Raw genomic sequence first — 56,222 nt, forward strand, 5'->3', positions numbered from 1 at the left:
TAGGCGACCCGCAGCCGCGCGTCACCGGGATGGATGGCGATGTCGAGATGGCTTTTGCCGACATCGATTCCGGCACAGATCATGCTATTATCGGTCATCTTCGTCGTCCCTGTCTTGGATACGAACCCCAAGGTTCCTGCAACCACACGGGCCTGATGAAGAGCCGGTTGCGATCCTGCTCCCCACAGCCCCGAATGGCTGAGAAGGTGACGATCCGACAACCAGCTGCCGGGCGGGTGGCCACCCGCCCGGCAGAAACAACTATCTCATATTTTGATCATCCAAGAAGGTGCCCGAAGGGCGGATGAGGGGGCTGCGCGGTACAAGGTTCACGAGACGCGTGACCGCACCAAAGAAAGATGTAGCAGAGGAAGAGGGCAGCCTGGCGCCGCCCCCGGTCGTTTATCTTCAGGCGTTGAGCGCAACCGCGATCTCGCCGGCAAGCCGCGCGTTGTTTTCCACCAGTGCGATATTGGTCTTCAGGCTCTGGCCATCGGTCAGGTCGAAGATGGTGCTCAGCAGATAGGGCGTGACCGCCTTGCCGGAGATCTCGTCGCGTTCGGCGCTGTCGAGCGCGCGCTGGATGTAGATTTCCATTTCTTCGGCCGGAATCTCGTCGGCCTCGGGCACCGGGTTGGCGATCAGCATGCCGCCGTCGATGCCGAGCTGTTCGCGCACCGTCTGGAAATTGGCGATGGCCGCCGGGCTGTTCAGCGTCAGCGGGCTGCGCAGGCCGGAAGAACGCGACCAGAAGGCCGGGAATTCTTCGCTCTCGTAGGTGACAACGGGAACGCCAGCAGTTTCCAGCACTTCCAGCGTCTTCGGCACGTCGAGGATCGCCTTGGCGCCGGCGCAGACGACGATGACGCCGGTGCGGGCGAGTTCTTCGAGGTCGGCGGAGATGTCGAAGCTCTCTTCCGCACCGCGATGCACGCCGCCGATGCCGCCGGTGGCGAAGACCTTGATGCCGGCGCGTTCGGCGGCGATCATCGTGGCGGCGACCGTGGTGGCGCCATGGCGGCGCTCGGCGATGGCGAAGGCGAGGTCGGCGCGCGAGACTTTCAGCACATCCTTGGCCTTGGCCAGCTGCTCGAGCTCTTCGGCTTCAAGGCCGATGTGGAGCGTGCCGTGGATGACGGCGATGGTTGCGGGGACGGCACCCTGCTCACGGATGATCGATTCGACACTGCGGGCCATCTCGATATTCCCGGGGTAGGGCATGCCGTGGGTGATGATCGTCGATTCGAGCGCCACGATCGGCGCGCCACGCTGCTTGGCGCTCGCCACTTCCTTGGAATAGGTGATCGGCAGCTTGGAGGAGAGAGTGTTCGTCATCGGATCTTCCATTTCGTCTGATTGGGTTTCAATGCAGAATTCTCGCCGGCGGGACAAGAGCCAGAGCCTGTTTCAGCAGATCGGCGGAAAGATTTTCGTTGACCGCATTGGGCGACTGGACCGTCAGCGCTGCCGCAGCGGCCCCCTCGCGGATGGCCTCGCTCATCGGTAGTCCGCGCAAAAGTGCTCCGATAACGCCCGAGGCGAGAGAATCGCCCGCACCGGTCACGTCGGACACATGCTCGACATTGGCCGGCTGCAGCGCCGCCACGTGGCCGGCGGAAAAGGCGATCAGCTCGCGCTGTCCCCGGGTGACGACACCGCCCCTGAGACCGATATCGCCGAGCAGTGACGGCCAGTGGACGGGGTTTTCGGGCCGCTCGCCGGTCAGCGCGGTGGCCTCGGCTTCGTTCAGGAAGAGATAGTCGATGCCATCAATGCAGGCCTTCAGCTTCACAGCCTTTGCCGGCGAGATGGCGATCGCCGCGACCGGCTTGCCGAGCGTCTTGGCGCGAGCGGTGATCGAGACCAGCGTCTCCTCCGGCAGGTTGGCATCGAAGAGGATCATGTCGGTCGCCGAAAACGCGTCGCGCACCGAGCGGATCGACAGGCGGCGCGGCACGAACATGCGGTAGAGATCCATGTCGGCCAGCGCGATCACCAGATTGCCGTCGCGCTCGATGATGGCGGTATAGCTCGGCGTCTTGCGGTCGAGGAAGATGAAGGGGCGGTCGTTGACGCCGGCGAGATCGGCGGCTTCGCTCACCATCTCTCCAGTCGGGTCGCCGCCGCGTGGCGAGATCATGGTGACGTCGAAGCCGAGGCGGGCGAGGTTGCGGGCCGCGTTGAAGCCGCCGCCGCCGGCCTCCTCGAACCAGGAGCCGGGGTTACTGGCGCCATCTGCCGTCGCGCCCGATATGCGGCCGCGGCGATCGACATGGGCGCCGCCAAGCACGAGAATCTTCTTGCTCATCTCATCGCTCCGAAATGCCGTCATGTGCGAATCGTGCGGCCTCCGGAAGCGCGGTCAGCCGCCGTCCAGGTGCTGTAAGCTCTTGCTTTGCATGGATAAAACAAATGTAGAACACAGGCCGTTTTACCTCTTTCTTTCAATGCTTTGAACGGCACTTGCGTAATGAGAACAAATGCGGTACAAAATCGACATCGGCGGCGACATTGCTTGAGCGGCTTCAATAACCTAAAGGTGGATCGAATGTCACAGAATACATTGCGGCTTGTAGAGGACAAATCGGTGGACAAAAGCAAGGCACTTGAAGCGGCACTCTCACAGATCGAGCGGTCGTTCGGCAAGGGCTCTATCATGAAGCTCGGCTCGAACGAGGGCGTGGTCGAGATCGAGACCGTTTCGACGGGCTCTCTCGGACTGGATATCGCACTCGGGATCGGCGGTCTTCCGAAGGGACGTATCATCGAGGTTTACGGGCCGGAAAGCTCGGGTAAGACGACACTGGCGCTGCAGACGATCGCGGAAGCCCAGAAGAAGGGCGGCATCTGCGCCTTCGTCGACGCTGAACACGCGCTCGATCCCGTCTATGCCCGCAAGCTGGGCGTCGATCTGCACAACCTCCTGATCTCGCAGCCGGATACGGGCGAGCAGGCACTCGAAATCACCGACACGCTGGTGCGCTCCGGCGCCGTCGACGTGCTGGTCGTCGACTCGGTCGCGGCACTGACGCCGCGGGCCGAAATCGAAGGCGAAATGGGCGACAGCCTTCCTGGTCTGCAGGCGCGACTGATGAGCCAGGCGCTGCGCAAGCTGACGGCCTCGATCTCGAAGTCGAAGACCATGGTCATCTTCATCAACCAGATCCGCATGAAGATCGGCGTCATGTTCGGTTCGCCGGAAACGACGACGGGTGGTAACGCGCTGAAGTTCTACGCCTCGGTTCGCCTCGACATCCGCCGCATCGGCGCCGTCAAGGAGCGCGAAGAGGTGATCGGCAACCAGACGCGCGTCAAGGTCGTCAAGAACAAGATGGCGCCTCCCTTCAAGCAGGTCGAATTCGACATCATGTATGGCGAAGGCGTGTCGAAGACCGGCGAGCTGGTCGACCTCGGCGTCAAGGCCGGGATCGTCGAGAAGTCGGGGGCCTGGTTCTCCTATAACAGCCAGCGTCTCGGCCAGGGCCGCGAGAACGCCAAGACGTTCCTGCGCGACAATCCCGAGCTGATGCGCGAGATCGAAACCTCGATCCGCCAGAACGCCGGCCTGATCGCCGATCAGCTGCAGAATGGCGGTCCCGACGCCAACGATTCCGACGGCGAATAAGCCTCGATCCACGACTGAATAGTTCAAAGCCGGCTGCATTCCTTGATCAGAATGCAGCCGGTTTTGTTTGTCTGCTGGACAGTGGTTAACGTCAGCGATAAAAGCCACTGAATTTTTAAGATTTGACCTGCCTTGGGCAGCACTGAAGGGCATAGCATGAGCGGTGTGAACGAAATCCGGTCGACCTTCCTCGACTACTTCAAGAAGAACGGCCACGAGATCGTTTCATCGAGCCCGCTGGTGCCGCGCAACGACCCGACGCTGATGTTCACGAACGCCGGCATGGTGCAGTTCAAGAACGTTTTCACCGGTCTCGAGCAGCGCCCCTACAAGACGGCGTCGACCGCGCAGAAGTGCGTGCGCGCCGGCGGCAAGCACAACGACCTCGACAATGTCGGCTATACCGCGCGCCACCATACCTTCTTCGAAATGCTCGGCAATTTCTCCTTCGGCGACTACTTCAAGGAGCAGGCGATCGAGCATGCCTGGACGCTGATCACCAAGGAATTCGGCATCGACGCCAAGCGCCTTTTGGTCACCGTCTATCACACCGACGACGAGGCCTTTAATCTCTGGAAGAAGATCGCCGGCCTCTCCGACGACAAGATCATCCGCATCCCGACCAGCGACAATTTCTGGGCGATGGGTGACACCGGCCCCTGCGGTCCCTGTTCCGAGATATTCTACGATCACGGCGATCACATCTGGGGCGGCCCTCCCGGCTCGCCGGAAGAAGACGGTGATCGCTTCATCGAGATCTGGAACCTCGTTTTCATGCAGTACGAGCAGATCACCAAGGAAGAGCGCGTCGACCTGCCGCGTCCGTCGATCGACACCGGCATGGGTCTCGAGCGTATCGCAGCCCTGTTGCAGGGCAAGCACGACAATTACGACATCGACCTGTTCCGCGCGCTGATCTCGGCATCCGAGGAAGCAACCGGCGTCAAGGCCGAGGGTGAGCAGCGCGCCAGCCATCGCGTCATCGCCGATCACCTGCGCTCGTCCGCCTTCCTGATCGCGGACGGCGTTCTGCCATCCGCCGAAGGCCGAGGCTATGTTCTTCGCCGCATCATGCGCCGCGCCATGCGCCATGCCGAACTGCTCGGCGCCCGCGAGCCGCTGATGTGGAAGCTGCTCCCGGCCCTGATCCAGCAGATGGGCCGCGCCTATCCGGAACTGGTGCGCGCGGAAGCCTTGATCACCGAGACGCTGAAGCTCGAAGAGACCAAGTTCCGCACGACGCTGAAGCGCGGCCTGTCGCTTCTGTCGGATGCCACGACGACGCTCGGCAAGGGCGACATGCTCGACGGCGAGACCGCCTTCAAGCTCTACGACACCTACGGCTTCCCGCTCGACCTGACGCAGGACGCGCTGCGTGCCCGCGAAATCAACGTCGATCTCGCCGGCTTCACCGACGCCATGGAGCGCCAGAAGGCCGAGGCACGCTCGCATTGGGCAGGCTCCGGCGACAAGGCGACCGAGACGATCTGGTTCGAGCTGCGCGACAAGCACGGCGCCACCGAATTCCTCGGCTACGACACCGAGACCGCCGAAGGCGTGGTCCAGGCGATCGTCAAGGACGGTGCCTCTGTCGGCGAAGCTGCCAAGGGCGACAAGGTGCAGATCGTCGTCAACCAGACGCCGTTCTACGGTGAATCCGGTGGCCAGATGGGCGATGCGGGCGTCATTTCGTCCGATAACGCCAAGATCGAAATATCAGATACGCAAAAGCGCGGCGAGGGCCTGTTCGTGCACACGGGCACCGTCGTGGACGGCTCGGTCAAGGCCGGCGATGCCGTGGCATTGACGGTCGATCACGCCCGCCGTTCGCATATCCGCGCCAACCACTCGGCGACCCACCTGCTGCATGAGGCGCTGCGCGAGGTGCTCGGCACCCATGTCGCCCAGAAGGGCTCGCTGGTCACGCCGGATCGCCTGCGCTTCGACGTCTCGCATCCGAAGCCGATGACGGCGGAAGAGCTCAAGGTGGTCGAGGATATGGCCAACGAGATCATTCTGCAGAATTCGCCGGTCACGACCCGCCTGATGAGCGTCGACGACGCCCGCGCCGAGGGCGCGATGGCGCTGTTCGGCGAAAAATACGGCGACGAGGTTCGCGTCGTCTCCATGGGCCAGGGGCTGCATGGGGCGAAGACGGGCAAGCCTTACTCGATCGAACTTTGCGGCGGCACGCATGTGTCCGCGACCGGTGACATCGGTCTCGTGCGCATTCTCGGCGACAGCGCTGTCAGCTCCGGCGTTCGCCGTCTGGAAGCCGTCACCGGCGAAGCGGCCCGCGCCTATCTCGCCGAGCAGGACGAGCGCGTGAAGGCGCTTGCGACTTCGCTCAAGGTACAGCCGGCCGACGTGCTGACGCGCGTCGAGGCGCTGATGGACGAGCGCCGCAAGCTTGAGAAGGAACTGGCGGACGCCAAGCGCAAGCTCGCCATGGGTGGCGGGCAGGGTGCCTCGGAAGAGGCCGTGCGTGACATCGCCGGCGTCAAGTTCCTCGGCAAGGCCATTTCCGGTGTCGATCCGAAGGATCTCAAGGGTCTCGCCGACGACGGCAAGGCCAGCCTCGGCTCCGGCGTCGTGACGCTGATCGGCGTCTCCGAAGACGGCAAGGCCAGCGCCGTGGTCGCGGTCACTGCTGATCTCGTCGGCCGCTTCAGCGCCGTCGATCTGGTCCGCATCGCCTCTGCCGCTCTCGGCGGCAAGGGTGGTGGCGGCCGTCCCGACATGGCGCAGGCCGGCGGTCCGGATGGATCGAAGGCTGACGAGGCGCTCGAGGCCGTGGCGGCTGCGCTGGCCGGCTGAACGGCCGGTTCTTGATTGAATTGCGAAAGGCGGGTGCTTCGAGTGCCCGCCTTTTTCTTTTGCGCCGGCAATTCAGCAGGATTTGTCAAATCGCGTTATGTTTGTCTGCAGCCGGTCAACTGGCATGAGGTTTCGACATGAACGGCACCACGGCATGGGCACTATACGAAAGCCGCCTGAGGCGGGTTTCGGCCTATATCCATGATCATCTCGACGAAGAGCTGGATATGGACAAGCTCGCCGAGATCGCCTGCATGTCGAGCTATCACTGGCACCGGATCTATCGCGCGGTTCATGGAGAGACGCTGGCGGCGACCGTCAAGCGGCTGCGATTGCATCGAGCGGCGGGCGATATCGTCCGTTCGGATCTCGGTATCGGGGAGATTGCCAGGCGATCCGGCTATCCCAACCTCCAGTCTTTCAACCGCATTTTCAAATCGGTCTACGGCATGCCGCCGGCCCGTTATCGGAAAGAGGGAAGCCACACGGAGTTCCAACCCTCACCTAACGGAAGGACCAAAGCCATGTTCAACGTTACCTTACGGAAGATCGAGCCGATCGCGCTTGTCGGCGTGCGCCATAAGGGCTCCTATATGCAGATCAGCAAGGCGTTCGAGGTTCTCTTCGGCACGCTCCACGCGCGCGGGCTGGCAAAGCCCGATATGCGGATGATCGGCGTCTATTTCGACGATCCCGATCTCGTGCCGGCCGATGAGCTTCGCTCCATCGCCTGCGTCTCGGTCGAAGGCGAGATGGCGGTCGAAGCACCGCTCGAGCCCATCACGCTCGACGGCGGGGAGTATGCGGTGCTCAGCCACAAGGGGCCCTATGCCGATATGCACAAGGCCTATCAGTGGCTGTTTTCCGAATGGCTGCCGACCTCGGGCCGGCAGTTGCGCGACGGGCTGATGTTCGAGGACTATCTCAACAATCCGCGCGACGTGCCGCCGACGGAGTTGGTCACCGAGATCTACATGCCGCTCATCTGAGCCTGATCAGGCGCTTTTCTGCAGCGCCTTGGTGGCTTCGTCGTCGATCGCGTTCGCCCGCTTGTAGGCGGCGCGGTCGGTGACGCGGGCGACGTAATCGGCAAAGGCCTGGCGCTTCTCGAAGGTGCCGAAGCCGAGGCCCCAGCCGACATGGGAGCCGACATAGACGTCGGCGGCTGTAAACCGGTTGCCGGCGATATAGGGCGAGGCGCTGACGGCCTTTTCGAGCGTGTCCATCACGTCGGCATAGCTGCCATAGCCCGCCATCCGGCTCTTGTCGGCAGGCGTGTGGAAGCCGAGGGCGCGGTTGGTGGTGGCTGCTTCCAGCGGTCCGGCGGCGAAGAACATCCAGCGATAATAACTGCCGCGCTCTTCGGCTGTCGGCGCAAGGCCTGCTTCCGGAAAGGCTTCGGCCAGATAGGCGCAGATGGCGGCGCATTCGGTGACGACAGTCTTGCCGTGGCGGATCGCCGGCACCTTGCCCATCGGGTTGATGGCAAGATAATCCGGCGCCTTCATGCTGCTTTCGAAGCCGAGGATCTCGGTCGTGTAGGGGGCGCCGGTTTCCTCCAACATCCAGCGGGCGATCCGTCCGCGCGACATCGGGTTGGTGTAGAAGATCAGTTCGTCGGCCATGGTGTTCTCCTCGTTTCGCTTGATAACTGGCGCGGGTCAGCGGCGAGGCAACGTCTATGGCATGGCGATGTCAGATTTTGGCAGTAGCGGCGCCGGTCAGAGCGCCTTGCGATACTGGATGAAACCGGAGCGCTCGGCGATCCGGTCGTAAAGCTTGCGGGCCGTGGCGTTGGTCTCGTGGGTCATCCAGTAGAGCCGGCCGGCGCCATGCTCGCGCGCAAGATCGGCGACGGCCTCGATCAATGCCGCGCCGGTTCCGAGCCCCCGCTGGCTGTCGTCGACATAGAGATCCTGCAGGTAGCAGGTCCATTTGGGAAGCCAGGTGGAGCGGTGAAAGATCGCGTGCACGATGCCAACCAGCCTGCTGTCTTCATCGAAGGCGCCGAGTGCGTGCATCGGCTCCGCGGGATCATGGAAGCGGCCCCAGGTCAGGTCCGTCGTCTCCTCGTGGATCGCGACTTCGTAGAAGCGCTGATAGCCTGCCCATAGCGGCTCCCAGGCGCTGCGGTCCGATGCCTTTAGCGGGCGGATGGTCGTGGTCATCTTGTTATTCCCCTCCTGATGTCCCTGAAACGAAAACGGCGGGGAAAACCCCGCCGCATCGTTCGCATATTCCAGATGGCTTATGCCATGGCCTTCTGCAGGTTTTCGTCGATCTTGTCGAGGAAAGCCGTGGTCGAGAGCCAAGGCTGATCCGGGCCGATCAGCAGCGCCAGATCCTTGGTCATGAAGCCGGCTTCAACCGTGTCGACGCAGACCTTTTCGAGTGTGGCCGCGAACTTCGCCAGTTCGGCGTTGTCGTCGAGCTTGGCGCGGTGCGCGAGGCCACGGGTCCAGGCGAAGATCGAAGCGATCGAGTTCGTCGAGGTTTCCTGGCCCTTCTGGTGCTGGCGGTAGTGACGCGTCACTGTGCCGTGAGCGGCTTCGGCCTCGACGGTCTTGCCATCGGGGGTGAGGAGAACGGAGGTCATCAGGCCGAGCGAACCGAAGCCCTGGGCAACCGTGTCGGACTGAACGTCGCCGTCATAGTTCTTGCAGGCCCAGACGTAGCCGCCGGACCACTTCAGAGCGGATGCGACCATGTCGTCGATCAGGCGGTGCTCGTAGGTGATGCCGATTTCCTTGAACTGATCCTGGAATTCAGCCTCGTAGACTTCCTGGAAGATGTCCTTGAAGCGGCCGTCATAGGCCTTGAGGATGGTGTTCTTGGTCGACAGATAAACCGGCCACTTGCGCATCAGGCCGTACATCATCGAGGCGCGGGCGAATTCGCGGATCGACTCATCGAGGTTATACATGGCCATGGCAACGCCGGCGCCAGGAGCGTCGAACACTTCCTTCTCAATGACCTGGCCGTCTTCACCGACGAACTTGATGGTCAGCTTGCCCTTGCCCGGGAACTTGAAATCGGTGGCGCGGTACTGGTCGCCGAAAGCGTGGCGGCCGACGACGATCGGCTTGGTCCAGCCGGGAACGAGGCGCGGCACGTTCTGGCAGATGATCGGCTCGCGGAAGATGACGCCGCCGAGGATGTTGCGGATCGTGCCGTTCGGGCTCTTCCACATCTGCTTGAGGTTGAATTCCTTGACGCGGTCTTCATCCGGCGTGATCGTCGCGCACTTGATGCCGACGCCGTGCTTCTTGATGGCGTTGGCGGCGTCGATGGTCACCTGGTCGTTGGTGGCGTCGCGGTTTTCGACGGAGAGGTCGAAATAGTCGATGTCGAGGTCGAGATACGGATGGATCAGCTTGTCCTTGATAAGCTGCCAGATGATGCGCGTCATTTCATCGCCGTCGAGATCGGCGACGGGGTTGGCGACCTTGATCTTCTTCATGTATCTGCCTCGTTAAGCTTTTGAGGGACATGCGTCCCTGGTGGGTGATATAAAATCCCGTGGGCTATAGCATTGTGCGCCCGGAGTGCAAAGCCGCAAGCAGGGCAGATTTGTGTGTTTTTGCGCCATTGCCAAGACACGGAAAATGGCTAGTCTCCGCGCAAAACCATTGCCTCGGACATTTGATCATGAAGACGATTTCACTTGCCTTTGCCGCCTTGCTCGGCCTCACCGCCACGGTATTCGCCGCTGACGCGACGGCGCCGGTCAAGGAGATCATGGAAGCCACGACCAAGAACTGGTCGGGCGCCGACGAGGACTGGCAGGACATCTTCGACGAGAGCAGGCTGACGCGGATCTACAGCAAGGATTTCGTCACCAAGTACCGCGCCGCGATGCAGAACCCGGCGGCCGACGAGGATGGGGTTTCGCCCTTCGACTACGATGTCATCGTCAACGGCGAGGATGCATGCCCGCTGCAGGACATGACCTATACGCCGAAGCCCGGCGAAAACGGCGCGACGGAAGTGGTGGTGACGTTCAAGAAGCAGACCTGCATGGACGGGATCGACGACAAGCAGGCGCTGACCACCGTGCGCTTCGAGGTGCTGGAAGAGGGCGGCAAGGCTGTCGTCGACGACGTGTTTACCGAAGGCGATCCGGGCCAGCCGGCGAACTCGCTGAAGAACACCATGGTGCAGATCGCCAAGGGACAATAACAAGCTCTCGCTCGGGACGCTTTGGACGGCAAGATTGATTTGCTTTTAAGAGCCTTGGCGATATGTGAGCGGTGAAACACCATTCCTCCGCTCCGGGGCCTGAACTCTTTGTTTTCCGGTTTTGATTTCCGAGATTGGCTGCTTGCCAACGATCCGGCTCTGTCGCGGCTGAGGATGGCTCTGCGCGTTACGCAGTCGGTGGCGCTCTCTTTCGGTCTTCTGCTGGTCATCCATTCGCTGCTGTTTCCGCTGCCGATTGCCTCCTATGGGCTTGGGATCGTGCTGGCGATCGAGGGCGGCGTCGCGGTGCGCGACAAGGGCGGCGGGCGGCAGCTGGTGACCCGGCTTCTCGGCTGCGCCGCCAGTCTGGTGGTCGTGGTCATAGCGGCCGGGCTGGAAGGACACCGGCTGATCTCCGATGCCGCCTTTCTTCTGATCATCTTTCTTGCGGCGTCCGCACGTGTTTTCGGGCCGCGCGGCCATGCGATCGGCATGTTCGCCTTCATGTCGTATTTCCTCGGCGCCTATTTCCAGCCGCCGCTTGCCGAGCTGCCTTTCGTGGCGATCGGCCCGATCGTCTCCTCGCTGATCGCGCATGCGGTGCGCTCCGTCGTGCTGCCCGACGACTGGCGGCGCGATCTCTTACGCTCGCTCGAGAGCGTGCAGGGGCGGATCAACCAGATCCTCTTCAAGATCGCGGCACTGGCGGCGGAGGGGCACGTTTCGGATGCCGACCGGCAGGAACTCAATCAGCTGGAGGAGCGGCTGAAAGACGTGGTGCTGATGGCGGAGAGCTTCATTCCGCGCCCTCCAAGCGGCGTGTTCGATCCCGGCACCGAGCCGGCGGGCGAGCTGGCGATCCGTCTCTTCGACGCGCATCTGGCCGCCGAAGGCGCGATCATGCTCTGCTCGCAATCGCTGCCGCCCTTCGAACTGGTGCATCGGATCATCGAGGGGCATTCGGTGCGTCCGCCGCATGAGGATGACGAGGGCCCCTCGGCAGAGGCTAGACGCGCTCTGATCAGGCTCGGCAATGCGCGGGCTGAGCTTGTCGAGACCATCGACGAGGGCAATCGCACGGGCTTTGCCGATATCGCCGCCGTGGCCGAGGCGCCGGTTCAAGCATCGCTTCCGGATTTCTCGTTGAGCAATCCACTCATGCGCTCGGCGCTGCAGATCACGGTCGCCGCGGCGATCGCCATGACGCTCGGTCTCGGTCTGTCGCGCGAGCGCTGGTTCTGGGCGGTGCTCGCGTCCTTCCTCGTCTTCACCAACACCAATTCGCGCGGCGATACGGCGATGAAGGCGCTGCAACGTTCGGTGGGGACGCTGTTCGGCATCGCCATCGGGCTTCTGCTTGCGACGCTGTTGAGCGGCCATCTGGCTCCAGCGCTCGCAATCACGAGCCTGTCCATTTTCCTCGCCTTCTACTTCCTGCAGACAAGTTATGCGACGATGACATTCTTCGTCTCGATCGCGCTTTGCCTCGTTTACGGGATGATCGGATCGCTGACGCTCGACCTGCTTCTGCTGCGTGTCGAGGAAACCGCACTCGGCGCGGCGGTCGGTACGCTGGTCGCCTTCGTCGTCTTTCCGGCGCGCACCCGCGGCGCACTCGATCTTGTGCTCGACAAGTGGTTCGCGGCGCTGGACGCCCTGCTGAAGGCCACCGCTGCCGGCGAACCGCGACACAGGCTGATTGGCCTCTCACAGACCTTGGACGCCGCCTACAAGGATCTGGCGACGACGGCGCGGCCGCTCGGCTCGTCATGGTCGGTTGTCACCAAGCCGGGACAGGTGCGGCAGACGCTGGCCGTCTTCCTCGCCGCCACCTATTGGGCGCGGATGATGGCGAAGAACCGGGAGGCTTCGATCACCAGCGACGACGCGCGCCAACTGATCGAAACCAGTCTCGCTCGCGTCACGTCTGCATCGGCGCGCCGCTCGGAGTGTTTCTTTGTCGATCGCAAGATCCCCATATCGAGCGCGCGCCACCATCCGCATGCCAGCAAGGGTTGGCGGCAGGGGCTTGAGATGATCGGCTTGACGCTCGAGCGGCTGTATCCGGACGCATAAGCCTTGCCGTTTCAGCCCGTCTTGGCTATTTCCGCGCCTAGCAAAAGGATTTTGACTTCATGGCAGGCACGAACAGCGAGCGTCTTCTTCTGACGGAAGGTCCCGTCATCATTCTGGTCGAACCGCAGATGGGCGAGAATATCGGGATGGTGGCGCGGGCCATGGCGAATTTCGGGCTCTCCGAACTGCGCCTCGTCAATCCGCGCGACGGATGGCCGAACGAGAAGGCGCAGGCTGCCGCGTCGAAGGCCGACCATGTGATCGAGGGCACGAAGGTGTTCGAGACGTTGGAAGAGGCCATCGCCGACCTCAACTTCGTCTATGCGACGACGGCGCGCGAGCGGGACGGCTTCAAGCCGGTGCGTTCGCCCGTGGTGGCGGCTCAGACGCTGCGTGCGCGGTTTACGGCGGGTGAGGGGACCGGCATCCTTTTCGGGCGCGAGCGCTGGGGCCTGTCGAACGAAGAGGTAGCGCTGGCCGACGAGATCGTGACCTTCCCCGTCAATCCCGCCTTCGCTTCGCTCAACATCGCGCAGGCCGTGCTCCTGATGTCCTACGAGTGGATGAAATCGGGCATGGAGGATCTCGGCAGCGTTCCCTTCCAGGCGATGGAGCAGACGCCATCGACGAAGGAACAATTGCACGGGCTCTACGACCAGTTGGAAGAAGCGCTGGATTCGCGCAATTATTTCCATCCGCCCGCGAAAAAGCCGAAAATGATCGACAATCTCCGGGCAGTCCTTTCCCGCCGCGCCTTCACGGAGCAGGAAATCAGCGTGATGCGCGGCGTGATCTCCTCCCTCGACCGTTTCTCGCGGAAATATCCGCGCGGAAGCCGGGCGCCCGCAGACGTCAAGGAACATCAGGAAGATGACAGCAGCGACGCATGAGCTGAAACCCGTCCTGGTCTTCGATTCAGGCATAGGCGGGCTGACGGTGCTGCGCGAGGCGCGCGTGCTGATGCCAGAGCGCGGCTTCATCTATGTCGCCGACGATGCCGGCTTTCCCTATGGCGGCTGGGAAGAGCAGGCGCTGAGGGAGCGGATCATCGATCTCTTCGCGAAGCTGCTTCGCGAGCATGACCCAGAAGTCTGCATCATCGCCTGCAACACGGCCTTCACGCTTGCCGGCGCCGATCTGCGCGCCGCATTCCCCGGCATGACCTTCGTCGGCACCGTGCCGGCGATCAAGCCGGCGGCGGAGCGGACGCGCTCGGGCCTCGTTTCGGTGCTGGCGACACCCGGAACCGTCAAGCGCGCCTATACCCGCGATCTCATCCAGTCCTTCGCGCAGCAGTGCCATGTTCGCCTCGTCGGCTCGGAAAATCTCGCCCGCATGGCGGAGGCCTATATCCGCGGCGATACGCTCTCCGACGAGGCGGTCATGGACGAAATCGCCCAGTGCTTCGTCGAGAAAGACGGCAGGAAGACGGATATCGTCGTGCTTGCCTGCACGCACTATCCGTTCATGGCCAACATCTTCCGGAGACTGGCGCCGTGGCCGGTCGACTGGCTCGATCCGGCCGAGGCGATTGCCCGGCGGGCGCGCAGCCTCGTTCCCGAAGTGGCCGATGCCGTGCATCCCGACAATTTCGACTTCGCGGTCTTCACGTCGGGCAATCCGGATTTTTCGACGAAACGGCTGATGCAGGGATTTGGTCTCACCGTCCGGTGACATCGTTCCATTGTGGCGATCTTTCGCGCCGTGGGCGCTTTCCTTCGCGATGCCGATATCGCAAGCTCTGAGATGGAGAATCGTTCGCGGGCTTCGGCTCCCTGACGCGAACAGGGGAATGTCTTATGTCGTTTCAAAGACTTGTGATGCTGATCTTCTTTCTGCAGCCGATCGCCTTCGGCAGCTGGCTGCCGCGCATTCCCGATGTGCAGGCAAAGCTCGGCATGGGGCCGGCCGATCTCGCCATCGCGCTGCTCGGGCTGCCGATCGGCACGCTGATGACCTTGCCCTTCGCCGGCCGGCTGGTTGCGAAAATCGGCGGGCGCGCGACGATCATCTATGGTTTCGTCGCCTTTCTCGCGGTCGTGTCCCTGCCGGCCTTCGCCGACAATATCACGACGCTGTTCTTCGCGTTGATGATCCTCGGCGTCACACTTTCGACGCTTGAGCTTGGGCTCAACGTCGAGGCCGACCGGGCGGAGAAGACGACCGGCCTCATGATCATGAGCCGCTGCCATGGCTTCTGGAGCCTCGGCATCATGGCGGGCAGCCTGCTTGGCGTGGGGGCGGCAGCGCTGCATCTGCCGGCGAATTGGTCGATCGCCCTGATCGCGCTGCTGGTGCTGCCGATCGCGCTCCTCGTCAGCGTACGGCTGCCGCTCGGGCCTGATCCAGCATCCGAGGCGTCGCATGCGCAAAGCGCGCCGTTCAAGCTGCCGAGCGCGGCCCTTCTCGGCATCTGCGCCTTCACCTTCGGCATCACCATGACCGAGGGTGCGATCGCCGACTGGTCGGCGGTCTATCTGCGCGACGTGCTGTTTGCAACCGGCGCACTGACTGGTCTCGGCTACTCCGTCTTCGCCTGCCTCGTGGCAACAGGGCGCTTCGGCGGCGATTACATGAAGAGCCGCTTCGGCGCCGTTGCCATCGCGCGGGTCTGCGGCTGCGCGTCGCTTGCCGGCATGGTGATCGTGCTGCTCGCTCCGAACACGGCGGTGGCGTTGATCGGTTTCGCGGCGATCGGCGTCGGCGTCTCCGTCGGTTTCCCGCTGGCGGTGACGGCATCGGCCAGCCTGACGGACCGACCGGCGGCCGCAAGCGTCGCCATCCTCACCTTTATCGCGCTCAGCGGCTTCCTCGTCGGCCCTCCGGCGATCGGTTTCGTCGCCGAGGCCTTCGGGCTGCGTGTCGGGCTGGGCATCCTGCTCATTCCGCTTGCCATCAGCCTGCTCTTCACCCGCATGCTGATCCCGCGTGCCGAGAGCCATGCAAGCGCGGTCGTGGCGGACAAGGCGGCCTGATTCGAAAAGACGCGATTGCTTGTGGGTTTTGTTCGGTAGGCCGAGCATTCCGCCGCGAATCTGCTAAAGAGTGGCGTTGATTTCAGAAGGGGAACGGGACTTGCAGGTTGGTATCGATATGGGATCGGCGTCGGGAGGCAATCCGGCCACGCTCGATATCGAGGAGCTTCTGGCGACCCGTCTCCTTGTTCAGGGCAATTCCGGCTCCGGCAAGTCGCACCTTTTGCGGCGCCTGCTCGAGCAATCCGCGCCATGGGTGCAGCAGGTCATCATCGACCCTGAGGGCGATTTCGTCACGCTGAGCGACAAGTTCGGTCATGTGGTCGTCGATGGCGAGCGCACCGAGGCGGAGCTCGCCGGTATCGCCAACCGTATTCGCCAGCACCGCGTCTCCTGCGTGCTTACGCTCGAAGGGCTCGAGATCGAGCAGCAGATGCGCGCCGCCGCCGCCTTCCTCAACGGCATGTTCGATGCAGACCGCGAGTTCTGGTATCCCGTTCTTGTCGTCGTCGACGAAGCGCAGATGTTTGCGCCGTCGGTGGCCGGCGAAGTCTCGGACGATGCGCGCAAGATGTCGCTCGGCGCGATGACCAACCTGATGTGCCGTGGCCGTAAGCGCGGTCTGGCCGGCGTCATCGCCACGCAGCGTCTGGCGAAGCTCGCCAAGAACGTCGCCGCCGAAGCCTCCAACTTCTTGATGGGCCGCACCTTCCTCGATATCGACATGGCGCGCGCCGCCGACCTGCTCGGCATGGACCGCCGCCAGGCTGAAATGTTCCGCGACCTGAAGCGCGGTAATTTCGTTGCTCTCGGTCCGGCTCTGTCGCGCCGGCCGCTGCCGATCCAGATCGGCAATGTCGAGACCTCGGCGCGTTCGTCGAGCCCGAAGCTGATGCCGCTGCCGGACTCTCCACAGGATGTCGAAGACCTGATTTTCACGCCGGATCCGGAAGAGTTCCAGCGGCCGATCGTGCGCCGCGCAGCACCGGCACCGCGCCCGACCACGGATATCCTGGCTGAGCTTTCACGCTCCGCGCCAGCCGCCACTGCGCCGCAGCCTGCCGAAGGCCGCGCCAGCCAGCCGGAGATGTCGGCGGAAGACCGTGAGGAGCGCGTCTCTGCCGTGCTCAGCGAGATCCTCGACGATCCGGGTTCGGGCTTCCGCACGGATTCGGTGCTCTATCAGGAATTCCTCGTGCGCCTTCGCATGCGCCGCGTGCCGGGGTCGCCGATGTCGCTGCCGGAGTTCCGCCGCCGCGTCGCCGTATCGCGCTCGGGCGTCGATCCCGAGACCGCCGGAACGGAGGCCTGGGCGACGGCGCTGTCGCTGTCCTCAGGCGTGACCGATGATCTGCAGGGCGTCTTCCTGATGCTTGCCAAGGCGGCCGTTTGCGGCGAGCCTTGCCCGTCAGACGCCCGCATCGCGCGCGCCTATGGCACGCATTCTGCCCGTCGCGCGCGGCGTCTTCTCGGTTATTTCGAGGAGCAGGGGACGGTGGTCGTCCACACCGATTTCTCCGGCAAGCGCATCGTCGCCTTCCCTGACATCAACTGCCAGACGGCGCCTGGCGATGCCAATGCGCCCGATGTCGATGGTGTACGCTCGGCGGCCGAGTAATCCACAGGCACGCGTTATTCGCTGCTGGCGATCGGCGTGTTTTCCGCCTTTTCTCGTCTCCTGATGGCATTCGCACACGATAGGGTTGCTTTTGTCATATCGAGTTCATCTCATGGGGAGATAACGCCGACGTGCCCCTTGTGGGCATCAAGTTTGTCCCTTTTGCCCAGAGGAGATGTTGGCCATGTCGAATTCCACTCGTTCCCGTGCGATCACAGCATTTGCAGCAGCGCTGCTTGCCACCGTTGCCATTCAGCCTGTTCATGCCGCCGATGCGGCTGCGACCAAGCTCATGGAGCGCGGCGCCAGCGAGGACCTGAGCACGCCCGGCGGCGCACGCCGCATCTCCGGCGACATCACCGAAGCCTACCGCGCCGCGATCGTCGACGGCCGCCCGAAGAACGTCATCCTTCTGATCGGCGACGGCATGGGTGATTCCGAAATCACCATCGCGCGCAACTACGCCGTCGGCGCCGGCCAGTATTTCAAGGGCATCGACGCGCTGCCCGTCACCGGCCAGTACACTCATTATTCTCTCGACAAGAAAACCGGCAAGCCGACCTATGTGACCGACTCCGCCGCATCGGGCACCGCATGGGCGACGGGCGTGAAGAGCTATAACGGCGCGATCGGCGTCGATATCCGCGAAGAGGCGCACGAGACGCTGCTGGAGAAGGCCAAGGCCGCCGGTCTGGCAACGGGCAACGTTTCGACCGCCGAACTGCAGGACGCGACGCCTGCCGTGCAGATCGCTCATGTGACGCAGCGCAAGTGCTACGGTCCTGAAGCGACGACCGAGAAGTGCGCCAGCAATGCGCTCGAAAACGGTGGCAAGGGCTCGATCACCGAGCAACTGATCAACGCCCGCGCCGACGTGACGCTCGGCGGCGGCGCCAAGAGCTTCGGCGAGACGGCGAAGGCCGGCGAATGGAAGGGCAAGACGCTGCGCCAGCAGGCCGAAGAGCGCGGCTACAAGATCGTCACGAATGCCGACGAGCTTGCCGCCGTCAAGCAGGCCAATGACAGCGCACCCGTTCTCGGTCTCTTCGCCGAGGGCAACATGCCGATCCGCTGGCAGGGCCCGCAGGCGAGCCACTACGGCAATGTCGAGAAGGAGCCTGTCGTCTGCAAGCCGAACGAGAAGCGCACGGCCGCCACGCCGACGCTGGCGCAGATGACGTCGAAGGCGATCGAGCTTCTGAGCACCAACGAGAAGGGCTTCTTCCTGCAGGTTGAGGGCGCCTCGATCGACAAGCAGGACCATGCGGCCAACCCTTGCGGCCAGATCGGCGAGACCGTCGATCTCGATGAAGCCGTCCAGGAAGCGCTAAAGTTTGCGGAGCAGAAGGGCGATACGCTCGTCATCGTCACCGCCGACCACGCCCATGCCAGCCAGATCATCGACGCCAGCGCCAAGGCTCCGGGCCTGACGGAAGCGCTGATGACCAAGGACGGCGCCGTGATGGCGGTCAGCTACGGCAACTCGGACGAAGTTGACGACCAAGGCCACACCGGCTCGCAGCTGCGTATTGCCGCCTATGGTCCGCGCGCGGCCAACGTCAGCGGTTTGACCGACCAGACCGACCTGTTTTACACGATCAGCGACGCGCTCGGCCTGAAAGCCCAGAAGGCAGCGATGAAGTAAGCCCGCCGGGCATTCTTGGAAGTAAGCCGTTCCGGCTTCCTTGGAAGCAAGCCGTTCCGGCTTTCTCGGAAGCAATCCGTTCCGGCTTACTTGGGATCATACGGTTTTGCCGGTGTGGCCATGGATTGTGATTGACATTCCAGTGACTTCACCCTAAAGACCGCGCCAGCACGGGGCAGCAATGTCCCGTGTTTCATTTGACATGTCCCGTGGAGTTTCCAGTTCGCGTAACCGGAAAATCCTGTCGGGCCTCCCTCAAAGAGGCCAAAGGAGGGCGTGTTTCCTTCGAGCGGTTTGGAAACAGACCGCCGTAACATTCTGAAAGGAAATACGATGAGCAAGCGCGAATCGTCCAAGTACAAAATTGACCGCCGTATGGGCGAAAACATCTGGGGCCGTCCTAAGTCCCCGGTGAACCGCCGCGAATACGGCCCGGGCCAGCACGGCCAGCGCCGCAAGGGCAAGCTCTCGGACTTCGGTGTGCAGCTGCGCGCCAAGCAGAAGCTCAAGGGTTACTACGGTGACCTGCGCGAGAAGCAGTTCCGCGCGATCTTCGCCGAAGCAGCTCGCCGCAAGGGCGACACTTCTGAAAACCTCATCGGTCTGTTGGAATCCCGCCTGGATGCGATCGTTTATCGCGCCAAGTTCGTTCCGACCGTCTTCGCTGCCCGTCAGTTCGTCAACCACGGCCACGTGACCGTGAACGGCGTTCGCGTCAACATCGGTTCCTACCGTTGCAAGGCCGGCGACGTCATCGAAGTTCGTCAGAAGTCCAAGCAGCTGGTTTCGGTTCTCGAAGCTATCAGCCTGGCTGAACGCGACGTTCCTGAGTACATCGAAGTCGACCACAACAAGATGGTTGCTACCTTCGCTCGTGTACCGGCTCTCAGCGACGTACCGTACGCTGTTGTCATGGAACCGCACCTGGTGGTCGAATTCTATTCGCGTTAACGCATAACCCCGGCAATCGAATTTCGATTGCCGGAAAGGCTTATGCGTCTCTTAAAGAGCTACTGCGCTCTTCACGCGTCTCCGACGCGCGGCGCAGTAGGCGCGAGGCGTTTTCGCATACGGAAAAGCCGCCTCTCGGGGCGGCTTTTTTGTTATCTTGAGAGGGGTCGTGATGACGGATTTGCAGGCAATCCTCGACAGTATCTACACCGAACTCCAGCCGCGCATCAGCGAGGGCAAGGTCGCGGACTATATTCCTGAGCTTGCCAAGATCGATCCCGCCCAGTTCGGGCTTTCGGTCGTCACTGTCGATGGCAAGGTCTATAGCGTCGGCGATGCTGCCGTGCCGTTCTCGATCCAGAGTATCTCCAAGGTGTTCATGCTGACGCTCGCGCTCGGCAAGGTCGGCGAAGGGCTGTGGAAGCGGGTCGGGCGCGAGCCGTCAGGCAACTCCTTCAACTCGATCGTCCAGCTCGAGCAGGAAGCCGGCATTCCCCGCAATCCCTTCATCAATGCCGGCGCGATTGCCGTTGCCGACGTGGTGCTTGCCGGACACGAGCCGCGCGAGGCGATCGGCGAAGTCCTGCGCTTCGTGCGCTATTTGGCCGATGATGAAACCGTGACGATCGACGACAAGGTCGCCAAATCCGAGACTCAGACGGGCTACCGTAATTTCGCACTCGCCAATTTCATGCGCGCCTACAAGAACATCGATCATCCGGTCGAGCATGTGCTCGGCGTCTATTTCCACCAGTGCGCGCTGTCGATGACCTGCGAGCAGCTGGCCCGCGCCGGTCTCTTCCTCGCCGCCCGTGGTGCGAACCCGATGACCGGCCATTCGGTCGTCTCGCCCAAACGCGCGCGCCGCATCAATGCGCTGATGCTGACTTGCGGCCATTACGACGGATCTGGCGATTTCGCCTATCACGTCGGCCTGCCCGGCAAGAGCGGCGTCGGCGGCGGCATCTTCGCGGTGGCGCCGGGTATCGCCTCGATCGCGGTCTGGTCGCCGGGGCTGAACAAGGTCGGCAATTCGCAGCTCGGTGCCGTTGCGCTGGAAATGCTGGCGGCGCGCACGGGATGGTCGGTTTTCGGCGATTGATGCTGGGTTGTGGCGCGGCTTTCTGCTAGACGGGGTTTGGTTTCGACCTGGGGCCTGAACGGATGAGACAATGAATATCGCAGCCAATATCGCGCCAAGCATCGGGGATGAGCTTGAAACGCCTGAGACCGAGGGCGCGATCGCGCATGCGCTGTTTGCCGATGCGCCAAGCTCCGTCTCGTTCAACAAGCTGCGCAAGCGGCTGCTGCGCCAGGTGCGCCAGGCCTTCGACGATTTCGGCATGCTGAAGGGCCAGAAGCGCTGGCTGATCGGACTTTCCGGCGGCAAGGATTCCTACGGCTTGTTGGCGCTGCTGCTCGACCTGCAATGGCGCGGCCTGCTGCCGGTCGAGCTCGTCGCCTGCAATCTCGATCAGGGTCAGCCGAACTTTCCGAAGCATATCCTGCCGGAGTATCTGGCGAAGATCGGCGTCAAGCACCGGATCGAGTATCGCGACACCTATTCGATCGTGAAGGAGAAGGTCCCGGCTGGCGGCACCTACTGCTCGCTCTGTTCGCGCCTGCGCCGTGGTAATCTCTATCGCATCGCCCGCGAGGAAGGCTGCGACGCGCTGGTGCTCGGCCACCACCGCGAGGATATTCTCGAAACCTTCTTCATGAACTTCTTCCACGGCGGCCGCCTGGCCTCGATGCCGGCAAAGCTGCTAAACGACGAGGGCGACCTGATGGTGCTGCGGCCGCTGGCCTATTGCGCCGAGGACGACATGGCAAAATTCGCCGCCGCCATGCAGTTTCCGATCATCCCTTGCGATCTCTGCGGTTCGCAGGACGGGCTGCAGCGCAATGCCATGAAGGACATGCTCGCTGATATCGAGCGCCGCATGCCCGGCCGCAAGGACACGATGTTGCGCGCGCTCTCGCATGTGAACCCGTCGCATCTGCTCGATCCCAAGCTTTTCGACTTCGCCGGCCTGATGGCAGGTGATGCCGCGCCGAAAACCTGATTTCGTTGCGGGCGTAAGCTCTTGTTTTGACACATGTCGTTGTCGCAAAATTGCGGCATAGTCTTTCGGCATGTCACAACGCCAGGAAGGATGAACCATGGTTTCCAAGATAGATGTCACCACGCTTGCCGATCTCTTGCGGCGGGCGGCGAAGGCGGAAATATTGCCGCGCTTCCGCCGGCTGGGCAGCGACGACGTGCGCGCCAAGACGGAGGCGACCGATCTGTTGACGGAAGCCGATCTTGAAGCCGAGCGGATGATCAAGGCCGAGGTCGCGACGCTGTGGCCGGAAGCGCTGTTCATCGGTGAGGAATCCGTCGCGGCCGACCCCGCGTTGCTTGGCAAGCTGAAGGATGCGTCGCTGTCGATCATCGTCGATCCCGTCGACGGCACCTTCAATTTCGCCTCGGGAATTCCCGCCTTCGGTGTCATGGCCTCGGTGGTCGCGAATGGCGAATGCATTGCCGGCATCATCTACGATCCGATGGGCGACGACTGGGTTATCGCCGAAAAGGGCGCCGGCGCATGGCTGAAGCGCCCAGATGGCAGCTCCGAACGGCTCTCGGTCGCCAAGCCTGTCGCGCTCGACCAGATGGTCGGCATGGCCTCGACGGGCTTCCTGGCGCCCGGCAAACGCGCCGAAGTGCTCGCCAACCTCGCCAAGGTCCGCTTCATCTGCAACTACCGCTGCGCCGCGCACGAACACCGGGCGTTCGCCGGCGGCCATGTGCATTACCTCATGTACAACAAGCTGATGCCCTGGGACCACCTCGGCGGCACGCTCGCCTGCGTCGAAGCCGGCGGCTACGCGGCGCGCTTCGACGGTTCGGCCTATCTGCCGCAGCATGTGGATGGCGGCCTGCTGATCGCGCCGGACAAGGAGAGCTGGGAGCTGCTGCGGCGCGAGGTGTTTACCGTTTAAGGGAATGCTCGCTCGAGATGCGGCCGCACGAAATGTGTGGCCGCGTCCGGCTTGAGCGGGAACCCTTCTTGAAGCATGTTGTGCTTGCCGACGTCTTCGGGGAGGAACACCAATGAGCTTCGAGTATCTTCTGACTGCCTTCATCATATGTGTGACGCCGGGGATCGGTGTGATCTATACGCTTTCCTCCACTCTGGGTGGGGGAATTCGCGCCGGCTTCTGGGCGGCAATCGGCTGCACTGTCGCTACCGTTCTTCATCTGGCAGTCGCCATGGCCGGGCTCGCCGCCGTGCTCTACACCAGCGCGATCCTGTTCCAGATGGTCAAGTTTGCCGGTGTTGCATACCTGATCTGGATGGCCTGGGCGGTTCTCAACGATCATGAGGGGCTGTCGGTTCGGCCGAGCGCGCCAGCATCTGCAGGGCGGCTCGTGTGGCGCGGAATTCTGCTGAACATCCTGAACCCCAAGCTGCCGCTGTTTTTCATTGCATTCATTCCGCAATTCGTTCCAGCGGGTAGCTCGATCGGCGTTCTGGTCGAGCTCGGCTTTGGTTTCACCATGATGACCTTTGCGGTGTTCATGGGATACGCGGTCGCTGCGGCAACCGGACGGGAGAGACTGTTGCAGAGCCGTCGTGCGATGAACTGGATGCGCCGAGCCTTCGCGGCCTCCTTCGCCTTTTTGGGATTGAAGCTGGCTACCGAGGTAACGCGCTAGACCGCCGTGCCGGAATTGAAAAGGCCCCGTTGCCGGGGCCTTTTGATGTTCAGAAATGTCCAGCGCCCGGATCGAGCTGCGGATCGTCGCCCGGGTGGGTGAAGAGCTTGCCGCCTTCGGCCCAGAGCGTGGCCACAATGCTGATCAGGCCGAACAGGGCGAAGCCGCCGAAGAGCGGTTGCACCGTGCCGTTGAACAGCTGGCCGACCGCACCGCCGAGGATGGCGCCGAAGGTGGTCGAGACGAAGCCGGTGATCGAGGTCGCGGTGCCGGCGAGGTTGCCCATCGGCTCCAGGCTGATCGCCGTGAAGTTGGTGGCGATCACGGCGAACATCATCAGCAGGATCGTGAACAGCGTATAGGCCAGCGTGAAGCTTGGCGTGCCGCCGAGCGCCTTGAAGAAGCCGATCGCCGAGATGATGGTGAAGAGGATCATCGCGACATGCGAGATGCGGCGCATGCCAAACTTGCGCACGAAGAAGCCGTTGGCGAAGTTGGCGACCGCGATGCCGCCGGCAGTGGCGGCAAAGGCGATCGGAAGCCAGTCGCCAAGGCCGTAGACCTCGCCGAAGACCTGCTGAACCGAGATCACATAGGCGCTGATGACGGCGGTAAACATGGTCAGGCCAATCATGTAGCCACAGGTGATCTTGTTGGTCAGAACCGTCTTGAAGCCGTCGACAATGTTGCCGAAGGAGAGCGGGATGCGCTCTTCGCGCGGCAGCGATTCTTTCAGGCGAAGAGATGCCCAGATGAACAGGATGGCGCCGACGATGCCGAGCAGGATGAAGATCCAGTGCCAGTTGGCATAGGTGATGATCAGCTGCCCCACCGAGGGCGCGACGATCGGCACGATCATGAAGACGATCATGACATAGGACATGACGCGCGCCATCTCGCGGCCACCGAAGCAATCACGAACGACGGCCATAGTGGTGATGCGCACGGCCGCGCCGCCGAGGCCCTGGATGAAGCGCATGACGAGCAGCATCTCGAAGCTGCCGGTGGCGGCGGCGCCGAACATGGCGAGCACATAGACCGCGAGGCCTCCGAGCATGATGTTGCGGCGGCCGAACGTGTCGGACAGGCTGCCGAAGATGATCTGCGATACGCCGAAGCCGAGGAAGAAGACGCCGATGACGAGCTGCGCGTCGTTGGCGTTGGCGACATTGAGTGCATGGCCCATGGCGGGCAAGGCAGGCAGCATGCTGTCGATCGCCATGGCGACGCTTGCCGTCATGATGGCGATGGTGATGACGAATTCGAGGAAGCCCATGCCGATGCGGCTGGATCCCTGGTTTTCGGTATGCGGCTTATGGGGCGGCGTCATATGATTGTCCTGGAATATAGATATGTCTCAATCGTCGCATGCATGCTCAAACAGCCGGATTATGCGGCTGGAAGAGCTTTCCCTTCTCGGCGATCAGCACGAAAACGAGGCCGATGATCGAGACCGTGAAATAACCGGCGACCATCGGAAGCGCCGTGCCGTTGAAGGCTTGGCCGATGCCGGCACCGATCAGCGCACCGCCGACGGTGCTCATGAAACCGAGAACCGAGGAGGCGGTGCCGGCGACGTGGCCAAGCGGCTCCATGGCCAGCGAATTGAAGTTCGAGCCGATCCAGCCGAACTGGAACATCGACAGACCGAAGAAGCCGATGAACAGGAAGAAGGGCATCGGGTGCGGGCCGAATATGAGCGCCAACAGCCAGATGGTGTTGATGGTGATGAAGCCGAGCAGCGCGCCATGCGACAGACGACGCATGCCGAACTTGCCGACGAGACGGGAATTCAGGAAGGACGACACCGACATGAAGACCGCGACACCTGCAAAGGCGAAGGGGAAATAGACGCCGAGGCCGTAGATGCCGACATAGATCTGCTGCGCCGAGTTGATGAAGCCGAACAGCGAGCCGAAGATGAAGGTGCTGGCGATCGTGTAGCAGAGAGCGATGCGGTTGGTCAGAACAAGCTTGAAGCCGCCCAGCACCGATTTCGCGGTAAAGGGGCGAACGTTCTCCGGACGCAGCGTTTCGGGCAGGCGGATATAGGCCCAGCCGGCGATGATCGCCGCCATCACGGCGATGAACAGGAAGATCAGATGCCAGCTGCCAAAGAGCATGATGATCTGGCCACTACCGGGCGCGATGACGGGAACGATCATGAAGACCATCATGATCAGCGACATGACCTCGGCCATCTGGCGGCCGCCGTAAATGTCGCGAACGATCGAGATCGTGATGACACGGGTGGCCGCGGAGCCGAGGCCCTGGATGAAGCGCAGGATCAGCAGGCCTTCGAAGGTCGGAACCAGCGCGCTGCCGAGCGAGGAACAGATATAGATGCCGATGCCGGCCAGAAGCGGCAGGCGGCGACCGAAGCGATCGGACAGCGGGCCATAGATGAGCTGGGCAAAACCGAAGCCGAGAAGGTAGCTGGAGACGACGAACTGGCGATGGTTCTCGCTTTCGACGTTCAGACTGGCGCCGATCTGCTGCAGCGCCGGTAGCATGATATCGATCGCCAGCGAGTTGATCGCCATCAGGAAGGCGGCCAGCGCGATGAACTCACCCTTGCCCATGGGGATGCGACCCACGTGCGCGGTTTGTGATGAATCTGTCACAATGTAATTCCCAAAACAGGCCAAGGCGCTGTTCAGCACAGCGCCTCGGACTCAAAATACAAAAATGGAAACCGGGCGGACGCCCGGTGACCGGTCAGGTCAAGCGGCGCCGCGAACGGTTACGCCGTTTTCCTGGAAGTGCTGCTGCAATTCGCCAGCCTGGAACATTTCCTTGACGATGTCGCAGCCGCCGATGAATTCACCCTTGACGTAGAGCTGGGGAATGGTCGGCCAGTTGGAGTAATCCTTGATGCCCTGGCGGATTTCCGAATCGGCGAGCACGTTGACGCTCTTGTAGTCGACGCCGATGTAATCGAGAATCTGCACGACCTGGCCGGAGAAACCACACTGGGGAAACTGCGGCGTGCCCTTCATGAAAAGGACGACGTCGTTGGTCTTGATTTCGTTGTCGATGAATTCGTTGATGCCGCTCATGGGACCTAATCCTTTCAACAGGCGAGTTAAAGGCCCGCCGTTTCAATCGTTAAGCTTAGATAGCATGTGACGACCGGAATTCCAGCAGGTGGGAACAAAAAAAGGAGGGCCCTATCGGTCTGATGTTCCCGCTGTTGCCGAAGCGTTACGCCTGGCCATCGCCTTTTGAAGCCTCCTGAGAATTTACGGAGGTTTTAAGCCAATCCACGAAGACAGAGGCCTGAGGCGAGAGATCATCGAAACTCCTGGCAACAAGCCAGTATGCGCCATGCGGAATGGTGGTATCGAACGGCTGCACAAGTTCTCCCGCCATGAGTTCATCGCGGATAAACATCCTGTCCATCAATGCGATACCCTCTCCGCGCAGCGTCGCTTGCAGGATGAGCGCGCCATCGGGATAGACCGAGCCGCGTGTTTCGCCGGCCTGTGCACCGGCGGCCGTAAACCAGCGATGCCAAAGGTCCCGATTGTCTTCATGAAGCAACGGGAATTGCAGCAGATCCGTCGGCTTGGTCACGGGGCCGCGCGCACTCAGCAAATCGGGCGCGATCACCGGGATCATTGTCACGTCGGCGAGCCATTGGCATTCCACCCTCGGCCACTCCGTTCTCGTCGCGCTGTGGCGAACGGCGATCTCCACGCGGCCCGCCCTGAATTCTACGGGGCGCGGGTCCACGTCAAGCAACAGGTCGATATCGGGCTGCAAGCGACGAAATGAGGCCAGGCGCGGCGCCAGCCAGCCCGCCGCGAAGGACGGCTCGACGCTGATCGATAATGACGAGGCGGGCTTGTTGGCCTTCAGACGGTCGAGAGATGTGCCGATCGCATCGAAACTCGCCGTAAGGACGGCCAGCAACGTCTCGCCCGAGCTGGTGAGAACGACCATGCGGTGGTGCCGCTCGAACAGCGGTTGGCCAAGCTGCCGCTCCAGTTCGCGCACCTGCCGGCTAACCGCGGACTGTGAAATCAGCAGTTCGTCGGCCGCCCGGGTGAAGCTCCGCAGACGCGCCGCGACCTCGAAACTGCGTAGGGCGGTCAAAGGTAGGCGACCACGTTTCATGGATAACCTCAAGTCATGCGAAGTGGACGATAAGCTCGTTTGAAGACCTTGGGCAACCGGAATTCAATGGCCATCGCGATCAAACCCGCGAGGAAAGACCATGTGGAGCGAAGTCTATCGTCTGATCACGGATGTCATCCGGATCGTCTCGTTTCAGCCGCGCGGCGCCGACAACGCGTGGCGAGCGACCGGCGATTGGCCGATTGAAGTCGATTGGAATGTGGAGTCGAGAGTGGGGACGTGCCGCCGTAGGCAGTCGAGGGACGATTGAATTGACGGCACGTGTTCACGGAAGAATGAGAAACAAAAATGCCCGGTGGAACCGGGCATCTTTTAACAGGCTATGACGGCAGGCCTTATTCCGGCGCCGAGGTCTGCAGCGCCAGAGCGTGCAGAACGCCGCCCATGTTGCCCTTCAGCGCGTCGTAGACCATCTTGTGCTGCTGCACACGGCTCTTGCCGCGGAAGGCTTCGGCTACGACTTCGGCGGCGTAATGATCGCCGTCGCCCGCCAGATCACGGATGACCACCTTTGCGCCGGGGATGCCGGCCTTGATCATGTCTTCGATGTCACCGGGTTTCATGGCCATGGTCGATTACTCCTTGCGCATCATTCCGCGGCAGCGAGCGTGCCGCTGCCATCCATGAACTCAGGGAACCATGATTCATGGGCGTGGCGCAATTGCTGAATCGGCAGCGACAGCAGATCATCGACGACAAGCGCGTCGCCCTCGACCGTGCCGAGGCGGCGGAACGGAACGCCCGCACCTTCGGCGTTGGCGCAGACGAAGCTGGCGACATCGGCCGGGACGGTCAGCACATAGCGTGCCTGGTCTTCACCGAAGAGAAGCCCGTGGGTTTCGCCGCGACCTTCGCTGAGGCTGATCTTCAGGCCCTTGCCCGAGGACATCGCCATTTCCGCCAGAGCCAGCGCCAGGCCGCCCGAGGAAATGTCGTGGCAGGCGGTTGCCTGGCCGTTGCGGATGACGGAGCGGACGAAGTTGCCGTTGCGACGTTCGGCGAAGAGATCGACTTCCGGCGGCGGGCCGTCGGTGCTGCCGAGAATGTCGCGGAGATAGATGGACGAGCCGAGGTGGCTGCCGTCGGTGCCGATCATGATGACCTTGTCACCATCCGATGCGCTGCCGATGCGCGCCATCTTCTTCCAGTCGCCGAGAAGGCCGACGCCGGCGATGGTGGGGGTGGGAAGGATCGCGACGCCGTTGGTCTCGTTGTAGAGCGAGACGTTGCCCGAGACGATCGGGAAGTCGAGCGCGCGGCAGGCTTCGCCGATGCCCTTCACGGCCTGCACCAGCTGGCCCATGATCTCGGGCTTTTCGGGATTGCCGAAGTTGAGGTTGTCGGTCGCCGCCAGCGGCTCGGCGCCGGTTGCGGTGATGTTGCGCCAGCATTCGGCCACAGCCTGCTTGCCGCCCTCGAACGGATCGGCCTCGACATAGCGCGGCGTCACGTCGGAGGAGAAGGCAAGCGCCTTGGTCGGGTGCGTGTCGACGCGCACGACGCCGGCATCGCCGCCCGGCAGCTGCAGCGAGTTGCCCTGGATCAGCGTGTCGTACTGTTCGTAGACCCAGCGGCGGCTGGATTCGTTCGGCGAGCCGACGAGCTGGAGCAGCGTCTGGCCGTAATCCTCAGGGGCTGCCACCAGATTGGCCGGAAGCGGCGCGCGCTTGTCTGCCTCGCGCCAGGGGCGGTCATATTCCGGTGCCTGATCGCCCAGATCCTTGATCGGCAGGTCGGCGACTTCGACGCCCTGGTGCATGACGCGGAAGCGCAGGTCGTCGGTGGTCTTGCCGACGATCGCGAAATCGAGGCCCCACTTGACGAAGATCGCCTTGGCGACCTCTTCCTTGGCTGGCTCGAGAACCATGAGCATGCGCTCCTGGCTTTCCGACAGCATCATCTCGTAAGCGGTCATCTGGTCCTCGCGCACCGGAACGGTGTCGAGGTCGAGCAGGATGCCGAGGTCGCCCTTGGCGCCCATTTCGACAGCCGAACAGGTGAGGCCGGCCGCACCCATGTCCTGGATGGCGATGACGGCGCCCGTCTGCATCAGCTCGAGGCAGGCTTCGAGCAGGCACTTTTCGGTGAAGGGGTCGCCGACCTGAACGGTCGGGCGTTTCTCTTCGATCGATTCGTCGAATTCCGCCGATGCCATGGTCGCGCCGCCGACGCCATCACGGCCGGTCTTGGCGCCGAGATAGACGACGGGCAGGCCGACGCCCTTGGCTTCGGAGAGGAAGATGCCGTCGGACTTGGCAAGGCCGGCCGCGAACGCGTTGACCAGGATGTTGCCGTTGTAGCGTGCGTCGAACTCGACTTCGCCGCCGACCGTCGGAACGCCGAAGGAATTGCCGTAGCCGCCAACGCCGGAGACGACGCCGGAAACGAGATGCTTCGTCTTCGGGTGATCAGGAGAGCCGAAACGCAGGGCGTTCATGGCGGCGATCGGCCGGGCGCCCATGGTGAAGACGTCGCGCAGAATGCCGCCAACGCCGGTCGCGGCACCCTGGTAGGGCTCGATGTAGGATGGGTGGTTGTGGCTCTCCATCTTGAAGACAACAACGTCGCCGTCATCGATATCGACGACACCGGCGTTTTCGCCCGGGCCCTGCACAACGCGCGGACCCTTGGTGGGGAGCGTGCGGAGCCACTTCTTGGAGGATTTGTAGGAGCAGTGCTCGTTCCACATGGCCGAGAAGATGCCGAGCTCGGTGAAGGTCGGCTCCCTGCCGATCAGATCCAGAATCCGCTGGTATTCGTCCGGCTTCAAGCCGTGGGCGGCGATCAATTCTGGAGTGATCGGGCGGGTATTGGAAATGGTCATGAGCTCTGCGAAGTCCCTGCCGTTGCGCGATTTCGGTGTCTTTAGCCTAAGTGGGTGCGGCGCGCGACAGAAAAAAGCCCGCTGTTCACAGAGAGCGGGCTTCGGAGTTCAATATCGGGAAGTTTAGAACTTGTAGCCGACCTGGATGCCGGCGCGTGTCATGCCGTTGTTCGGTCCGTCGCATAGATTTGCGTGCGAGGAATGGGCGACTTGCGCCATGACATTCCAGTGCGCGTCGAAGCGATAACCGGCGCCGACATATTCGTGGAAGAGGAAACGACAGCCGAGATCGGGACCATCGGCGCTGTTATCGAGATCGCCATTGTGCCAGACGCCACCGAAACCGGCTTCGGCGAAGACCTTCTCGTTGAAATTAACAGTCCAGGCGAGGCCACCGAAAATCTGCGTCGCTTCGCCCGAGGTGCCGATCGAGGTGCCGAGGTTCAGGCGCGGACGCGCCAGCGTCTGCTTCCAGTCCGTTGCGGTATCCTGGCCGAACGGGTCGAAGAAAACCGTGACCTCAGGGAAGACGCCATCTTCGTGGCTGTGGCCGCCTTGGATCGACGCCGAGGCGCCAAAGCGCAATTCGTCAAAGATCTTCTCATCCGCATGAGCCGAGACCGGCAGGAGCGAGATGTTTGCAAGGAGCGCCGCGAGGAGTAGTCCGCGGCCAGTCGATGCAGATGCCATGCTTTTCATTGTCATGCGCCGCCTTTGGTGCCGGCGCACATCGCCGTCCTCACCGCAATTGGTAGCATGCAAATCGATTCGGTAAAGCGGACAGGCGCTGAAAGCCCTAGATTTTAGCGGGTGCGGCTGATCTGCAACAGCTTTAGACCTCTCCGTCGTATCCGGCGCCGCCGCTTTCAAGCAGGCGTCGAACTGTCATCAAACCTGCAACCATTTCCCCTCTATCCTTGGGGGAGGAGAAGCTGATGCGCACGCGGTGATAGACCTTATCTGTGCGCGCCGCCTTGAACTCGTCTTCGTCGTCGATCAGCACGCCGTCGCGGAAGGCGGCGTTCTTGAAGGTGCCGGAGAGCCAGGGATCGGGAAGCTTCAGCCAGATGAACGGCACATGCGGATGCGAGACGAAGTCGAAACCCTGAAGCGTTTCGCGCGCCAGCCGCTCGCGCCCCGAAAGCTCCGTGATGCAGTTCTTACGGATTTCGTGCGCCTCGCCGCTCTCGACAAGGCGGGCGCAGGCTTCGGCCAGAATGAAGGGCAGGCCGCCGGTGATCATCTTGTGGGTGACCTTGATGCGCTGCGCGAAATGCGGCGGGCATGCGACCCAGCCGCCGCGGATACCGGCGGCCACCGATTTCGAGAGACCGCTGATCAGGAAGGTGCGATCGGGCGCCAGCGAGGCCAGCAGCGGGTTTTCGTCGCCGGTCATGCCGCCATAGAGATCGTCCTCGATCAGCCACACCCCATGCCGCCGCGCGATTTCGGCGATCTTGGCGCGCCGCTCATGCGGCATGGTTGATAGCGTCGGGTTGTGGGCCGTCGGCATCAGGAAGGCGAGCTTCGGGTGCTGCTGGGAGCAGAGGCGCTCGAAATCATCGGGAATGACGCCGTGCTCGTCGGAATCGACGGTGATGGTGCGCCGACCAAGGATGCGGGCGCTGCGGCTCACCTGCGTATAGCTGAGGTTCTCGAAGACAATCTTGTCGCCGGGCGAGGATATGGCCGAGATGACCGCGATGGCGGCCGCGTGCGCGCCGAGCGTGGGGACGATGTTTTCAGTGTCGGGCGCCCAATCGTTGCGCGACAGCCAACGGCGCCCGGCTTCGTACCAGTTTTTCGGGAAGACGCGCGAATAGGAGGAAATCTCGGCAAGCTGCTGCTCGCCGATATCGGCGAGGATGCGGCCGATGGTTTTCCCTTGGCCGAGATCGGGAGCCGCCGTCGTGTCGAAGCGGATTTTTCCTGATGGCGCGTCGATTGTCCTGGTGCCGCCGAGCGCGATCGTCAGCGGATCGGGCTGATTGCCTGGCGCCGTCTCCGCCCGGTCCAGCACATAGGTGCCGCGTCCGACTTCGCCCGCCACCAGGCCGCGCTCGTGCACCAGCGCGTAGGCGCGGCCGATTGTGCCGATTGTCACGCCGATATCATAAGCAAGATTGCGCTGCGGCGGCAGCTTACTGCCTGCGGGCAGGGCGCCGCTGGCGATGGCGGATTCGATATTGTCCGCGAGACGCAGATAGACCGGGCCGGAACCGCGCGAGAGATCAGGGAGCCAATTTGTCATGATGACAATTTCCTAGATTGTCACCCTTTCCCTGTCAAGTCTATCAGGGTGAACGCATACAATCAGCGATCGGATAGTGACATGTCAGTAGCGCCTGACTTCAGGAGAGACAATCGGCTCCACCAAGCCGAACAATTCCGCGATACGCCGAGGTTCAACCGGCACGATGTGTGGGCCGCTCTTGGGAGCGTGTGGGGCAAGATCGCGCTCTGGCAGCAGAAGCGGGCCAGCCGGCGCGTGCTCAGGGATCTGACGGACACGGAACTCCTCGATATCGGCATCAGCAGGGCCGATGCCGGCAAGGAGGTCGGCAAGTCGTTCTTCTGGGATTGAGGCTCTGTGAGCGGAATGCTGGCTTAGCTGCAGCTCTTGTTGCCGCCGGCCCAGCGCGTGACGTCGCCGGCAATGCGAGGGCGTGCAGGGCTATCCATCATCGGGCCGAAAGCGTCGAGCTTGGAGGGGTTGCCTTCCGCCTGGACGACCAGCAGCGGCCGGCTTTCCGGGCTGCCCTTGTGGACGACGAGAATACGCGGGCGGCCGGAGAAGGAATTGAGCTCCGGCGCCAGCTTGTAGGCGGCAAATGTCGCGTCGCCCGACTTGAACCAGCAATTGTTGGCCGCTACCGCCACGCGTTCCATGGTCGACAGCGCGCTGCGATCCTGGCTGGGCGCCGGTGTCTTGGATTGGCACGACGCAACCAGTGCCGCGGTCGCGGCAATGGCGAGGACATGTGTCAGGGGAAGGTGAGGGCGCATCGATCTTGCTCCAGTGGACCGGATGAATGGCCTCATATCCGTTTAAGGTTAAGCAGCGATTACGTCGAGCGCGGAAGCGAACAACGCCCGGCCGTCGGAACCACCATGGGCTGCTTCGATCAGGTTTTCCGGGTGCGGCATCATGCCGAGCACGTTGCCGCCCTCGTTCATGACGGCTGCGATGTCGTTCAGCGAGCCGTTCGGGTTGGTGCCCTCGGCGTAACGGAAGACCACCTGGCCGTTGCCTTCGATCTTCGCCAGCGTCTCGGCGTCGGCGAAGTAGTTGCCGTCGTGGTGGGCGACCGGGCAGCGGATGACCTGGCCCTTGGCGTAGGCGCGGGTGAAATCCGTTTCGGCATTCGCCACTTCGAGCTTGATCTCGCGGCAGACGAACTTCAGCGAGGAATTGCGCATCAGCGCGCCCGGAAGCAGGCCGGATTCAACAAGGATCTGGAAGCCGTTGCAGACGCCCAGAACCTTCACGCCCTTGTTGGCCTTCTCGATGATCGCCTGCATGACCGGCATGCGCGCGGCGATCGCGCCGCAGCGCAGATAGTCGCCATAGGAGAATCCACCAGGAATGACGATCAGATCGACATCTGGGATATCGGTCTCCGTCTGCCAGATCGTCACCGGCGCCTGGCCGGAAATCTTGGTGAGAGCGGCGATCATGTCACGATCGCGATTGAGGCCCGGAAGCTGAACGACGGCGGATTTCATGGGTGTGGTTCAAACCTTGCTTGTGCTTCTGCGAGTTCTCGAAGTTCGAGACGGTTTTCGATGCGTTCGAGACGTTGGTCGTGACGGTCGAGCACGCTGTAGATGTTGTGGATGTCGTGATTCACTGAAACGAGTATCCCTCGCATGGAGTTCAACTCGCTTCTCATTTCGTTCTGAGTGTGTTTCAGCCCCGAAATTTCGGCCTGAATGCGCTTAAAGAACTCAAACATAAATTCTTGTGTCACTTCAGCCATCGGACAATCTCCGCAACCGCTAGTCGAGAGAAATAGTATAGTTCTCGATAACGGTGTTGGCGAGGAGTTTTTCGCACATGGCCTTGATGTCGCCTTCGGCCTTGGCCTTGTCGGTGCCTTCGACTTCGACGTCGAATACCTTGCCCTGGCGGACATGGCCGACGCCGTCGAAACCGAGAGCGCCGAGCGCGCCTTCGATGGCCTTGCCCTGCGGATCGAGAACGCCGTTTTTCAGCGTGACGGTTACACGAGCCTTGATCACTTTGTCTTCCCTGTCTTGCTAGTTACTTGACGAGAACCGGACCGGTGCCGCGCACAGGCTCGTTCTCGTTGATGATGCCGAGGCGGCGCGCCACTTCCGAATAGGCTTCGAGGAGGCCACCCATGTCGCGACGGAAGCGGTCCTTGTCCATCTTTTCCTGGGTGTCGATGTCCCAGAGACGGCAGCTGTCGGGCGAGATTTCGTCGGCGAGGATGATGCGCATCATGTCGCCTTCATAAAGGCGGCCGCATTCGATCTTGAAGTCGACGAGCTGGATGCCGACGCCCAAGAACAGGCCGGTCATGAAGTCGTTGACGCGGATCGCCAGCGCCATGATGTCGTCGAGTTCGGCGGGATTGGCCCAGCCGAAGGCGGTGATGTGCTCTTCGGAGACCATCGGGTCTTCGAGCGCGTCCGACTTGTAGTAGAACTCGATGATCGAGCGCGGCAGGACGACGCCTTCTTCGATGCCCAGGCGCTTGGCCAGCGAGCCGGCGGCGACATTGCGCACGACGATCTCAAGCGGGATCATCTCGACTTCGCGGATCAACTGCTCGCGCATGTTGAGGCGGCGGATGAAGTGCGTGGGAATGCCGATCTTGTTCAGATGGTTGAAGATGAACTCGCAGATGCGGTTGTTCAGAACGCCCTTGCCATCGATGACTTCGTGCTTCTTCTTGTTGAAGGCGGTGGCGTCGTCCTTGAAGAACTGGATCAGCGTGCCTGGCTCGGGTCCCTCATACAGAATCTTGGCCTTGCCCTCGTAAATACGGCGGCGACGGTTCATTGCGATTGTTCTCTTGTCGTTGGCGCTCTTGGGATTAGCGCGAGTGGATCGATCTCGTGGCGTCCCCATAAAGGAAAAGCGAGGGTTTCACAATCCGCCTGTCACTCCTTCCCCGGATTCCGGTCTTCCGGAGCACCGATGCGAGAATCGAATGTCTAAGAAATCCATTCTACCCCGTTTCCCGGCTTAACAAAACGACCTCAGGTTTATGCAGGGGTTGTGCAGTGTTTTATTTGGCGGCGGTCGCCTTACTCGGCTTGCGGGGCGTCGGCGTATGGGCGGCTGCTGCCGCCTGGCGCCAGCTGGCGGCGCGAATGAAGGAGGGGATCTGCATTGCCGGCATCGGGCGGGCCAGCGCATAGCCCTGCAGCACGTCGCAGCCGAGGTCGCCCAGGATACGCGCGTGCTCCATGGTCTCGACGCCTTCGGCGGTCACCAGAATGCTCAAGGAGCGGCCGATCTCGATGATCGAGCGGACGAGCTTGCGCTGTTCCGACGAGGTCGGGAGCATGCGGATCAGCTCGCGGTCGATCTTCAGCGTCTTCGGGCTCAGCCTGAGCAGGCTGACGATCGAGGCGTGGCCGGTGCCGAAGTCGTCGATCTCGATGTCGATGCCGAGGCGGCGGAACTGGCGGAGATTGGCGATGACCGCGTCGTCGCAATCATCGAGCGAAATGGACTCCAGAAGCTCAAAGGCGATGGTTCCCGGCACGATCTTCAGCGCCCGCAGCTTCTTGCCGAGCGCCGGGTCGTCAAGTCTCCGGGAGGAGACATTGACCGCGATCTTCGGAATGACGATGCCTTCGCTCTCCCAGGCGGCGCGATCGACAAGCGCTTGCTCGAGAATGACGCCGTCGATGGTCGCCACGACGTTGATGTCCTCGGCGATGTCGAGGAAGCGATCGGGAGCCAGCAGGCCATGTTCGCGGTGTTGCCAGCGGGCGAGCGTTTCGACGCCGGTCACGTCGAGTGTGCGGGCATCGAACTGCGGCTGGTAGAAGGGCACGAATTCGCGCCGCTCGAGGCCGATCAGGATATCGTCGGCCAATCGCTTGCTGGCGATCACCTGGCGGCGGGCATCCTTTGAGAAGAACTCGTGCCGGTTTCGGCCGCCGCTCTTGGCGCGATAGAGCGCGATGTCGGCGTTGAGCAGGAGCTGCTTTCCGTCGAGCATCGGGCCGCTGTCGGTGGCGATGCCGACGCTGGCGCCGAAGCGGCATTCGTGATGCTCGTAGCGGATCGGGCGGCTGAGCTCGCGCACGATGCGCTCGGCCATGTTGGATATCTTCTTCGGCGTGACATCGAGCGCGCAGAGCACCACGAATTCGTCGCCGCCGATGCGGGCCACGAAATCGCCCGGCCGGACGGTCTCGGTCAGCACCGCGGCCGCGTGCTTCAGCATGGCGTCACCGGCGCGGTGGCCGAGTGTGTCGTTGATCTGCTTGAAGCGGTCGAGGTCGATGTGCAGCACTGCGAGCGTATCGTCGGCGGTGCTTGCTCTTGTCGAATATTCTTCCAGCTTGCGGTCGAGATAGCGGCGGTTCGGCAGTCCGGTCAAAAAATCATGGAGGGCGAGATGCTCGATGCTTTCCTTGGCCGCCTCGAGTTCGCGGTTGTGGGCCTCGGCGAGGTCCTTGGCGCGCTGGAGCTCGGCGTTGAGCGCCACTTCCTCGGTCACGTCCCAATTGGCGCCAATCAGCTTGCGGTGACCATTGCCGTCGATGAAGAAGGCGGCCTTGGCGCGGATGACGCGCTCGGCGCCGTCGCCGCGGATGATCCTGAATTCGTGCTGAAAGCCCGACTGGCGCTCGATGTTCTCCGCCACCGTTGCCTGCACCCTGTCACGGTCGTCGGGATGCAGCGTTTCGGTCCAAACGTCGCCCTGCGAGGCGCGTGTCGGGTTCGTGATGCCGTAGATCCACAACAGGCGTGCGTCCCATTCGACGGTGCCGGCATCGAGATCGGATTCGAACACGCCGATCCCTGAAATGTCGAGCGCAAGATCAAGCCGCCGCGACATGTGCGCCAGCCGCTCTTCAGCCTCCTTGCGGGCGGTGATATCGGTGTCGGTGCCGACGAGGCGGGCAGGGGCGCCGTTTTCGTCCCATTCGACGCAGGCGCCGCGGCATTCGATCCAGATCCAGTGGCCGTCTCGGTGGCGCTCGCGATATTCGAAGACACGGAAATTGGGGTCGCCGGCATTCTGCCGGTCGATCGCCTCGATGACGAAGGCGCGGTCGTCGGGATGGATCAGCGCGATCCAAGCGTCGTAATCGCCATCCGCCTCTTCGTCGGGCGCCATGCCGCGCATGGTCTTCCACGTTTCGGAATAATAGCGCGTTCCAAGCTTGAGGTTGTGATCCCATACGCCAAGATCTGAGCCGACTAGGGCGTAGTTCCAGCGGCTTTCGCGCTCGACCAGCGCGTCGGTCTCGCGTTCGGAAGCATTCGCTGAAGCGATAATCTCATCGCTCTTTGTGGAACCAACCTCTTGATCAGGCCTCTTCTTGGTCAATGCTCGCACTCGCTCGTCTGGCGTGTGTCAATTTGCTTATATTGAATTAAGCCGAGCTTAATATCGGAGCAAACTTATCGCGCTGTCCAGTGCTCCCAAAGTCGTGCTCTCGGTCACATGCATCCGGCGGAGCAATCGCGCCGATGTCATTTGCAACAGCGCTGCAACGCCCTCAAAATACCTGTTCGGTGTTTTCCGCCCTATATGATGGGTATGGAGGAAAAGCCATGGCTCAGGATTGGCCAATGTTCATCATGCAATGCGTCGTGCTTGCCGGCTTCGCGAGCGTGTTTTTCGTGCGCGGCGAGGGCGACTGAGTATTGTGCGCGTGGGAATGCGGGCGCGGCCTAGCCCTTGAGACGGCTGAGGAACTGCGCGAAGACCATCGTGCCCTCGGGCCAAGGGCCGTGACCAGAATCGGCGTTGATGTGGCCGGACTCTCCCGCATCGACCAGCAACGAGCCCCAGCTTGCGGCGATCTCGTCGGCATGCTCGTAGGTGCCGAAGGGGTCGTTGCGGCTGGCGACCGTGACGCTCGGAAACGGCAAGGGCTCGCGCGGGTAGGGGCCGAAAGTCATCAGGTGCTTCGGGCGGATGTCGGGGTTGGTGACATCAGGCGGCGCCACCAGAAAAGCGCCGGCGACCGGTTTCTCGAACTGCGGGATCGCATGCAGAAGCGACGGCACGCCGAGCGAGTGGGCGACAAGCACCACCGGACGGGTCGATTTATTGACTTCCTCGGCAATCCGCGCTGCCCAATCCTCGCGCACGGGCTTGGACCACTCCGCTTGCTCGACGCGGCGCGCGGTGCTGAGTTTCGCCTCCCAGCGGCTCTGCCAGTGGTCGGGGCCGGAATTGGTGTAACCGGGGATGATGAGGATTTCGGCGTCTGAAGCTTTCATGGTGCCGCCGATGTGAGAAGGCGCGGCGACAAAGTCAAGGGAAAGCAGGACAGCTCGGTCAATTTTTGTTATGTTAGCGCACTGCCGGTCGCGTTCGATGTCGGCACTGCCGATGCTTTCGCCGCTGGCCTCAATGGCTGAGGAGGAGAAAGCCATGACGGCATTTCACGTCATGTCCGGCGCGGACGATGTCTATTCGCGCCCGGTCATCAACAAAATTGGCCTTGCCGACGTCTTCGATGCCATTCGGCTCGGGATGATGGATTTCAGGGAAAAACCATCGCATTACGTGTTCCTGTGCCTGATGTATCCGATCGCGGGCATTTTTCTTGCGGTCGCTACGTCGAGCGCCAACCTATTGCCGATGATCTTTCCGCTGATCGCGGGCTTCGCGCTGATCGGGCCGCTGGCCGCCATTGGTCTCTACGAGATCAGCAGGCGGCGGGAGGCTGGGATGGACAGTTCCTGGCGGCATGCGATGGAAGTGACGCGGTCGCCGGCCTTTCCGTCGATCGTCACCGGCGGGCTTATGCTCTTCGCCTTCTTCGTCGTCTGGCTGGTGGCCGCGCAGACGCTCTATCTCAATGTGCTGAGCGACGTGTTTCCGCGGTCGATGTCAGCCTTCTTCTCCGAGATCTTCGGCACAACGGAAGGCATGCAGTTGATCATCTGGGGCAACCTGATCGGGTTCGGCTTCGCGCTGATCGTGCTGGCCACGACCGTCGTCACCTTCCCGATCCTGCTCGACCGCGACATAGGCCTCGTGGCCGCCATGGAGACGTCGCTGCGGGCCACGTTTGCCAACCCGGTTCCAGTTCTGTGCTGGGGCCTGATCGTTGCGGTTTCGCTTGCCGTCGCCACGATCCCGCTCTTCGTCGGGCTGGCGCTGGTGATGCCGATCCTCGGTCATTCGACCTGGCACCTCTATCGCAAGCTGGTGGCGCCGCCGATCGTTTGATCGCCATCTGGTTCACTCAGGAACCCAATGCCTTCCTCGGAGTTTGACTGGTGCAGGCTTTGAGGGAGGCAAACATGGCAGACACGCAGCATATCTTCATGCGCTTTTCGGCGAAGACGTCGGAATGGGCGGGCAAGCCCGTGACCTTCGTCCTTGCTCTGATCCTGGTGATCCTCTGGGCCGTGACGGGGCCGTTCTTCGATTATTCCGAGACGTGGCAGCTGGTGATCAACACCGGCACAACCATCATCACGTTCCTCATGGTTTTCGTGCTGCAGAACGCCCAGACGCGCGATACGCGCGCCATCCAGGCGAAGCTCGACGAGCTGATCCTGACCAGCCATGCGGAGAACCGTTTCATCGGTATCGAAAACCTCGACGAGGACGACCTGAAGCATCTGGACCGGCTGGTGGCAAAGGCTGCGAAGGGCGGGCAGGCGGAGAAACAGGCGGCGGCCGATGCCGCGCCGAAATCCACGAAGACGGCAACCGCCGTGCGCAAGAAGATAGATGCCGCGCGTTCGCAGAAGGACAAACGAAAAACGGCGCCCCGAAAGGCGCCGCAGAAGAGTTGATCAGGTCGATCAGCTGTTGGCGAAGACCCGGTTGAAGATCGTGTCGACGTGCTTGGTGTGATAGCCGAGGTCGAACTTCTCGCGGATTTCCTCTTCCGACAATGCAGCGCGCACTTCGGCGTCGCCGAGCAGTTCCTCGAGGAAGTCGGCGCCCTTTTCCCAGACCTTCATGGCGTTGCGCTGGACCAGACGGTAGCTGTCCTCGCGGGACACGCCGGCCTGGGTCAATGCCAGAAGCACGCGCTGGCTCATGACCAGTCCCTTGAACTGGTTCATGTTGCGCAGCATGTTTTCAGGATAGATCACCAGCTTCTCGATAACGCCGGCCAGACGATTCAGCGCGAAATCGAGCGTGATCGTCGTGTCGGGGCCGATGGCACGCTCGACGCTCGAATGGCTGATGTCGCGCTCATGCCAGAGAGCGACATTTTCCATGGCCGGAACAACCGACATGCGCACGAGGCGGGAGAGACCCGTCAGGTTTTCAGTGAGCACCGGGTTGCGCTTGTGCGGCATGGCCGACGAACCCTTCTGGCCGGGCGAGAAGAACTCTTCGGCTTCGAGCACTTCGGTGCGCTGCATGTGGCGGATTTCGATGGCGACGTTTTCGATCGACGAGGCGATGACGCCAAGCGTGGCGAAGAACATCGCGTGGCGGTCGCGCGGGATCACCTGGGTCGAGATCGGCTCGGCGGCAAGGCCGAGCTGTTCGCAGACATATTCCTCGACGCTCGGGTCGATATTGGCGAAGGTGCCGACGGCGCCCGAGATCGCGCCGGTCGCGACTTCGGCACGCGCGGCCACCAGACGATCGCGGTTGCGCTTCATTTCAGCGTAGAAGCGGGCGAAGGTCAGGCCCATCGTCGTCGGCTCGGCGTGGATGCCGTGGCTGCGGCCGATGCGGACCGTATCCTTGTGCTCGAAGGCGCGGGTCTTCAGGGCTGTGAGAACGCGGTCCATGTCTGCAAGCAGAAGATCGGCTGCGCGGACCAGCTGGATGTTGAAGGTGGTGTCCAGCACGTCGGAAGAGGTCATGCCCTGGTGGACGAAGCGGCTGTCGGGGCCGATGAATTCGGCGAGGTGGGTCAGGAAGGCGATGACGTCGTGCTTGGTGACGGCTTCGATCTCGTCGATGCGGGCGACGTTGAATTCGGCGACCGAACCCTTTTCCCAGATGGTGCGTGCGGATTCCTGCGGGATGACGCCGAGGTTGGCGAGCGCGGTGCAGGCATGAGCCTCGATCTCGAACCAGATACGGAACTTGGTTTCGGGCGACCAGATGGCGACCATTTCAGGTCGGGAGTAGCGCGGGATCATGGCTTCCTGCTTTCGTTCGTAAGGAATGTTGGCGTTCTAAAGGGGAATGTTGGCGCCCGTGTAGCAAAGACGCGCGGCAATCTCAACGCATGCGTTTCGCAAGCGCGAAACTCGTTGCCAGCAGGCAGACGAGCCCGAGGGGGACGAAGAGCCGTAAACCGAGCACCATGAACTGGTAGACGGAGCTCGCGCCGGTGAAGATGAGCTGGAAAAACCAGATCACAGATCCTCCCGGTGCATGCCAGCGCGAGTAGAAAACCCGGTAGTCCATGGCGAAGAGAAACGCCGTCATCAGGATGGTGCAGGCCGCTAGCGCCACGAAGAAGGCGGCGAACCGCGTTTCGATCCGGCGCTTGTGGGCGAAGAAGCGGCCGAGCATCAGCGCGAACGGCCAGGCAAGCAGGCCGCCGGCGAAATAGAGGATCGCGAGATCGCTGAGGTGGCTGGTCTCCAGGCCGTTGCGCAGATAGAGCGTGCTCATTGCCGCAGCCAGCATCTGGAGAGCCCAGAGCGGCGCGCCGATGAGCACGGCGGAGTAGGGCGGGTACGCAGCCCGTAGCCGGTCTCCCATCAGCGACACGCCGCTCCCGATATTACTTAGACTGCCCTTCAGCCGCCGTCCGGAGCGCCGAAATCGCCTGCTTGTAGGCCTCGACCGAGCCGCCCTTGAAGATGGCGGAGCCGGCGACCAGCACGTTGGCGCCCGCCTTGCCGATAACAGGTGCGGTTTCGATCGTCACGCCACCGTCGACCTCGAGGTCGATCGGCCGGTCACCGATCAGTGACTTGGCGGCGGCGATCTTGTCGGCCATGGCGGGAATGAACTTCTGGCCGCCGAAACCGGGATTGACCGACATGATGAGGATCAGGTCGATATCATCCAGCACGTTTTCGAAAACGGAGAGCGGTGTTGCCGGATTGAGGGTGACGCCGACCTTCTTGCCGAGATTGCGCACGGTCTGCAGCGAGCGGTGCAGATGCGGTCCGGCCTCGGCGTGGATGGTGATCCGGTCGCAGCCGGCCTTGGCGAAGGCTTCGAGATAGTCGTCGACGGGCGCGATCATCAGGTGGCAATCGAAGGTCGCGTCGGTGTAGGAGCGCAGCGACTTGATGACATCGGGGCCGAAGGAGATATTGGGAACGAAGTGACCGTCCATGACGTCAAGGTGGATCCAGTCGGCGCCGGCCGCGGTCACGTCGCGCACCTCCTGGCCGAGCTTGGCGAAGTCGGCGGCCAGAACGGATGGCGCGATGCGGATGGGCTGGGTCATTGTCTCTCTCCGTTGAAGTCGCCTGGGATCAAGCAGGCGTTATTGCGCGGGCGCGCTGAAGGGGACGAATGCCCCGGAGCGCCATTGCATCAGCTGGTAAGGGTTTTGCGACAGCTCGTGGCCGGCGTCGAAGGTGATCTGGCCGAGCACGGTGTCGAACGGCATGCCGCCGAGATGCTGGGCGACGGGCCGCTCGTCGCTTGCTGCGGCCTGCACCGCCTTGATCGCGATCTCGACCGCGGCATAGGCCGGCAGCACATAGCCTTCCGGCTCAATGCCTGCGGCGCGGAGCGCCACGCCAGCGGGCGATGCATCGGCGCGGGCGGTATAATCGGGCAGTGTTACGGCCAGCACGCCATCGGCGAGTGGCAGCGGCTGGTCGGCCGCGCGCATTCCGTCGCCGCCCATCAGGTCAAGCGCGATCTTTTCGGCCTTGGCATCGCGGGCGATAATCGAGACATCGCTGCGGTCGCCGCCGATGAAGACCTTGGTCGCGCCCGCTCTCTTGAGCCGGCGAACGAGTGCGATCTGCTGCTCCTGGCCGGGGCGGTATGTGTCGGTGAAGACGGGCTTCAGGCCGTTCTGCTCCAGCGCGTTGCGCACCGCTTCGGTGAGCTCGCGGCCGTGGATCGTGCCGTCCTCGACAAGGGCGATGGGGCTCGACGCCCAGTCGCGCAGGATGACTTCGATGATCTTCGCGGCCTCGGCGCCATCGGCGGGCGCAAGGCGAAAGAGCGGCCAGCCGTTTTTCAGCGCATCTTCCATGAGAATGCGGGAGCGCACGGAGACGGTGATGGCCGGGATGTTGGCGTCCTTGAGCTTCGGGAGCGCGCCGTCGAGCGTCTGGCTGCAGAGGAAGCCGATGGCGACCTGGACCTTGGCCGCGATCAGCGCATCGGCGACGGCGCCGCCGCTATTGTCCTCGCAGGGTTCGTTGACGGTGACGATGGTGTCGCCATCCTGGCGGATCTTCGCCTCGGCGCCGGCGGCGATCTCAGCGCCCAGCGGCGCGAAACTACCCGTCTGCGGAGCGACGACGCCAATCGTCACGCCGGCTGCATGGCATTCTCCGGCTGCGACAAGCAGCAGCGGCAGAAGACCTAAGCAACGCGAGATAGTCATGAAAGATGCACGCCCCAACCGTTTATTCCTGCTCTTTTATCCGTCCGGAATGGATCGTCAAAGAAAAACGCGCGGATTGGTCGCTTTTCGGCATCGGTTTGTAGAAAAGATAACCTATGACCGTCATAATGCGCGCGAAATGCGTGTGTTCGTGGAGTGAAATTTTGTTGAGCAAGCAACCGATCGATCCCGGCCTTTACAGGGACGCGATGAGCCGCTTCGGCGGGCACGTTCAGTTGGTGACGACCGCGGTCGGCGACCAGCGGCGCGGGGTGACGATCACGGCGGCTTGTTCGGTCTCGGACAGCCCGGCGACGGTGCTGGTGTGCCTCAACAACAGCAACCCGAAGAACGAGATCTTCTTCCGCAGCGGCATCTTCGCGCTGAATACGCTCGGCGCGCATCATCAGGCGCTGGCCGACGCGTTTTCCGGGCGCACGAAGATGGAGGACGGCGATCGTTTCTCCACGGGGCGTTTCGACAAGCTCGTCACCGGTGCGCCAGTGCTCATGGACGCGCTCGCCTCCTTCGATTGCCGCGTGACGGAGATCAAGGAGATGACGACGCATCACATCATCTTCGGCGAAGTCATGGCGGTGCGGTTCGACGAGGCGAAGCCGGCGCTGTTTTACATGAACCGCGATTATTACAGCCTGTAGAGCGAGCTTTTCATGGACGCGGCCGAAATCGAAGAGATGTTTCAGGGGCTTGGTCCTGTTACCATCAAGCGCATGTTCGGCGGCAAGGGGATTTATCACCTCGGCCGGATCATCGCGCTAGAGTTTCGCGGCGACATGCTTTTGAAGGCCGATGACGTCAGTTCGCCCGCCTTCGCCGAGGCCGGCGCCAGCCAGTGGACCTATGAGGGCAAGAGCGGCAAGCCGGTGAAGATGCCGTACTGGTCGATCCCCGAGGATGCCTATGACGATCCCGATCTGATGGCGGGATGGGTGCGGCTGGCTTACGAGGCGGCGATGCGGGCGGAGTGATCGGCCGCGCTTTCAAACTTCAATTCTAGAACTGTTCCGGGCCGAGATGGCCGATGGCTGCCTCAGCGAAGGCCGAGAGCGGCTGCGGCAGATCGTTACGCGAGAACCAGCCGAAGTCCGACAGCTTTTCGGGCTCGGTCAAGGCCGGTTCTCCGGTATAGTCTTCTGCGATGTAGAGAAGCGAGATCCAGTGCTGGCGGTCGGCGTCGCTGATCACTTCGGTCTGGCCAAGAAGGCTGACCCGACCGATTTCAAGGCCGCTTTCTTCCTCGGCCTCGCGTTTCGCCGCCTGTTCGGCCGGCTCCATATGATCCACCTTGCCGCCCACGATGCTCCAGTGGCCGGCTTCGGGCGCCTTGACGCGCTTGTAGAGGAGGATCTTTCTGTGGCGCAGGATTACCAATCCTACGCCGAGACCCGGAAAATCAATGCCGGGGCTGCCCATCCTATCAGATCTTGGCGTTTGCCGTGATCAGCATGAAGGCGGGGATGTCGTCGCCGAAGCCAACTGGCGTCGGGCCGTCATCGTGGTCGCGGTAGCGGCGGCGGTCGCGATTGTCATCGTTAGCCGGATAAGGGCGACGGTCGCGCGCATTGTTGTTCTGTCTGTTGTTTTCTGCTTTGCGCTCTTGCTTCACGCTTTCGACCCTTGCTGGTGCGGCTTGTACCGGTGCGGCTGCTGTTTCGATCGTCTCGACGCCATTATCCTCGGCGGCGATATCAGATTTATGACCCGAACGATTTCTGCCGCGGCCACGGTCCTTATCCCGCTCACGGCCGCCCTTGCGGCGCGAGCGATCGTCGTCGCGGCTCGGCTCGGCCGGCGGCAACGACGAGAGATCGCCATTGTGCCATTCGATCTTCTCACCGATCAGCTTTTCGATCGCGTCGGTGAACTTCTGGTCGCGGCTGGTGACGATGGTAAAAGCAGAGCCTGCACGGCCTGCGCGGCCGGTACGGCCGATGCGATGCACGTAGTCATCCGCGTGGATGGGCACATCGAAATTGAAGACGTGGCTGACATCGGGGATGTCGAGACCACGGGCCGCGACGTCGGAGGCCACCAGAAGCTGGAGCTGGCCGTCGCGGAAATTCTGCAGCATGGTCGTGCGCGAACGCTGGTCCATGTCGCCATGCAGCGCGCCGACGGAGAAGCCGTGACGTTCCAGCGAGCGGAACAGATCGGCGACGTCCTTCTTGCGGTTGCAGAAGATGATGGCGTTCTTCAGCTCTTCCTGGGCACGGATGAGGTCGCGCAGCGTCGAACGCTTTTCGTAATCCTTGCCATGCGCCGCGACGAAGCGCTGCGTGATGGTCTTGGATGCCGAGGCGGGCTTGGCGACTTCGACGCGTTCCGGGTTCTGAAGGAAGCGGTCGGCCAGCTTCTGGATTTCCGGCGGCATGGTGGCCGAGAAGAACAGCGTCTGGCGGGTGAACGGGATCATCTTGGCGATGCGTTCGATATCGGGAATGAAGCCCATGTCGAGCATGCGGTCGGCTTCGTCGATGACGAAGATCTCGACGCCGCTCATCAGGAGCTTGCCGCGCTCGAAATGGTCAAGCAGGCGGCCGGGGGTGCAGATGAGAACATCGGCGCCGCGCTCGAGCTTGCGATCCTGCTCTTCGAACGAAACGCCGCCGATCAGAAGCGCGACGTTGAGGCGGTGGTTCTTGCCGTACTTCTCGAAGTTCTCAGCCACCTGGGCGGCGAGTTCGCGGGTCGGCTCGAGGATCAGCGTGCGCGGCATGCGAGCGCGGGCGCGGCCCTTCTCAAGCAGCGACAGCATCGGCAGAACGAAGGAGGCGGTCTTGCCGGTGCCCGTCTGTGCGATGCCGCAAATGTCGCGGCGCTGAAGCGCAAACGGAATCGCGCCAGCCTGAATAGGTGTTGGCACCGTGTAGCCCGCGTCGGTGACAGCGGAAAGCACTTTTTGGCTCAAGCCAAGATCAGCAAATGTCGTCAAAGGGAAAACTGTTTCCGTTCCGGTTCGGCCAGGCTCAGGCTTGAGTCGGCGGGATTGCATGCCGCAATGCAGCGCCACATAGGCTGAAACGGTTGAGAAGTCAAGGAACCGACGCGGTCTCAGGGTTGTTGAGGTAAAACCACGGTTAGCGGGATCGTTCAGTTTATATAGCTGGCGAGTTTCGTGCCGGCGCTGATGAAGTAGATCGGGTCGACGGCACGCCCATTCTGGCGCACTTCATAATGCAGATGCGTGCCCGTGGAGCGCCCGGTGCTGCCGGCGAGACCGATCGTATCCTCACGGCCGACGGTGTCGCCGACCTTGACCAGAATTTCGGACATGTGGCCGTAGCGGGTGGAGATGCCGTTGCCGTGGTCGATCTCGACCATGTTGCCATAACCGCCGGTCCAGCCGGCCGTGACCACCTTGCCGGGCGCGGTTGGGCGCACCTTTTCGCCGGGTGCGAAGCGGAAATCGACGCCGGAATGCAGCGCCAGCCGACCGAGGAATGGATCGCGGCGGTTGCCAAAGGGGCTGGTGATTTCCTTGCCGATGGCGGGGTTCTGGAAGGGAAGCGACGAGGCGGTGTTGCGCACGGTTTCGAGCCGGGTGAGGGCGGTGTCGAGCTGTGCCAGCGAATTGTCGAAGTCGTCGCCGCTCTCGGGCTCGACATAGGGGCCGCCGACGGCGCTGTCTTCATCCTGCTTTGCGCTCGCCGTCTCCGAGGGGACGCGGATCTGGAAGCGGGTCAGCACGTTGGAGATCGCAGCCGATGCGTCAGTCGCATCCGTCGTCAGCTGGCTGACACGATCGCGCTGGCGCTGCTCGATCCCCTTGAGCGACAGTGTCACCTTGGAGAAGACGCGGTCGGCGCGGTCGCCCATGGTCTCACGGGCCGGCACGTAGGAGAGCGTCGAGTTATCAGGCGTCACGTCAGCCGGCGTTGCGTCGCCGGCGAGCTGCCGCTCGATCGCCTGCATGGCGGCGGGCAGTTCGGCGCGCTTGCCTTTGGTTTCGGGCGCATAGGCGGAGGCGGGCGTTTCGGTCTTGGCGTCGAGGCCGGAACTTTCGGCGCGGTCGAGCAACTGGCCGAGCTTGCCGCGGCGCGAGGTCAGCGCCTGCTGCTGCTCCATCAGCTTGTCGACCTTGTCTTCCACGACCTGCTGGTCGAGCAGCTGGCGGGAGGTGACACGATCGACCTGGGCGCGCAGTGCCGCGATGCGATCCTCGTAGTCATGCTGCATGCGCGCCTGGCGCGCCATGGTTGCGCCGATCAGGTCGTCGCGCAGCACGAGATAGGAGGTGGCGAGCAGGTAGCCGATGGCGAAAACGCCGACGAAGCAGACCGCGATTGCTGCCATCCAAGGCTTGACGGTCAGGTGACGAACCCGATCGCCGCTGGCAAGGATCAGGATATGCTCCTGTTTTTGCTTGCCGAATACGCGGTTCTGCTGTGTGTGCGTCACGGAGACTCTCCCAACTCACGGACCTGCCTGAATTGGGTCGATTACATACTGTTAAGGTTAATAAAGCCTTAGATTTGGCCTTATTCAACGCATGGGCGAATTTTTGGGATTTACTCTCGCCACACTCAGGAGGCGAGATTCTTGACCGCCGTCAGCACGGTTTCGGCGTGGCCCGCGACCTTGACCTTCTGCCAGATCGTGGCGATCGTGCCATCGGGACGGATCAGGAATGTCGTGCGCTCCACGCCCATGTAGGTGCGGCCGTACATGCTCTTCTGTTTCCAGACGCCGTAGGCTTCGAGCGTGGTCTTCTCCTCGTCGGCCGCGAGCGTCACACCGAGCTTGTGCTTCTTGATGAAGCGATCATGGCAGGCAGCCGAATCCGGTGACATGCCGATAACCGCCGCGCCGGCCTTTTCGAATTCGTCTGCAAGGGCGGTGAAGGCAATCGATTCGGTCGTGCAGCCTGAGGTGTCGTCCTTCGGATAAAAGAAAAGAACCAATGCCTTGCCGCGGAAATCCGTCAGCTTCACGCGTCCGCCGCTATCGCGCGGGAGATCGAAGTCGGGCGCGCTGGAGCCGATGCTGAGTTCCGCCATGGGGAAACCTTTCTTTTGCCGGGTTTGTGGATAAGAGGTGATTTGCCAGATATATATTGGACAAATCACCGTCCAGCCAGTCTGGTCCAATCACAGAACAGGGAGACAGGCGAGGCGCATGTCGGCGATCCGCGGCGAGAAGGTTAGATTCCGCAAGAAAGATATCGTCGCGCTGCACGATCTCCCCTCGGCGCGAACGGAAGATCCGCTGATCGTGCATTGCCCGCCCATGCGCTCGCGCATGCGCCGGACCGCGGGGCTTGCCGGCGGCTGCATCGGCGTGCTGATTTTCATCATCGCCGCCATCATCTTCACGGTCGAAAGCGGCATTTTCGACGAACCCTTGTCGCGGCAGGCGCAGTCGGCGCTGAATTCCGCGATCGGGCCACGCTACCGGGCCGAGGTCGGCTCCACGGTCATTCGCTTCACCTCCAACATGCGGCTGGCGCTCGAGGCGCGCGACGTCAACCTGATCGACGAGAAGAGCGGCCAGCACATGTCGACGACGGGCGCCATGCGCATGGCGCTTGATCCGCTGCAGCTTTTCCGCGGACGCATCGCGATCGCGCAGGTGGAAGCGCAGGATATCGCGCTCGACACCGCGCTTCTGCCCTCGGGCGATCCGGTCAAGCTGGATAATCTCAGGATTGACCAGATCCCGGCGGCGATGGAGAAGGCCTTCGATCAGCTGGATATTCTCGACGGCTTCGTCGATCGCGGCGGCACCAAGTCGATCAAGCTCGAAGGGCTCGACATCAAGCTTGCGGACACCGACAACGGGCCGCTCTCCATCGTCGTCAACAGCCTGGTCTTCTCCAGAAACGCGCAGAGCGCGCTACAGCTCGATGGCGAGGTCGCGATCAACGGCCGCGTCACGACGCTGCATATCGGCACCGAGAAGACCGACGGCCGCACATCGCGACTGACGGGCGAACTTGCCGGCGCCGACCTTGCGCCGTTCACCCTCAAGCGCAATGCGATCGGCGAAATCCGCCAGGGCGTCGACAGTCTCGCCGACACGATCATTTCAGCAGAGCGCGGTGGAGAGACGTCCAAGCCGTCGCTTGCCGCCACGGTCAATCTGCAGCCTGGCAATTTCTACATGGACGGCGAGGCGCAGCCGCTGACCGGCGGACGCATCAATCTCGCCTATGATTTCACCAAGCAATCGCTTGAGATCGCGCGCTCGCAGTTGCAGTTCGGGCCGACGATCGTGCCTTTCAACGGCGCGCTGATCGATCTCGACAAGATCGACCCGGCCGCCGAAAAGGGTTTTGGCGTCGATCTTCTCGTCAGCGGCGGCACCGCCGCACCCGTCACCTCGGGCGAGCAGCCGCTTCCCTTCGATATCCAGGCGACGGGCCGCTATTTCGTCGGCGCCCGCGAATTGCAATTCCCCAACATGGCGGTGTCGAGCCCGGCCGGATCGCTCTACGGTTCGCTGCATGTCCGCTTCGGCGGCAAGTCGCCTGAGATCAGCTTCTCCGGGCAGTCGCAGCAGCTGCAGACCACGGCGGTGAAGCAGCTTTGGCCGTTCTGGATGGCGTCGAAGGGGCGCGAGTGGGTCGAGCGCAATCTCTATGGCGGCGTGGTCACCAATGCCTCGATCGATGTCTTCATTCCTTTCGACCGGCTGGAAGAGGCCATCGGCAAGGGGCTGAAGCTGGACGAGAACCAGATCAAGATCGCCTTCGACATTGCCGGCACCCGCATGAACGTCACCGGTGACATTCCGCCGATCCGCGATACCAGCGCGCATTTCCAGCTGGCTGGGCCGAAGGCGACGATCTCGATCAAGAGCGGCAAGTCGTTTTTCCCGTCAGGGCGGACGGTCGATGTCGGCGAGGGCACCTTCATCCTGCCGTCGACCTATGAAAAGCCGCTGATGGCGGAGCTCAACCTGCCGATCTCGGGGGCTGCCGACGCCATCGGCGAGTTGCTGACCTTCAAGCCGATCCAGGTGCTGCAGCGCGCGGGCTTCGTGCCTGAAGACCTGAAGGGCAATGTGACGGCTTCGGTGCAGGCGCGTATCGGGTTGATCGCCTCTCAGAACCCGCCGCCGGTCGAATGGAAAGCGACGCTGCAGCTGCAGGACCTCGACGTCGCCAAGGCGATATCGGGGCGCAAGATCACCAATCTCGATGGCGTGCTGACGGCCGACCCGAAACAGGTGGTTCTCGACGGCAAGGGCGAGATCGACGGCGTGCCGGCGACGGTCAAGCTGGTGGAGCCGACCGACAAGTCCTCCGACATACAGCCGCAGCAAAGCGTGACGGCGACGCTGAGCAACGATCAGCGCGAGAAGATCCTGCCTGGTCTCTCCGATATCATCGATGGGCCGATCAGTGTCGAGCTCGATCGCATCGACAAGGATCGCCAATCGGTCTCGCTCGATCTCGGCAAGGCGCGGCTCGATCTGCCCTGGATCGGCTGGTCCAAGGGGAGCGGCATCGGCGCCACCGCCGATTTCGAGATTTCCGGTCCCGACGACAACCTGCAGATCAAAAATTTCGTGCTGAAGGGTGACGGATTTGGCGCGACTGGCGCGCTGTCGCTGAGCAAGGGCAATCTGCAGAAGGCCGATTTCGATAGCGTGAAGCTCTCGTCGCTCGACAATTTCGCCATCTCTCTTCGTCGTTCGAAAGGCGGCATGGACGTCTCGGTCTCCGGCAGCAGCGCCGATGTGCGGCCGGTTCTTGCGCGGATCAAGTCGGGCAGCGGAGACAAGGGTGACGGCGGGTCGAAGAACGACGGTGGCATTTCACTGAAGGCCAAGCTCGACAGCGTCGTCGGCTTCAACGACGAAAAACTGCAGAATGTGCAGTTGACTTATGCCGCGCAGGGCAGCCGCATCCAGTCTCTCAACCTCTCCGGCGTCACCGGCAGCGGCGAGGCCGTTGTGGCGCAGACGCAAGGCAACGGTGTCATCAACATTACCAGCGGCGATGCCGGCGCGGTCTCGCGCTTCGCCGACCTCTACCAGCATATGCGCGGCGGCCTGCTCAACCTTTCGATCCGGCTCGGCGCCGGCGACAATTGGGATGGGTCCATCGACGTCCGCCGCTTCTCGATCGTCAACGAACAGCGCCTCCACTCGATCGTGTCGACGCCCGTCGGCCAGGAGCAGCGCAGCCTGAACGCGGCCGTCAAGCGCGACATCGACACCTCGGCGCAGCGCTTCCAGCGCGGCTTCGCGCGCATCTTTTCAAGAGATGGCGTCGTCAGCATCGAGAACGGCGTGGTGCGCGGCGATCAGGTCGGCGCGGTGTTCCAGGGTACTCTGCGCGACGTTCGCGGCAACATGGACATGAACGGCACCTTCATGCCGGCCTACGGTCTGAACCGGCTCTTCGCCGAACTCCCGATCATCGGCATCATCCTCGGCAACGGCACCGACCGCGGTCTGATCGGCATCACCTTCAAGCTGACCGGAAAGCTCGATGCGCCGAACCTGACGATCAACCCGCTCTCGATCATCGCGCCTGGGGTGTTCCGGAATATTTTCGAGTTTCAGTGAGGTGACCGGTTGGCGCCGGTGAATATTCGCAATCCAGGCACATCAACACAAAAAAAAGGCCGGCATCGCGCCGGCCTTTTTGCAATCTTAGCACCTAACGCCCTTACGCAGCCGGGCGGATCAGGATGTGTTTCTTCTTGCCGAGCGACAGCTTGATCACGCCGTCGGCGGTCACTTCACCGCCGCCGATGAGCTTGCGCTCGTCGCTGACGGCCTGGTCGTTGATGCGCACGGCGCCGCCCTGGACGTGGCGGCGGGCTTCGCCATTGGAGGTAGCGAGGCCGGCGCGGACGATGAGGGCGAGGAGGCCTATGCCGGCGTCGAGTTCGGCCGCGGGCACGTCGATCGAGGGGAGGTTGTCGGAAAGCGCGCCTTCCTCGAAGGTCTTGCGGGCGGTTTCGGCTGCCTGTTCGGCAGCAGTGCGGCCGTGCAGGATCGCGGTAACCTCGGTCGCCAGGATCTTCTTGACCTCGTTGAGCTCGGAGCCGGCGATGGCCGACAGGCGGGCGATCTCGTCCATCGGCAGCGTCGTGAAGAGCTTCAGGAAGCGCGGCACGTCGGCGTCTTCGGTGTTGCGCCAGTACTGCCAGAAGTCATAGACCGGCAGCAGGTCGGCGTTGAGCCATACCGCACCCGAAGCCGACTTGCCCATCTTGGCGCCCGACGACGTGGTCAAGAGCGGCGAGGTCAGCGCGTAGAGCTGATCGGTCCCCATGCGGTGACCGAGGTCGATGCCGTTGATGATGTTGCCCCACTGGTCGGAGCCGCCCATCTGCAGCCGGCAATCGTAGCGCTTGGCGAGCTCGACGAAGTCGTAGGCTTGCAGGATCATGTAGTTGAATTCGAGGAAGGACAGCGAATGTTCGCGGTCGAGGCGCGTCTTGACGCTGTCGAAGGAGAGCATGCGGTTGACCGAGAAATGGCGGCCGACATCGCGCAGGAATTCGAGGTAGTTCAGCGAGCGCAGCCACTCGGCGTTGTTGATCATCAGCGCCGGATTGCCCGACTTGTCGTAGTCGAGGTAGTTGGCAAAGCAGCTCTTGATCGAGGCAATGTTCTCCTCGATCGTGTCGACCGTCATCAGCTTGCGGGCCTCGTCCTTGAAGGAGGGGTCGCCGACCATGCCGGTGCCGCCGCCCATCAGCGAGATCGGGCGATGGCCCGTCTGCTGGAACCAGTGCAGCATCATGATCTGGGTGAGGTGGCCGACATGCAGGCTCGATGCCGTCGGGTCATAGCCGATATAGGCGGTCACGGTTTCCTTGGCGAGCAGGGCGTCGAGGCCGGATTCATCGGAGATCTGATGAATGAAGCCACGCTCTTTCAGCGTGCGGAGGAAATCGGATTTGAACTCGGTCATGACCTTTTGCTTTCGGATCAGGATTTTCGGATTGGCTATTGTTGAAGCAACGCGGGGCGTTTAGCACTGTTTTCTCGCACAGTCACCATTTGGTTGATTGGCTCGTTTATTTGTAGATTATCGAGGGACAATGGGGAAAATCCTGACAGCGATCGGCCTGATGAGCGGCACCTCGATGGACGGGATCGACGCGGCGCTTCTCGAAACGGACGGCGAAAACATCATCCGCCGTGGCCCGAGCCTCTACGTGCCCTATGACGACGATCTGCGCGGCCGCTGGAAGCAAGCGCTGCAGACGGCCAAGGCCGTGGTTGAGCGCGGTGACCGGCCGGGCGACCTTGCTGACGCCGAACGCGTGCTGACGCTCTGCCATGCCGCCGTGATCAAGTCCTTCCTGACGCGCCATGGCCTCAAGCCTGAGGATATCGACCTCATCGGCTTTCATGGCCAGACCGTGCTGCATCGGCCGGATGCGGGTGTCACCGTGCAGATTGGCGACGGGCCGCTGCTCGCGTCAGAGACGGGCATCGACGTTGTCTACGACATGCGGGCCAACGACATGGTGCATGGCGGGCAGGGCGCGCCGTTGATCCCTGTCTATCACGCAGCCCTTTCGGCCAACCTGCCTGATGGTTTCGAGGCGCCCGTTGTCTTCGTCAATATCGGCGGCATTTCGAACCTCACCTATGTCGGCGCCGACGGCGTGCTTTCGGCTTTCGACAGCGGGCCGGGAAACATGCTGATCGACCAGTGGGTGGAGGCGCATACCGGCCGGGCCTACGACCGCAACGGCGAGACGGCGAGCCGTGGCGCGGTGGTGCCCGATCTGGCGCGGCGCTATCTGTCGAGCCCGTTCTTCTCCGGCAATATCAGGCGCTCGCTCGATCGCGGCGATTTCCTACCGCCGGAGAAGGGCGAGGTGTCGCTGGAGGACGGCGCAAGGACGCTGGCGCATGTCACCGCCGCCTCGATCGTCAAGCTCGCCGATCACCTGCCGCAACCGCCCACGACCTATGTCGTCTGCGGCGGCGGGCGGCTCAATCCCGTGATCATGGGCGAGTTTGCCGACTTGGCTGCGGCAAAGGGCGCCCGGGTCGTCTCGGCGGAGGCGGCTCGCTTCGACGGCGGCGCCATGGAGGCGGAGGCCTGGGCTTATCTGGCGGTGCGCTCCGTTAACGGACTACCGCTGACCTTTCCAGGCACGACAGGCGTTTCGGCGGCTGTGACTGGCGGCGTGATTGCGAGGAAGCCATGACCGACACTGTTATCCTGAAGACACCCCGGCTCGTCTTGTCCATGTGGGGGCAGTACGATGTCCATCTGCTGCAATTGCTGCATTCGACGATCGAGACGACCCGCTATCTCTCGGGTGCCGCACCTTGGAGCGCTGCCAAGGCACAGGAGCGATTCATGAGCTTTTTCGGCGAGCAGGCGCGCGATGGCGTGACCAAATACAAGGTCACCAGCCTCGACGATGGGCGCTTCATCGGCCGCGCCGGCTTTTCCCGCTATGGCGGAGATCGCGGCGAGTTCGAGCTCGGCTATTCGCTCCGCCACGAGGAGTGGGGCAAGGGCTATGCGACAGAACTGGGGAAGGGGTTGGCGGACTGGTTTTTCGACAAGCGATTCGCTGACCAGTTCATCGCATTCACGCATCCCGACAATATCGCGTCGCAGCGTGTTCTCACGAAAATCGGCATGCGGGGCCGCATGCCGATGATCATCGATAACATGTCGTGCCCGACGTTCGAACTGACCGCCGAGATGCGCCAAGCCTAGCAGATCGTTAGCTTAGGTCAGCCGTTGGCGTCGGGCTTGCGAAGCAGGTCCAGCGCCTTGTCGACTTCACCGCGTCCGCGTTGCGCCATCGTTTCGAACGTCTGGCGCGCTTCGAAGTCCCGCACCATGCGCGCCGTCATGTCGCTCAGCAGATCCTCGACGGTTCTGCCGCTCTCGGCCGCGATGTCGGCCACCTTCTTTTCAACGTCTTTGGAAACCTGAAAACTCAGCATCGTCATGAATTTCGCTCTTCGAAAACGACGCTGAGTCTATGGCCGTTGCCGATACAAGCGCTGACAAGCA

Annotated in this window: 54 protein-coding genes; 24 read left to right on the plus strand and 30 right to left on the minus strand. The window is 62.4% G+C overall.

The annotated features are described in order from the left end of the window. Positions 1-408: 408 nt before the first annotated feature. A complete protein-coding gene (locus D460_RS0129275) occupies positions 409-1,335 on the minus strand; it encodes a pseudouridine-5'-phosphate glycosidase (protein WP_026283681.1) in 927 nt (308 codons plus the stop codon). 28 nt (positions 1,336-1,363) lie between these two features. Beyond that, positions 1,364-2,308, minus strand: coding sequence for a carbohydrate kinase family protein (locus tag D460_RS0129280; protein ID WP_018902174.1), 945 nt, complete (start codon positions 2,306-2,308; stop codon positions 1,364-1,366). A 240-nt stretch (positions 2,309-2,548) separates the two neighbouring features. Here D460_RS0129280 and recA point away from each other — a divergent pair, with 240 nt between their 5' ends. The 3 genes from recA to D460_RS0129295 all read left to right on the plus strand — a co-directional run bounded on the left by recA (position 2,549) and on the right by D460_RS0129295 (position 7,431). After that, entirely contained in the window at positions 2,549-3,625 is a 1,077-nt protein-coding gene (recA, locus tag D460_RS0129285) for a recombinase RecA (protein WP_026283682.1), read from the plus strand. Positions 3,626-3,781: 156 nt separating this feature from the next. Next, positions 3,782-6,442 (plus strand): alanine--tRNA ligase, encoded by a 2,661-nt coding sequence (gene alaS, locus D460_RS0129290; RefSeq protein ID WP_018902176.1) that lies wholly within the window; start codon positions 3,782-3,784, stop codon positions 6,440-6,442. A 137-nt stretch (positions 6,443-6,579) separates the two neighbouring features. Continuing rightward, on the plus strand, positions 6,580-7,431 hold the full coding sequence (locus tag D460_RS0129295) for an AraC family transcriptional regulator (RefSeq protein ID WP_018902177.1): 852 nt from the start codon (positions 6,580-6,582) through the stop codon (positions 7,429-7,431). A 6-nt stretch (positions 7,432-7,437) separates the two neighbouring features. On the opposite strand, the gene D460_RS0129300 is transcribed toward D460_RS0129295, so the two are convergent. The 3 genes from D460_RS0129300 to D460_RS0129310 form a co-directional block, all read right to left on the minus strand. Next, complete coding sequence (locus tag D460_RS0129300) at positions 7,438-8,067, minus strand: glutathione S-transferase family protein (RefSeq protein WP_018902178.1); 630 nt, start codon at positions 8,065-8,067, stop codon at positions 7,438-7,440. A gap of 96 nt (positions 8,068-8,163) precedes the next feature. After that, positions 8,164-8,610, minus strand: a complete 447-nt coding sequence (locus D460_RS0129305; RefSeq protein ID WP_018902179.1) for a GNAT family N-acetyltransferase — start codon at positions 8,608-8,610, stop codon at positions 8,164-8,166. 80 nt (positions 8,611-8,690) lie between these two features. Then, positions 8,691-9,902: an NADP-dependent isocitrate dehydrogenase gene (locus D460_RS0129310; RefSeq protein ID WP_018902180.1), complete on the minus strand. Its 1,212-nt coding sequence runs from the start codon at positions 9,900-9,902 to the stop codon at positions 8,691-8,693. A 188-nt stretch (positions 9,903-10,090) separates the two neighbouring features. Between D460_RS0129310 and D460_RS0129315 the strand changes: the two genes are divergently transcribed. The 12 genes from D460_RS0129315 (at position 10,091) to D460_RS0129375 (ending at position 23,592) form a co-directional block, all read left to right on the plus strand. After that, positions 10,091-10,621 (plus strand): hypothetical protein, encoded by a 531-nt coding sequence (locus D460_RS0129315; protein WP_018902181.1) that lies wholly within the window; start codon positions 10,091-10,093, stop codon positions 10,619-10,621. A 108-nt stretch (positions 10,622-10,729) separates the two neighbouring features. After that, a complete protein-coding gene (locus D460_RS0129320; RefSeq protein ID WP_018902182.1) occupies positions 10,730-12,697 on the plus strand; it encodes an FUSC family protein in 1,968 nt (655 codons plus the stop codon). Between the two features lie 59 nt (positions 12,698-12,756). Continuing rightward, a complete protein-coding gene (locus tag D460_RS0129325) occupies positions 12,757-13,587 on the plus strand; it encodes an RNA methyltransferase (RefSeq protein ID WP_018902183.1) in 831 nt (276 codons plus the stop codon). After that, a complete protein-coding gene (gene murI / locus D460_RS0129330; protein ID WP_018902184.1) occupies positions 13,568-14,371 on the plus strand; it encodes a glutamate racemase in 804 nt (267 codons plus the stop codon). The genes D460_RS0129325 and murI overlap by 20 nt, the downstream gene beginning before the upstream one ends. 125 nt (positions 14,372-14,496) lie before the next feature. After that, on the plus strand, positions 14,497-15,672 hold the full coding sequence (locus D460_RS0129335; RefSeq protein WP_018902185.1) for an MFS transporter: 1,176 nt from the start codon (positions 14,497-14,499) through the stop codon (positions 15,670-15,672). A 100-nt stretch (positions 15,673-15,772) separates the two neighbouring features. Further along, on the plus strand, positions 15,773-17,290 hold the full coding sequence (locus tag D460_RS0129340) for an ATP-binding protein (RefSeq protein WP_018902186.1): 1,518 nt from the start codon (positions 15,773-15,775) through the stop codon (positions 17,288-17,290). Positions 17,291-17,474: 184 nt separating this feature from the next. After that, the gene (gene phoA / locus D460_RS0129345; protein ID WP_018902187.1) at positions 17,475-18,935 is read left to right on the plus strand and encodes an alkaline phosphatase; all 1,461 of its coding nucleotides are present in this window, start codon (positions 17,475-17,477) and stop codon (positions 18,933-18,935) included. Between the two features lie 333 nt (positions 18,936-19,268). Beyond that, positions 19,269-19,886, plus strand: a complete 618-nt coding sequence (gene rpsD / locus D460_RS0129350) for a 30S ribosomal protein S4 (protein ID WP_018902188.1) — start codon at positions 19,269-19,271, stop codon at positions 19,884-19,886. A gap of 172 nt (positions 19,887-20,058) precedes the next feature. Continuing rightward, entirely contained in the window at positions 20,059-20,988 is a 930-nt protein-coding gene (locus D460_RS0129355) for a glutaminase (protein WP_018902189.1), read from the plus strand. 70 nt (positions 20,989-21,058) lie between these two features. Beyond that, positions 21,059-21,952, plus strand: coding sequence for a tRNA 2-thiocytidine(32) synthetase TtcA (gene ttcA / locus D460_RS0129360; RefSeq protein ID WP_018902190.1), 894 nt, complete (start codon positions 21,059-21,061; stop codon positions 21,950-21,952). Between the two features lie 97 nt (positions 21,953-22,049). Further along, positions 22,050-22,874, plus strand: coding sequence for an inositol monophosphatase family protein (locus tag D460_RS0129365; RefSeq protein ID WP_018902191.1), 825 nt, complete (start codon positions 22,050-22,052; stop codon positions 22,872-22,874). A 112-nt stretch (positions 22,875-22,986) separates the two neighbouring features. Then, positions 22,987-23,592 carry a LysE family translocator gene (locus D460_RS0129375; protein WP_018902193.1) on the plus strand — a complete coding sequence of 202 codons (606 nt, stop codon included), beginning with the start codon at positions 22,987-22,989 and terminating at the stop codon, positions 23,590-23,592. Positions 23,593-23,641: 49 nt separating this feature from the next. Here the strand turns inward: D460_RS0129375 and D460_RS0129380 are convergent, their stop codons facing one another. The 8 genes from D460_RS0129380 to D460_RS0129420 form a co-directional block, all read right to left on the minus strand. Further along, complete coding sequence (locus D460_RS0129380; protein ID WP_018902194.1) at positions 23,642-24,922, minus strand: multidrug effflux MFS transporter; 1,281 nt, start codon at positions 24,920-24,922, stop codon at positions 23,642-23,644. Positions 24,923-24,968: 46 nt separating this feature from the next. Continuing rightward, on the minus strand, positions 24,969-26,174 hold the full coding sequence (locus tag D460_RS0129385) for a multidrug effflux MFS transporter (RefSeq protein WP_018902195.1): 1,206 nt from the start codon (positions 26,172-26,174) through the stop codon (positions 24,969-24,971). A gap of 141 nt (positions 26,175-26,315) precedes the next feature. Next, positions 26,316-26,651, minus strand: coding sequence for a Grx4 family monothiol glutaredoxin (grxD, locus tag D460_RS0129390; protein WP_018902196.1), 336 nt, complete (start codon positions 26,649-26,651; stop codon positions 26,316-26,318). Positions 26,652-26,796: 145 nt separating this feature from the next. Continuing rightward, positions 26,797-27,711 carry a LysR substrate-binding domain-containing protein gene (locus D460_RS0129395; RefSeq protein ID WP_026283683.1) on the minus strand — a complete coding sequence of 305 codons (915 nt, stop codon included), beginning with the start codon at positions 27,709-27,711 and terminating at the stop codon, positions 26,797-26,799. 356 nt (positions 27,712-28,067) lie between these two features. Then, positions 28,068-28,301 (minus strand): BolA family transcriptional regulator, encoded by a 234-nt coding sequence (locus D460_RS0129405; RefSeq protein WP_018902199.1) that lies wholly within the window; start codon positions 28,299-28,301, stop codon positions 28,068-28,070. Between the two features lie 20 nt (positions 28,302-28,321). Beyond that, the gene (gene purL / locus D460_RS0129410) at positions 28,322-30,556 is read right to left on the minus strand and encodes a phosphoribosylformylglycinamidine synthase subunit PurL (protein ID WP_018902200.1); all 2,235 of its coding nucleotides are present in this window, start codon (positions 30,554-30,556) and stop codon (positions 28,322-28,324) included. Between the two features lie 123 nt (positions 30,557-30,679). After that, entirely contained in the window at positions 30,680-31,246 is a 567-nt protein-coding gene (locus D460_RS0129415; protein WP_018902201.1) for an acyloxyacyl hydrolase, read from the minus strand. Positions 31,247-31,388: 142 nt separating this feature from the next. After that, positions 31,389-32,807 (minus strand): PLP-dependent aminotransferase family protein, encoded by a 1,419-nt coding sequence (locus D460_RS0129420; RefSeq protein WP_018902202.1) that lies wholly within the window; start codon positions 32,805-32,807, stop codon positions 31,389-31,391. A gap of 81 nt (positions 32,808-32,888) precedes the next feature. On the opposite strand from D460_RS0129420, the gene D460_RS34140 reads away from it, so the two are divergent. Beyond that, positions 32,889-33,140 carry a DUF1127 domain-containing protein gene (locus D460_RS34140; RefSeq protein WP_018902203.1) on the plus strand — a complete coding sequence of 84 codons (252 nt, stop codon included), beginning with the start codon at positions 32,889-32,891 and terminating at the stop codon, positions 33,138-33,140. Positions 33,141-33,163: 23 nt separating this feature from the next. Here the strand turns inward: D460_RS34140 and D460_RS0129430 are convergent, their stop codons facing one another. From D460_RS0129430 to D460_RS0129465, 7 genes are all read right to left on the minus strand, one after another. Continuing rightward, entirely contained in the window at positions 33,164-33,562 is a 399-nt protein-coding gene (locus D460_RS0129430) for a hypothetical protein (RefSeq protein ID WP_018902204.1), read from the minus strand. 48 nt (positions 33,563-33,610) lie between these two features. Next, a complete protein-coding gene (gene purQ / locus D460_RS0129435; RefSeq protein ID WP_018902205.1) occupies positions 33,611-34,282 on the minus strand; it encodes a phosphoribosylformylglycinamidine synthase subunit PurQ in 672 nt (223 codons plus the stop codon). Then, positions 34,279-34,536, minus strand: a complete 258-nt coding sequence (locus D460_RS0129440; protein ID WP_018902206.1) for a hypothetical protein — start codon at positions 34,534-34,536, stop codon at positions 34,279-34,281. The genes purQ and D460_RS0129440 overlap by 4 nt, the downstream gene beginning before the upstream one ends. Before the next feature lie 19 nt (positions 34,537-34,555). Next, entirely contained in the window at positions 34,556-34,798 is a 243-nt protein-coding gene (gene purS, locus D460_RS0129445) for a phosphoribosylformylglycinamidine synthase subunit PurS (protein WP_018902207.1), read from the minus strand. A gap of 22 nt (positions 34,799-34,820) precedes the next feature. Then, positions 34,821-35,585 carry a phosphoribosylaminoimidazolesuccinocarboxamide synthase gene (gene purC, locus D460_RS0129450; protein ID WP_018902208.1) on the minus strand — a complete coding sequence of 255 codons (765 nt, stop codon included), beginning with the start codon at positions 35,583-35,585 and terminating at the stop codon, positions 34,821-34,823. A gap of 229 nt (positions 35,586-35,814) precedes the next feature. Then, positions 35,815-38,049 carry a GGDEF domain-containing phosphodiesterase gene (locus tag D460_RS0129455; RefSeq protein WP_245267841.1) on the minus strand — a complete coding sequence of 745 codons (2,235 nt, stop codon included), beginning with the start codon at positions 38,047-38,049 and terminating at the stop codon, positions 35,815-35,817. 398 nt (positions 38,050-38,447) lie between these two features. After that, a complete protein-coding gene (locus tag D460_RS0129465) occupies positions 38,448-39,002 on the minus strand; it encodes an alpha/beta hydrolase (RefSeq protein WP_026283685.1) in 555 nt (184 codons plus the stop codon). A 154-nt stretch (positions 39,003-39,156) separates the two neighbouring features. Here D460_RS0129465 and D460_RS0129475 point away from each other — a divergent pair, with 154 nt between their 5' ends. Together D460_RS0129475 and D460_RS0129480 are read left to right on the plus strand one after the other, a co-directional pair. Continuing rightward, positions 39,157-39,960: a DUF2189 domain-containing protein gene (locus D460_RS0129475; protein ID WP_018902212.1), complete on the plus strand. Its 804-nt coding sequence runs from the start codon at positions 39,157-39,159 to the stop codon at positions 39,958-39,960. Between the two features lie 74 nt (positions 39,961-40,034). After that, positions 40,035-40,535 carry a low affinity iron permease family protein gene (locus D460_RS0129480; RefSeq protein WP_018902213.1) on the plus strand — a complete coding sequence of 167 codons (501 nt, stop codon included), beginning with the start codon at positions 40,035-40,037 and terminating at the stop codon, positions 40,533-40,535. 9 nt (positions 40,536-40,544) lie between these two features. On the opposite strand, the gene purB is transcribed toward D460_RS0129480, so the two are convergent. From purB to D460_RS0129500, 4 genes are all read right to left on the minus strand, one after another. Beyond that, on the minus strand, positions 40,545-41,852 hold the full coding sequence (purB, locus tag D460_RS0129485) for an adenylosuccinate lyase (RefSeq protein ID WP_026283686.1): 1,308 nt from the start codon (positions 41,850-41,852) through the stop codon (positions 40,545-40,547). Positions 41,853-41,934: 82 nt separating this feature from the next. Continuing rightward, entirely contained in the window at positions 41,935-42,423 is a 489-nt protein-coding gene (locus D460_RS0129490) for a hypothetical protein (protein ID WP_196809390.1), read from the minus strand. Positions 42,424-42,445: 22 nt separating this feature from the next. Next, entirely contained in the window at positions 42,446-43,123 is a 678-nt protein-coding gene (gene rpe, locus D460_RS0129495; protein ID WP_018902216.1) for a ribulose-phosphate 3-epimerase, read from the minus strand. A gap of 39 nt (positions 43,124-43,162) precedes the next feature. Then, positions 43,163-44,245, minus strand: a complete 1,083-nt coding sequence (locus D460_RS0129500; RefSeq protein ID WP_018902217.1) for a branched-chain amino acid ABC transporter substrate-binding protein — start codon at positions 44,243-44,245, stop codon at positions 43,163-43,165. On the opposite strand from D460_RS0129500, the gene D460_RS36220 reads away from it, so the two are divergent. Genes D460_RS36220 through D460_RS0129510 form a run of 3 tightly spaced genes read left to right on the plus strand, consistent with a single transcriptional unit; the run spans position 44,244 to position 45,234 of the window. After that, on the plus strand, positions 44,244-44,405 hold the full coding sequence (locus D460_RS36220; protein ID WP_155947887.1) for a hypothetical protein: 162 nt from the start codon (positions 44,244-44,246) through the stop codon (positions 44,403-44,405). The genes D460_RS0129500 and D460_RS36220 overlap by 2 nt on opposite strands. A gap of 4 nt (positions 44,406-44,409) precedes the next feature. Beyond that, on the plus strand, positions 44,410-44,904 hold the full coding sequence (locus D460_RS0129505) for a flavin reductase (RefSeq protein WP_026283689.1): 495 nt from the start codon (positions 44,410-44,412) through the stop codon (positions 44,902-44,904). A 12-nt stretch (positions 44,905-44,916) separates the two neighbouring features. After that, the gene (locus D460_RS0129510; RefSeq protein WP_018902219.1) at positions 44,917-45,234 is read left to right on the plus strand and encodes a TfoX/Sxy family protein; all 318 of its coding nucleotides are present in this window, start codon (positions 44,917-44,919) and stop codon (positions 45,232-45,234) included. A 25-nt stretch (positions 45,235-45,259) separates the two neighbouring features. On the opposite strand, the gene D460_RS0129515 is transcribed toward D460_RS0129510, so the two are convergent. From D460_RS0129515 to D460_RS0129530, 4 genes are all read right to left on the minus strand, one after another. Further along, a complete protein-coding gene (locus tag D460_RS0129515; RefSeq protein ID WP_018902220.1) occupies positions 45,260-45,679 on the minus strand; it encodes an NUDIX domain-containing protein in 420 nt (139 codons plus the stop codon). A 4-nt stretch (positions 45,680-45,683) separates the two neighbouring features. Continuing rightward, entirely contained in the window at positions 45,684-47,198 is a 1,515-nt protein-coding gene (locus D460_RS0129520) for a DEAD/DEAH box helicase (protein ID WP_018902221.1), read from the minus strand. Positions 47,199-47,356: 158 nt separating this feature from the next. Further along, the gene (locus tag D460_RS0129525) at positions 47,357-48,664 is read right to left on the minus strand and encodes a M23 family metallopeptidase (RefSeq protein WP_018902222.1); all 1,308 of its coding nucleotides are present in this window, start codon (positions 48,662-48,664) and stop codon (positions 47,357-47,359) included. A 125-nt stretch (positions 48,665-48,789) separates the two neighbouring features. Then, positions 48,790-49,263, minus strand: a complete 474-nt coding sequence (locus D460_RS0129530; protein WP_018902223.1) for a peroxiredoxin — start codon at positions 49,261-49,263, stop codon at positions 48,790-48,792. Between the two features lie 118 nt (positions 49,264-49,381). On the opposite strand from D460_RS0129530, the gene D460_RS0129535 reads away from it, so the two are divergent. Further along, entirely contained in the window at positions 49,382-52,780 is a 3,399-nt protein-coding gene (locus D460_RS0129535; protein ID WP_018902224.1) for an AsmA-like C-terminal region-containing protein, read from the plus strand. 103 nt (positions 52,781-52,883) lie between these two features. Here the strand turns inward: D460_RS0129535 and tyrS are convergent, their stop codons facing one another. Further along, positions 52,884-54,140, minus strand: coding sequence for a tyrosine--tRNA ligase (gene tyrS / locus D460_RS0129540; RefSeq protein WP_018902225.1), 1,257 nt, complete (start codon positions 54,138-54,140; stop codon positions 52,884-52,886). A 130-nt stretch (positions 54,141-54,270) separates the two neighbouring features. Between tyrS and D460_RS0129545 the strand changes: the two genes are divergently transcribed. Together D460_RS0129545 and D460_RS0129550 are read left to right on the plus strand one after the other, a co-directional pair. Next, entirely contained in the window at positions 54,271-55,395 is a 1,125-nt protein-coding gene (locus D460_RS0129545; RefSeq protein ID WP_018902226.1) for an anhydro-N-acetylmuramic acid kinase, read from the plus strand. Further along, positions 55,392-55,919 carry a GNAT family N-acetyltransferase gene (locus tag D460_RS0129550; RefSeq protein ID WP_018902227.1) on the plus strand — a complete coding sequence of 176 codons (528 nt, stop codon included), beginning with the start codon at positions 55,392-55,394 and terminating at the stop codon, positions 55,917-55,919. Before D460_RS0129545 ends, D460_RS0129550 begins: the two co-directional genes overlap by 4 nt. Positions 55,920-55,936: 17 nt before the next feature. Here D460_RS0129550 and D460_RS0129555 read toward each other — a convergent pair whose 3' ends face one another. Next, the gene (locus tag D460_RS0129555) at positions 55,937-56,158 is read right to left on the minus strand and encodes a hypothetical protein (protein ID WP_018902228.1); all 222 of its coding nucleotides are present in this window, start codon (positions 56,156-56,158) and stop codon (positions 55,937-55,939) included. Between the last annotated feature and the right edge of the window lie 64 nt (positions 56,159-56,222).

The organism is Rhizobium sp. 2MFCol3.1 (assembly GCF_000377565.1).
Taxonomy (GTDB): domain Bacteria; phylum Pseudomonadota; class Alphaproteobacteria; order Rhizobiales; family Rhizobiaceae; genus Rhizobium.

Excerpts from the sequence above, each read along its gene's own strand:
- D460_RS0129475 (WP_018902212.1), top strand. The coding sequence starts at position 39,157 with ATGACGGCATTTCACGTCATGTCCGGCGCGGACGATGTCTATTCGCGC.
- grxD (WP_018902196.1), bottom strand. The coding sequence starts at position 26,651 with ATGAGCGGCATCAACGAATTCATCGACAACGAAATCAAGACCAACGAC.
- D460_RS0129365 (WP_018902191.1), top strand. The coding sequence starts at position 22,050 with ATGGTTTCCAAGATAGATGTCACCACGCTTGCCGATCTCTTGCGGCGG.
- D460_RS0129315 (WP_018902181.1), top strand. The coding sequence starts at position 10,091 with ATGAAGACGATTTCACTTGCCTTTGCCGCCTTGCTCGGCCTCACCGCC.
- purC (WP_018902208.1), bottom strand. The coding sequence starts at position 35,585 with ATGAACCGTCGCCGCCGTATTTACGAGGGCAAGGCCAAGATTCTGTAT.
- D460_RS0129295 (WP_018902177.1), top strand. The coding sequence starts at position 6,580 with ATGAACGGCACCACGGCATGGGCACTATACGAAAGCCGCCTGAGGCGG.
- D460_RS0129430 (WP_018902204.1), bottom strand. The coding sequence starts at position 33,562 with ATGCGCCCTCACCTTCCCCTGACACATGTCCTCGCCATTGCCGCGACC.
- rpsD (WP_018902188.1), top strand. The coding sequence starts at position 19,269 with ATGAGCAAGCGCGAATCGTCCAAGTACAAAATTGACCGCCGTATGGGC.
- phoA (WP_018902187.1), top strand. The coding sequence starts at position 17,475 with ATGTCGAATTCCACTCGTTCCCGTGCGATCACAGCATTTGCAGCAGCG.
- D460_RS0129535 (WP_018902224.1), top strand. The coding sequence starts at position 49,382 with ATGTCGGCGATCCGCGGCGAGAAGGTTAGATTCCGCAAGAAAGATATC.
- D460_RS0129440 (WP_018902206.1), bottom strand. The coding sequence starts at position 34,536 with ATGGCTGAAGTGACACAAGAATTTATGTTTGAGTTCTTTAAGCGCATT.
- D460_RS0129280 (WP_018902174.1), bottom strand. The coding sequence starts at position 2,308 with ATGAGCAAGAAGATTCTCGTGCTTGGCGGCGCCCATGTCGATCGCCGC.
- D460_RS0129305 (WP_018902179.1), bottom strand. The coding sequence starts at position 8,610 with ATGACCACGACCATCCGCCCGCTAAAGGCATCGGACCGCAGCGCCTGG.
- D460_RS0129545 (WP_018902226.1), top strand. The coding sequence starts at position 54,271 with ATGGGGAAAATCCTGACAGCGATCGGCCTGATGAGCGGCACCTCGATG.
- D460_RS0129335 (WP_018902185.1), top strand. The coding sequence starts at position 14,497 with ATGTCGTTTCAAAGACTTGTGATGCTGATCTTCTTTCTGCAGCCGATC.
- D460_RS0129405 (WP_018902199.1), bottom strand. The coding sequence starts at position 28,301 with ATGGCCATGAAACCCGGTGACATCGAAGACATGATCAAGGCCGGCATC.
- D460_RS0129420 (WP_018902202.1), bottom strand. The coding sequence starts at position 32,807 with ATGACAAATTGGCTCCCTGATCTCTCGCGCGGTTCCGGCCCGGTCTAT.
- D460_RS0129510 (WP_018902219.1), top strand. The coding sequence starts at position 44,917 with ATGGACGCGGCCGAAATCGAAGAGATGTTTCAGGGGCTTGGTCCTGTT.
- recA (WP_026283682.1), top strand. The coding sequence starts at position 2,549 with ATGTCACAGAATACATTGCGGCTTGTAGAGGACAAATCGGTGGACAAA.
- D460_RS0129555 (WP_018902228.1), bottom strand. The coding sequence starts at position 56,158 with ATGACGATGCTGAGTTTTCAGGTTTCCAAAGACGTTGAAAAGAAGGTG.
- rpe (WP_018902216.1), bottom strand. The coding sequence starts at position 43,123 with ATGACCCAGCCCATCCGCATCGCGCCATCCGTTCTGGCCGCCGACTTC.
- purQ (WP_018902205.1), bottom strand. The coding sequence starts at position 34,282 with ATGAAATCCGCCGTCGTTCAGCTTCCGGGCCTCAATCGCGATCGTGAC.
- D460_RS0129380 (WP_018902194.1), bottom strand. The coding sequence starts at position 24,922 with ATGACGCCGCCCCATAAGCCGCATACCGAAAACCAGGGATCCAGCCGC.
- D460_RS0129385 (WP_018902195.1), bottom strand. The coding sequence starts at position 26,174 with ATGGGCAAGGGTGAGTTCATCGCGCTGGCCGCCTTCCTGATGGCGATC.
- D460_RS0129415 (WP_018902201.1), bottom strand. The coding sequence starts at position 31,246 with ATGGCATCTGCATCGACTGGCCGCGGACTACTCCTCGCGGCGCTCCTT.
- purB (WP_026283686.1), bottom strand. The coding sequence starts at position 41,852 with ATGATCCCGCGCTACTCCCGACCTGAAATGGTCGCCATCTGGTCGCCC.
- D460_RS0129465 (WP_026283685.1), bottom strand. The coding sequence starts at position 39,002 with ATGAAAGCTTCAGACGCCGAAATCCTCATCATCCCCGGTTACACCAAT.
- D460_RS34140 (WP_018902203.1), top strand. The coding sequence starts at position 32,889 with ATGTCAGTAGCGCCTGACTTCAGGAGAGACAATCGGCTCCACCAAGCC.
- D460_RS36220 (WP_155947887.1), top strand. The coding sequence starts at position 44,244 with ATGAAAGATGCACGCCCCAACCGTTTATTCCTGCTCTTTTATCCGTCC.
- D460_RS0129550 (WP_018902227.1), top strand. The coding sequence starts at position 55,392 with ATGACCGACACTGTTATCCTGAAGACACCCCGGCTCGTCTTGTCCATG.
- D460_RS0129500 (WP_018902217.1), bottom strand. The coding sequence starts at position 44,245 with ATGACTATCTCGCGTTGCTTAGGTCTTCTGCCGCTGCTGCTTGTCGCA.
- D460_RS0129375 (WP_018902193.1), top strand. The coding sequence starts at position 22,987 with ATGAGCTTCGAGTATCTTCTGACTGCCTTCATCATATGTGTGACGCCG.
- purL (WP_018902200.1), bottom strand. The coding sequence starts at position 30,556 with ATGACCATTTCCAATACCCGCCCGATCACTCCAGAATTGATCGCCGCC.
- D460_RS0129310 (WP_018902180.1), bottom strand. The coding sequence starts at position 9,902 with ATGAAGAAGATCAAGGTCGCCAACCCCGTCGCCGATCTCGACGGCGAT.
- D460_RS0129530 (WP_018902223.1), bottom strand. The coding sequence starts at position 49,263 with ATGGCGGAACTCAGCATCGGCTCCAGCGCGCCCGACTTCGATCTCCCG.
- D460_RS0129275 (WP_026283681.1), bottom strand. The coding sequence starts at position 1,335 with ATGACGAACACTCTCTCCTCCAAGCTGCCGATCACCTATTCCAAGGAA.
- D460_RS0129300 (WP_018902178.1), bottom strand. The coding sequence starts at position 8,067 with ATGGCCGACGAACTGATCTTCTACACCAACCCGATGTCGCGCGGACGG.
- D460_RS0129480 (WP_018902213.1), top strand. The coding sequence starts at position 40,035 with ATGGCAGACACGCAGCATATCTTCATGCGCTTTTCGGCGAAGACGTCG.
- tyrS (WP_018902225.1), bottom strand. The coding sequence starts at position 54,140 with ATGACCGAGTTCAAATCCGATTTCCTCCGCACGCTGAAAGAGCGTGGC.
- D460_RS0129355 (WP_018902189.1), top strand. The coding sequence starts at position 20,059 with ATGACGGATTTGCAGGCAATCCTCGACAGTATCTACACCGAACTCCAG.
- D460_RS0129395 (WP_026283683.1), bottom strand. The coding sequence starts at position 27,711 with ATGAAACGTGGTCGCCTACCTTTGACCGCCCTACGCAGTTTCGAGGTC.
- D460_RS0129325 (WP_018902183.1), top strand. The coding sequence starts at position 12,757 with ATGGCAGGCACGAACAGCGAGCGTCTTCTTCTGACGGAAGGTCCCGTC.
- ttcA (WP_018902190.1), top strand. The coding sequence starts at position 21,059 with ATGAATATCGCAGCCAATATCGCGCCAAGCATCGGGGATGAGCTTGAA.
- murI (WP_018902184.1), top strand. The coding sequence starts at position 13,568 with ATGACAGCAGCGACGCATGAGCTGAAACCCGTCCTGGTCTTCGATTCA.
- D460_RS0129490 (WP_196809390.1), bottom strand. The coding sequence starts at position 42,423 with ATGGGAGACCGGCTACGGGCTGCGTACCCGCCCTACTCCGCCGTGCTC.
- alaS (WP_018902176.1), top strand. The coding sequence starts at position 3,782 with ATGAGCGGTGTGAACGAAATCCGGTCGACCTTCCTCGACTACTTCAAG.
- D460_RS0129515 (WP_018902220.1), bottom strand. The coding sequence starts at position 45,679 with ATGGGCAGCCCCGGCATTGATTTTCCGGGTCTCGGCGTAGGATTGGTA.